Annotated in this window: 48 protein-coding genes and 1 pseudogene (1 of these 49 running past the window's edge); 10 read left to right on the top strand and 39 right to left on the bottom strand. The window is 68.9% G+C overall.

Annotated features, from left to right (window positions below; all coding sequences use genetic code 11):
* From ACFQVC_RS39305 to ACFQVC_RS39270, 8 genes are all read right to left on the bottom strand, one after another.
* Position 1, bottom strand: a 1-nt sliver of a protein-coding gene (locus ACFQVC_RS39305) for a beta-ketoacyl synthase N-terminal-like domain-containing protein (protein ID WP_381840395.1). 1,949 nt of this gene lie to the left of the window's left edge; only 1 of the gene's 1,950 nt is visible here; the start codon is cut by the window's left edge — 1 of its three bases falls inside, at position 1; its stop codon lies off the left edge, out of view.
* Positions 2 to 20: 19 nt separating this feature from the next.
* The gene (locus ACFQVC_RS39300; protein WP_381840392.1) at positions 21 to 830 is read right to left on the bottom strand and encodes an acyl carrier protein; all 810 of its coding nucleotides are present in this window, start codon (positions 828 to 830) and stop codon (positions 21 to 23) included.
* 251 nt (positions 831 to 1,081) lie between these two features.
* The gene (locus ACFQVC_RS39295) at positions 1,082 to 1,954 is read right to left on the bottom strand and encodes an AfsR/SARP family transcriptional regulator (RefSeq protein ID WP_381840389.1); all 873 of its coding nucleotides are present in this window, start codon (positions 1,952 to 1,954) and stop codon (positions 1,082 to 1,084) included.
* A gap of 406 nt (positions 1,955 to 2,360) precedes the next feature.
* Entirely contained in the window at positions 2,361 to 2,981 is a 621-nt protein-coding gene (locus ACFQVC_RS39290) for a ScbR family autoregulator-binding transcription factor (protein ID WP_381840386.1), read from the bottom strand.
* A gap of 64 nt (positions 2,982 to 3,045) precedes the next feature.
* A complete protein-coding gene (locus ACFQVC_RS39285; RefSeq protein ID WP_381840383.1) occupies positions 3,046 to 4,638 on the bottom strand; it encodes an acyl-CoA carboxylase subunit beta in 1,593 nt (530 codons plus the stop codon).
* A 129-nt stretch (positions 4,639 to 4,767) separates the two neighbouring features.
* Complete coding sequence (locus ACFQVC_RS39280) at positions 4,768 to 4,971, bottom strand: acyl-CoA carboxylase subunit epsilon (RefSeq protein ID WP_381840380.1); 204 nt, start codon at positions 4,969 to 4,971, stop codon at positions 4,768 to 4,770.
* A gap of 177 nt (positions 4,972 to 5,148) precedes the next feature.
* Positions 5,149 to 6,378: a cytochrome P450 family protein gene (locus ACFQVC_RS39275; RefSeq protein ID WP_381840444.1), complete on the bottom strand. Its 1,230-nt coding sequence runs from the start codon at positions 6,376 to 6,378 to the stop codon at positions 5,149 to 5,151.
* A gap of 89 nt (positions 6,379 to 6,467) precedes the next feature.
* Positions 6,468 to 7,151, bottom strand: coding sequence for a ScbR family autoregulator-binding transcription factor (locus tag ACFQVC_RS39270; RefSeq protein ID WP_381840377.1), 684 nt, complete (start codon positions 7,149 to 7,151; stop codon positions 6,468 to 6,470).
* Between the two features lie 581 nt (positions 7,152 to 7,732).
* Here ACFQVC_RS39270 and ACFQVC_RS39265 point away from each other — a divergent pair.
* The gene (locus tag ACFQVC_RS39265) at positions 7,733 to 9,520 is read left to right on the top strand and encodes an acyl-CoA dehydrogenase family protein (protein ID WP_381840374.1); all 1,788 of its coding nucleotides are present in this window, start codon (positions 7,733 to 7,735) and stop codon (positions 9,518 to 9,520) included.
* A gap of 90 nt (positions 9,521 to 9,610) precedes the next feature.
* Here the strand turns inward: ACFQVC_RS39265 and ACFQVC_RS39260 are convergent, their stop codons facing one another.
* Complete coding sequence (locus tag ACFQVC_RS39260; protein WP_381840371.1) at positions 9,611 to 10,762, bottom strand: FAD-dependent monooxygenase; 1,152 nt, start codon at positions 10,760 to 10,762, stop codon at positions 9,611 to 9,613.
* Between the two features lie 129 nt (positions 10,763 to 10,891).
* Between ACFQVC_RS39260 and ACFQVC_RS39255 the strand changes: the two genes are divergently transcribed.
* The gene (locus ACFQVC_RS39255; RefSeq protein ID WP_381840368.1) at positions 10,892 to 11,851 is read left to right on the top strand and encodes a TetR/AcrR family transcriptional regulator C-terminal domain-containing protein; all 960 of its coding nucleotides are present in this window, start codon (positions 10,892 to 10,894) and stop codon (positions 11,849 to 11,851) included.
* Between the two features lies 1 nt (position 11,852).
* Here ACFQVC_RS39255 and ACFQVC_RS39250 read toward each other — a convergent pair whose 3' ends face one another.
* From ACFQVC_RS39250 to ACFQVC_RS39205, 10 genes and pseudogenes are all read right to left on the bottom strand, one after another.
* Positions 11,853 to 12,422 (bottom strand): transcriptional regulator, encoded by a 570-nt coding sequence (locus ACFQVC_RS39250; protein WP_381840365.1) that lies wholly within the window; start codon positions 12,420 to 12,422, stop codon positions 11,853 to 11,855.
* Positions 12,415 to 13,995: a helix-turn-helix domain-containing protein gene (locus ACFQVC_RS39245; protein ID WP_381840363.1), complete on the bottom strand. Its 1,581-nt coding sequence runs from the start codon at positions 13,993 to 13,995 to the stop codon at positions 12,415 to 12,417. The genes ACFQVC_RS39250 and ACFQVC_RS39245 overlap by 8 nt, the downstream gene beginning before the upstream one ends.
* Positions 13,992 to 14,270: a helix-turn-helix domain-containing protein gene (locus ACFQVC_RS39240; RefSeq protein ID WP_381840360.1), complete on the bottom strand. Its 279-nt coding sequence runs from the start codon at positions 14,268 to 14,270 to the stop codon at positions 13,992 to 13,994. The genes ACFQVC_RS39245 and ACFQVC_RS39240 overlap by 4 nt, the downstream gene beginning before the upstream one ends.
* Positions 14,271 to 14,451: 181 nt before the next feature.
* A complete protein-coding gene (locus ACFQVC_RS39235) occupies positions 14,452 to 15,813 on the bottom strand; it encodes a hypothetical protein (RefSeq protein WP_381840357.1) in 1,362 nt (453 codons plus the stop codon).
* 85 nt (positions 15,814 to 15,898) lie between these two features.
* On the bottom strand, positions 15,899 to 16,963 hold the full coding sequence (locus ACFQVC_RS39230) for an ATP-grasp domain-containing protein (protein WP_381840354.1): 1,065 nt from the start codon (positions 16,961 to 16,963) through the stop codon (positions 15,899 to 15,901).
* A gap of 279 nt (positions 16,964 to 17,242) precedes the next feature.
* A complete protein-coding gene (locus ACFQVC_RS39225; RefSeq protein WP_381840351.1) occupies positions 17,243 to 19,012 on the bottom strand; it encodes an MmyB family transcriptional regulator in 1,770 nt (589 codons plus the stop codon).
* A 352-nt stretch (positions 19,013 to 19,364) separates the two neighbouring features.
* Complete coding sequence (locus tag ACFQVC_RS39220; RefSeq protein WP_381840441.1) at positions 19,365 to 19,781, bottom strand: outer membrane protein assembly factor BamB family protein; 417 nt, start codon at positions 19,779 to 19,781, stop codon at positions 19,365 to 19,367.
* 111 nt (positions 19,782 to 19,892) lie between these two features.
* Positions 19,893 to 20,198, bottom strand: a pseudogene (locus ACFQVC_RS39215) (outer membrane protein assembly factor BamB family protein); the annotation flags it as partial.
* Positions 20,199 to 20,219: 21 nt separating this feature from the next.
* Complete coding sequence (locus tag ACFQVC_RS39210; RefSeq protein ID WP_381840348.1) at positions 20,220 to 20,609, bottom strand: hypothetical protein; 390 nt, start codon at positions 20,607 to 20,609, stop codon at positions 20,220 to 20,222.
* A 190-nt stretch (positions 20,610 to 20,799) separates the two neighbouring features.
* Positions 20,800 to 22,038 (bottom strand): cytochrome P450, encoded by a 1,239-nt coding sequence (locus tag ACFQVC_RS39205; RefSeq protein ID WP_381840345.1) that lies wholly within the window; start codon positions 22,036 to 22,038, stop codon positions 20,800 to 20,802.
* Between the two features lie 358 nt (positions 22,039 to 22,396).
* Here ACFQVC_RS39205 and ACFQVC_RS39200 point away from each other — a divergent pair, with 358 nt between their 5' ends.
* Entirely contained in the window at positions 22,397 to 23,851 is a 1,455-nt protein-coding gene (locus tag ACFQVC_RS39200) for an MFS transporter (RefSeq protein ID WP_381840342.1), read from the top strand.
* A gap of 413 nt (positions 23,852 to 24,264) precedes the next feature.
* Positions 24,265 to 25,743 (top strand): LuxR C-terminal-related transcriptional regulator, encoded by a 1,479-nt coding sequence (locus ACFQVC_RS39195; protein ID WP_381840339.1) that lies wholly within the window; start codon positions 24,265 to 24,267, stop codon positions 25,741 to 25,743.
* Positions 25,744 to 25,809: 66 nt separating this feature from the next.
* Here ACFQVC_RS39195 and ACFQVC_RS39190 read toward each other — a convergent pair whose 3' ends face one another.
* The 9 genes from ACFQVC_RS39190 to ACFQVC_RS39150 all read right to left on the bottom strand — a co-directional run bounded on the left by ACFQVC_RS39190 (position 25,810) and on the right by ACFQVC_RS39150 (position 36,479).
* The gene (locus ACFQVC_RS39190) at positions 25,810 to 27,345 is read right to left on the bottom strand and encodes an MmgE/PrpD family protein (RefSeq protein ID WP_381840336.1); all 1,536 of its coding nucleotides are present in this window, start codon (positions 27,343 to 27,345) and stop codon (positions 25,810 to 25,812) included.
* A gap of 151 nt (positions 27,346 to 27,496) precedes the next feature.
* On the bottom strand, positions 27,497 to 28,441 hold the full coding sequence (locus ACFQVC_RS39185; protein ID WP_381840333.1) for a diacylglycerol/lipid kinase family protein: 945 nt from the start codon (positions 28,439 to 28,441) through the stop codon (positions 27,497 to 27,499).
* A gap of 73 nt (positions 28,442 to 28,514) precedes the next feature.
* Entirely contained in the window at positions 28,515 to 29,888 is a 1,374-nt protein-coding gene (locus tag ACFQVC_RS39180) for a cytochrome P450 (RefSeq protein WP_381840330.1), read from the bottom strand.
* 16 nt (positions 29,889 to 29,904) lie between these two features.
* Positions 29,905 to 31,245, bottom strand: a complete 1,341-nt coding sequence (locus ACFQVC_RS39175) for an NAD(P)/FAD-dependent oxidoreductase (protein ID WP_381840327.1) — start codon at positions 31,243 to 31,245, stop codon at positions 29,905 to 29,907.
* Between the two features lie 100 nt (positions 31,246 to 31,345).
* Complete coding sequence (locus ACFQVC_RS39170; protein ID WP_381840325.1) at positions 31,346 to 31,822, bottom strand: hypothetical protein; 477 nt, start codon at positions 31,820 to 31,822, stop codon at positions 31,346 to 31,348.
* A gap of 15 nt (positions 31,823 to 31,837) precedes the next feature.
* The gene (locus ACFQVC_RS39165; RefSeq protein WP_381840322.1) at positions 31,838 to 32,356 is read right to left on the bottom strand and encodes a type II toxin-antitoxin system RatA family toxin; all 519 of its coding nucleotides are present in this window, start codon (positions 32,354 to 32,356) and stop codon (positions 31,838 to 31,840) included.
* A complete protein-coding gene (locus ACFQVC_RS39160; protein ID WP_381840319.1) occupies positions 32,349 to 33,626 on the bottom strand; it encodes an aspartate aminotransferase family protein in 1,278 nt (425 codons plus the stop codon). The genes ACFQVC_RS39165 and ACFQVC_RS39160 overlap by 8 nt, the downstream gene beginning before the upstream one ends.
* A gap of 8 nt (positions 33,627 to 33,634) precedes the next feature.
* A complete protein-coding gene (locus ACFQVC_RS39155) occupies positions 33,635 to 34,771 on the bottom strand; it encodes an acyl-CoA dehydrogenase (RefSeq protein WP_381840316.1) in 1,137 nt (378 codons plus the stop codon).
* Complete coding sequence (locus tag ACFQVC_RS39150) at positions 34,755 to 36,479, bottom strand: aldehyde dehydrogenase family protein (RefSeq protein WP_381840313.1); 1,725 nt, start codon at positions 36,477 to 36,479, stop codon at positions 34,755 to 34,757. Before ACFQVC_RS39150 ends, ACFQVC_RS39155 begins: the two co-directional genes overlap by 17 nt.
* 199 nt (positions 36,480 to 36,678) lie before the next feature.
* Between ACFQVC_RS39150 and ACFQVC_RS39145 the strand changes: the two genes are divergently transcribed.
* Positions 36,679 to 37,683: a bifunctional lysylphosphatidylglycerol flippase/synthetase MprF gene (locus tag ACFQVC_RS39145; RefSeq protein WP_381840310.1), complete on the top strand. Its 1,005-nt coding sequence runs from the start codon at positions 36,679 to 36,681 to the stop codon at positions 37,681 to 37,683.
* 37 nt (positions 37,684 to 37,720) lie between these two features.
* Here the strand turns inward: ACFQVC_RS39145 and ACFQVC_RS39140 are convergent, their stop codons facing one another.
* Together ACFQVC_RS39140 and ACFQVC_RS39135 are read right to left on the bottom strand one after the other, a co-directional pair.
* Positions 37,721 to 38,620, bottom strand: a complete 900-nt coding sequence (locus ACFQVC_RS39140) for an SDR family NAD(P)-dependent oxidoreductase (protein ID WP_381840307.1) — start codon at positions 38,618 to 38,620, stop codon at positions 37,721 to 37,723.
* An 8-nt stretch (positions 38,621 to 38,628) separates the two neighbouring features.
* Positions 38,629 to 40,098, bottom strand: coding sequence for a flavin-containing monooxygenase (locus ACFQVC_RS39135; protein ID WP_381840304.1), 1,470 nt, complete (start codon positions 40,096 to 40,098; stop codon positions 38,629 to 38,631).
* A gap of 223 nt (positions 40,099 to 40,321) precedes the next feature.
* Here ACFQVC_RS39135 and ACFQVC_RS39130 point away from each other — a divergent pair, with 223 nt between their 5' ends.
* Positions 40,322 to 41,824 carry a flavin-containing monooxygenase gene (locus ACFQVC_RS39130; protein WP_381840301.1) on the top strand — a complete coding sequence of 501 codons (1,503 nt, stop codon included), beginning with the start codon at positions 40,322 to 40,324 and terminating at the stop codon, positions 41,822 to 41,824.
* Between the two features lie 39 nt (positions 41,825 to 41,863).
* Here the strand turns inward: ACFQVC_RS39130 and ACFQVC_RS39125 are convergent, their stop codons facing one another.
* Complete coding sequence (locus tag ACFQVC_RS39125; protein ID WP_381840298.1) at positions 41,864 to 42,493, bottom strand: TetR/AcrR family transcriptional regulator; 630 nt, start codon at positions 42,491 to 42,493, stop codon at positions 41,864 to 41,866.
* 201 nt (positions 42,494 to 42,694) lie between these two features.
* Here ACFQVC_RS39125 and ACFQVC_RS39120 point away from each other — a divergent pair, with 201 nt between their 5' ends.
* The gene (locus ACFQVC_RS39120) at positions 42,695 to 43,480 is read left to right on the top strand and encodes an AfsR/SARP family transcriptional regulator (protein WP_381840295.1); all 786 of its coding nucleotides are present in this window, start codon (positions 42,695 to 42,697) and stop codon (positions 43,478 to 43,480) included.
* 85 nt (positions 43,481 to 43,565) lie between these two features.
* On the opposite strand, the gene ACFQVC_RS39115 is transcribed toward ACFQVC_RS39120, so the two are convergent.
* The 4 genes from ACFQVC_RS39115 to ACFQVC_RS39100 all read right to left on the bottom strand — a co-directional run bounded on the left by ACFQVC_RS39115 (position 43,566) and on the right by ACFQVC_RS39100 (position 47,614).
* Positions 43,566 to 44,240, bottom strand: a complete 675-nt coding sequence (locus tag ACFQVC_RS39115; protein WP_381840292.1) for an SGNH/GDSL hydrolase family protein — start codon at positions 44,238 to 44,240, stop codon at positions 43,566 to 43,568.
* Positions 44,241 to 44,607: 367 nt separating this feature from the next.
* The gene (locus tag ACFQVC_RS39110) at positions 44,608 to 45,009 is read right to left on the bottom strand and encodes a DUF6009 family protein (protein WP_381840289.1); all 402 of its coding nucleotides are present in this window, start codon (positions 45,007 to 45,009) and stop codon (positions 44,608 to 44,610) included.
* Positions 45,006 to 46,619 (bottom strand): DNA primase family protein, encoded by a 1,614-nt coding sequence (locus tag ACFQVC_RS39105; RefSeq protein ID WP_381840286.1) that lies wholly within the window; start codon positions 46,617 to 46,619, stop codon positions 45,006 to 45,008. Before ACFQVC_RS39105 ends, ACFQVC_RS39110 begins: the two co-directional genes overlap by 4 nt.
* Positions 46,616 to 47,614, bottom strand: a complete 999-nt coding sequence (locus tag ACFQVC_RS39100; RefSeq protein WP_381840283.1) for a bifunctional DNA primase/polymerase — start codon at positions 47,612 to 47,614, stop codon at positions 46,616 to 46,618. Before ACFQVC_RS39100 ends, ACFQVC_RS39105 begins: the two co-directional genes overlap by 4 nt.
* A 791-nt stretch (positions 47,615 to 48,405) precedes the next feature.
* Here ACFQVC_RS39100 and ACFQVC_RS39095 point away from each other — a divergent pair.
* Positions 48,406 to 49,455 carry an FAD-dependent monooxygenase gene (locus ACFQVC_RS39095; RefSeq protein WP_381840280.1) on the top strand — a complete coding sequence of 350 codons (1,050 nt, stop codon included), beginning with the start codon at positions 48,406 to 48,408 and terminating at the stop codon, positions 49,453 to 49,455.
* Between the two features lie 168 nt (positions 49,456 to 49,623).
* Entirely contained in the window at positions 49,624 to 50,946 is a 1,323-nt protein-coding gene (locus tag ACFQVC_RS39090) for a hypothetical protein (protein ID WP_381840277.1), read from the top strand.
* A 22-nt stretch (positions 50,947 to 50,968) separates the two neighbouring features.
* On the opposite strand, the gene ACFQVC_RS39085 is transcribed toward ACFQVC_RS39090, so the two are convergent.
* From ACFQVC_RS39085 to ACFQVC_RS39070, 4 genes are all read right to left on the bottom strand, one after another.
* Positions 50,969 to 52,435 carry a helix-turn-helix domain-containing protein gene (locus tag ACFQVC_RS39085; protein ID WP_381840274.1) on the bottom strand — a complete coding sequence of 489 codons (1,467 nt, stop codon included), beginning with the start codon at positions 52,433 to 52,435 and terminating at the stop codon, positions 50,969 to 50,971.
* A 352-nt stretch (positions 52,436 to 52,787) separates the two neighbouring features.
* Positions 52,788 to 53,261 (bottom strand): hypothetical protein, encoded by a 474-nt coding sequence (locus ACFQVC_RS39080; protein ID WP_381840271.1) that lies wholly within the window; start codon positions 53,259 to 53,261, stop codon positions 52,788 to 52,790.
* A 427-nt stretch (positions 53,262 to 53,688) separates the two neighbouring features.
* Entirely contained in the window at positions 53,689 to 54,351 is a 663-nt protein-coding gene (locus tag ACFQVC_RS39075) for a hypothetical protein (RefSeq protein ID WP_381840268.1), read from the bottom strand.
* 586 nt (positions 54,352 to 54,937) lie between these two features.
* Positions 54,938 to 55,822: a ParA family protein gene (locus ACFQVC_RS39070; protein ID WP_381840265.1), complete on the bottom strand. Its 885-nt coding sequence runs from the start codon at positions 55,820 to 55,822 to the stop codon at positions 54,938 to 54,940.
* A gap of 1,698 nt (positions 55,823 to 57,520) precedes the next feature.
* On the opposite strand from ACFQVC_RS39070, the gene ACFQVC_RS39065 reads away from it, so the two are divergent.
* The coding region (locus ACFQVC_RS39065; protein ID WP_381840438.1) for a DUF2637 domain-containing protein at positions 57,521 to 57,671 on the top strand (151 nt) is incomplete at its 3' end.

The raw sequence follows: 57,671 nt of genomic DNA, 5'->3' as shown, positions 1-57,671 counted from the left end.
TGGGGAGCGCGCGCCTCGTCTCAAGCCGCGCGGGCCGCGAGCAGGGCGGCCGCTTCGTCGACGCTGAGCCGGTCGTCACGCACGGCGTCGAGCAGGGCCTCCAGGTCCATCGCGCCGAGCGCGGGGAGGTCCCGGCGCGGTCCGGCGGACATCGCCGCCGCTCCCGGGGCCGATGCGGCCGCCGATCCTGTCGCGCTCCGGGCGGGCGAACCCATCGCGGCGTTCTGCGCCTTGGCGGTGGCGGCGGGCGCCACGGCTCCCGCCGGGAGCCCGGTCCTGGCGGCGATATGACTCGCGATCGCACCGAGGCTCGGGTGGTCGTACAGCGATACGGCCCGCTCGTTCAGGCCGTACGTGCGGTTGATCACGGCGACGAACTCGGCTCCGAGTATGGAGTCGAGGCCGAGCAGGTTGAACGCGGCGTCGGCGTCGATGTCCCACGGGTCGCAGCACAGGATTTCCGCGAGCTGTTCCCGCAGTACGTCGATGACGGGGGCCGAGGCGGCGGGCGGCGGCGCGGGCTCGGGGGCGGGCGGGGGCCCCAGGATGCCGAGGTCGGCGGCGACGTGGCGGGCGAACGCGGAAGGCGTCGGGTAGTCGTACAGCGCGGTCACCTTGACGTGGGTGCCGTAGGCGGCGTTGACGGAGGCGACGAACTCGACGGTGGTCATGGAGTCGAGGCCGAGCAGCTGGAAGGGCTGTTCGGGGTCGATCGTCTCGGGCTTGAGCCGCAGGATTCCGGCGAGCACGGTCGTGAGCTCGGTGAGCACATCGGCCCCGCACGACAGAGGGGCCGCAGCCGGCGAGGCGAGGTGCGGTTCGCTGGTCATGTGGCATCTCCAAGGGTCGGTCCCGGTCTGCCGTACCGGAATTGTGGGCGATGCCGTTCCCCGTACACATCGCCGTCCGCGATGAACCGGCAGGCGGCCGGCCCGCTCCGGGGAGGGAGCACCGGCCGGCCGCCTACGTAAAAAGAGTGAGAGGTGGGGCCCGGCAGGAAGGAGCGCGGAGGTGGGTTTGGTGTCACCCACTGGCCGGCGCCCCGTTCCCCTCAGCCGGCCAGTGGGTGAGGTCGGTGTCGTCAGCCCACGCGCGCGAGGCGCTCGCCACCGGCGGCATCGGGCCGCGGCTGCGCCGCCTGGGGGGCGGACGGCGACAGCGGGGCCTCCGTGGTGGCCATCAGGATGGAGTGCTGCAGCCGCCGAAGGCGTACCGAGGGCTCCAGGCCGAGGTCCCGGACGAGCGTGGTGCGCAGCCGCTGGTACACGTCGAGTGCTTCGCCGCGCCGCCCGGAGCGGTAGAGGGCGAGCATGAACTGCGCGTGCAGGCTCTCGTGGGTGCGGTAGCGGCTGGTGAGCACGGTCAGCTCGGCGAGCAGTTCGCGGTGCCGGCCGAGCCGCAGGTCGGCTTCGATGCGCTGGTCGAGGGCGCAGAGCCGGCTCTCGTCGAGCCGCCTTGCCTCCATCTCCAGCTGCGCGCCGGTCAGTACGTCCGCGAAGGGGGCACCGGTCCACAGCGAGAGGCCCTCGCGCAGCTTGCGTGCCGCGCCCGGGTAGTCCTCCGCGTCCATCGCCCGGTATCCGAGCCCTGCGAGCCGCTCGAACTCGCGGACGTCGCTGGTGCCGCCGCCGCTGTTGAGCAGATAGCCGCCCGGTGAGGTGACCAGGACGTCCTTGGCGCAGCGCCGCGGTCCGTCGTCCTCGCCCGTGGGTTCGTCCTTCTCCAGGGCGGTGGCGATGAGTTCGCGCAGCTGCAGCACGTAGGTCTGCAGGGTGGTTCGTGCGCTGCGGGGCGGACTCGCGGCCCACAGCTCCTCGATGAGTGCGGCGACGGGCACCACTTGGTCGGCGTGGAGCGCCAGCAGGGCCAGAACCTGCCGGGGCTTCGGCGCGGTCGGGGTGATGGACACCCCGTTCTCCCTCACGGCTAGCGCACCCAGAACGTCGATGTCCACGCCGTCTCCCCTAATCCTTGTGCGGTACTCGGCACACCACGAGTACAAAACAAGGCGGACGGTTTGTCAATACCAAACCAGTCGCGCTGTTTTCAATGGAGACCTGCCTAAGTGAGATCGACTCTCGACGCTCTTGCCTGACCTGCGAGAACCCTCAATGACCTTGCTGTGCACAGGATTTGAACTCGTCGACCGCTCAGCAGGGACTCAAGGAGCTGACGGGCGCGCCGCCCCAGAAACCGCGCGGCTCTGCTGTTACGCGACGAAGACTCAAGCACAAAGAGACTGCGCAGTCTGTTTATGATCATCATGTGCCCCAACTTCCCTCTGAGCAGCGGCGATTACCGACTCAACGGCACTGATGGCCCGCTGGAGAGCACCGATCGCCCCGGAGGGGCTCAGGGGCTCAGGCCCGCGTTCCGCCGGACTGGAGCCGGCGCAGGGTGTCCGGCGACGCGAGGCGCGGCAGCAGCAGATCCCAGAACTGGACGAGCGTCGCCTGTGAGATCCAGCTCCGGTCGCTGGCCCCGAGGTGCTCGAGCCCCACGGTCGCCGCCACGACGGCCACCGTGGCATCGGTCGCGGTCACACCCTCGGCGAGATTCTCCTGCCGCTCGGCCTCGATGAGCACCTTCTCGACCCAACTGCGCCACTGCGCACGTAAGTCGACGCCCTGGTCGCGCAGCGGCGCCTCGCCGCTCAGCTCGAACCCGGCCCGGACCACCACGTCCTTGGACAGCCTGCTCATCAGGTCGTGGGTCGCGTCCACCAGGCGCTGCAGCGCGTCGAAGCCCACATCGTCGGCGCCTTCCGTGATCGCCCGGACGACCTTCGCCGCCTCGTCCTCCACGGCCCGGGCCAGCGTCTGCTTGCTCTCGAAGTGGAAGTGCAGCGCGCCGTTGCTCACTCCGGCCCGCTTGCTGATGGTGGTGAGCGAAGCGGGTACGAATCCCTCTTGGGCGAATACTTCGGCGGCGGCCCGCACCAACGACTGCCGCGTGCGTGCCGCACGTTCCTGCTTCACCATGTGAGGGTTCTCCTGACTGCGGGCCGACCGACGAGACGTCGGCCGGCCCTTCGGTTCGCGCGGTTTACTGCGGTGGATTTCCGTGCTTGCGAGCGGGCAGGTCGGCGTGCTTGTTGCGCAGCATCGCCAGGGAGTTGATCAGCACTTCACGGGTCTCGGCGGGGTCGATGACGTCATCCACGAGTCCCCGCTCCGCGGCGTAGTAGGGGTGCATCAGCTCGGCCTTGTACTGATCGACCATCCGCACCCGCATCGCCTCCGGGTTGTCCGCCTCGGCGATCTGGCGGCGGAAGATGACATTCGCGGCTCCCTCTGCACCCATCACGGCAATCTCGTTCGTCGGCCAGGCGTAGGTGAGGTCCGCACCGATGGACTGGCTGTCCATGACGATGTACGCGCCTCCGTACGCCTTGCGCAGGATCAGCGAAATCCGCGGCACGGTGGCATTGCAGTACGCATACAGCAACTTGGCGCCGTGCCGGATGATCCCGCCGTGCTCCTGGTCGACCCCGGGAAGGAAGCCGGGCACATCGAGGAGCGTGACGATCGGGATGTTGAAGGCATCGCACATCTGCACAAAGCGCGCGGCCTTCTCCGACGCCTCGATGTCCAGGACCCCCGCCAGGGTCTGCGGTTGGTTGGCCACGATCCCGACCACCTTGCCGTCGAGCCGGGCCAGTGCGCACACCAAGTTGCGCGCCCACCGCTCATGGATCTCGAGGAAGTCTCCGTCGTCGACGATCTCCTCGATCACCTTGTGCATGTCGTACGGCCGGTTTCCATCGGCCGGAACCAGGTCCAGGAGCACGTCGGAGCGCCGTTGGGCCGAATCGTGGGAGGCCACAATCGGCGGATTCTCGCGGTTGTTGGACGGCAGCATCGACAGCAGATACCGCACCTCCGCGATGCAGCTCTCCTCGTCGTCGTACGCGAAGTGCGCGACGCCGCTCGTCTGCGAGTGCACATCGGCGCCGCCCAGACCGTTCTGTGAGATCTCCTCACCGGTGACGGCCTTCACGACATCGGGCCCGGTGATGAACATCTGCGAGGTGTCACGCACCATGAACACGAAGTCCGTCAGGGCGGGGCTGTACGCCGCACCGCCCGCACACGGCCCCAGCATCACGCTGATCTGCGGGATGACACCCGAGGCCTGGGTATTGCGCTGGAAGATCCCGCCGTACCCGGCAAGGGCGCTGACACCCTCCTGGATCCGCGCCCCCGCACCGTCGTTGAGCGACACCAGCGGCGCCCCGGCCGCGATCGCCATATCCATGATCTTGTGGATCTTCGTGGCATGCGCCTCACCGAGCGCGCCGCCGAAGATCCGGAAGTCATGCGCGTACACGAACACGGTCCGGCCCTCGACCGTGCCCCAGCCGGTGATCACGCCGTCCGTGAACGGCTTCTTGTTCTCAAGCCCGAAGCCGGTCGCCCGGTGCCGGCGCAGCTGCTCGACTTCCCGGAACGACCCCGGATCCAGGAGCAGTTCGATGCGCTCGCGCGCGGTCAGCTTGCCCTTGGCGTGCTGCGCCTGAGTCGCCTTCTCACTCGGCCCGGCGGCCGCCTGCGCGCGGATCGCATGCAGCTCGGCCACACGCCCACGGGCATTGGCCTGCTCCACACGGACCGGAGAAACGTCATTGAGCAGCGTCACAGCGGGTCCCTCCTCAGTGGGTGCGGCCGATTCGGATGCACCACGGTAACAAACCGCGCGTGCGGTTTATATATAGCTGATCTGGTCGGCCGGGGAAAACAGGTACTTGAGTCGTTCTCTGAAAATGGCTCATTGCCAACTGTGCGGAGCGCGATAAGCCGCCGTCCGCTCAAGCCGCCGCCAGCGCGCATCCCCTTGGCCGTCGTCGTCCGACGCCTCGTCACGCAGGGCGAGCACCCTGAACAACACGACGGTCAGAGCGGCCAGTTCGACTTCGTCGGCGCTCCCGTGCTCGACGCGCAGCAGCGCGCGATGTCCTTGTGTGTCCTCCACGGCGCCTCCTTCTTCGAGCCACGGTCGGCCGGGGCGCTCAAGGGGGGCTCGGGGGCAGCTTGAGGATCAGCCCTTGTCGGCCGGCCGTAGTACGAGCCGGCCGGCACGAGTCCCGCAACGACAAGAGCTCCGCTGCCCTGGCGGCAGCGGAGCTCTTGCGGGGCTGTTGACGAACGGTCACACCGTGGGGTTCTCAAGCCAGACAGGGAGTGCCCCATAGCCGTTGATGATGAAGGTCTGCATCGGCTCGAGTTCCTTCGGCGAGCAGGCCAGCCTCATCCGGGGGAACCGCTCGAAGAGCGCCGCCAGGGCCGTCGTGGCCTCGATACGGGCCAGCGGCGCTCCCAGGCAGCGGTGCACTCCGCGGCCGAAGGCCAGGACCTCGCCCCGGTCCTTGCGCAGAACGTCGAACTCCCCGGCGGAGCGCTCCTGTTCGCCGGGTTCGATCCCGGCGAACGAGACGATGATGGGGTCGCCCTTCTTGATCGGAACACCATCCAGGGAGATGTCCTCCACCGCGAAGCGCATCGGCGAATAGGCCACCGGGGCGTGTGTCCTCAGGGTCTCGGCGAGCACGTCCTCCCAGCCGGCCCGGCCTGCGCGGACATGCTCCAGCTGCTCGGGGCGCGACAGCAGGGCGCCGGCCGCGTTGGTGATGACGGTGCAGGTCGTCTCCTGCCCGCCCGCGATCATGAGGTTGAGCGTTCCCAGGAGTTCCTGCTCGGTGAGACGGTCCCCGTGGTCGCGGATCTTGATCAGCGCAGAGGTCAGATCGTCCCCCGGCCGGCTCGCCTTGCGGCTGACGAGTTCGCCCAGCATCTCGAAGACCCGGCCCTGGGCGGCGGCCATCTCCTCCGCCGTGACGGACGTACTGAACACCGTGTCCATCGCCCGGCACAGCGAGCTCCGGTCCTCCTCGGCTATCCCGAACAGTTCGCAGATCACCTGCATCGGAAGCTGTTTGGCGAACGACTCACGCAGATCCACCGGCTGTCCGGGCGGAAGCGCGGCCAGGTCGTCCAGGAGCCGGTGGGTGAACTGCTCGACCCGGCCTCGGAGCGCCTCAGCGCGCCGCACGGTGAACGCTCCGGCGACCAGCCGGCGCAGCCGGTCGTGCTGTTCCCCGTAGGAGAAGAGCATGTTCTCGTTGGCCACCCACGGGTAGAGCGGCCAGTCCTCGGTTATGTCGCCCTCGATGAACGCGGGCCAGTGCTGTCTCGCGTCCTTGGACACCCGTGGGTCTCCAAGCAGTTGCTTGATGTACCGCTGGCCGGTGACGGCCCAGGCCACCACACCCCCCGGCAGTTCGACCTCGACAGCCGGACTCTCCCTCAGCAGCGCGATCTCACCGGCGATATCCCGTCCGGCTACATCGAGCACATACGGGCAAGAGGACGTCCGTTCCATCATGCGTACCCCCTATTTGTTGGTGTTGCGTCACACCACATACGCTCAGGAAGGAACCGCGCCCGGCCCCCCTTCGCTGAACTCGGAAGTCAGCCCACTGCTGCGGCAGCCTGCTCCTCTGCCTCCCGGCGCAGCTTCATCGCCTCGTCGTACACCCGCTCCGCGCGCTCGGCGGTGAAGTCGATCTGTACCAGGATGCCGGGAACAGCGATGGACGGCAGCAGATGCCGGTAATAGTCGGACACACGGTCCGTCATGTCCCGGTGCTCGGTCATGATTTTCGAAAGTACCTGGACTCCGGTGAAGGCCCCGACGATCAGCTTCGATACCGCGACCACGTCCAGGTGCGGCAGGACTTCACCGGCCGCTTTCGCCTTTCCCAAGGTCTCCTGGTTGTAGTCCATCCAGGCCTGCATCGGCACACGCCGGTCCAGGGAGTCCTTCGGGGACCCCTGGTCCACCGTGAGCCGGACACTGCCCCGCACCATGGGATCGCTCTTCAGCATGTGCCCGAGCAAAAGCCCCTCATCCACCCATTCCTGCAGCTTGATGTCCTGCGGAGGAACCGGAGGGACTGCCTCGAATTGCCCGGCGAGCACGGCTTGGGCGAGCGCCTCTTTCGACGGGAAATGAAAGTAGAGGGCCCCCTTGGTCACACCGGATCGCTTCAGGATCTCGGAAATGGTCGCTGCTTCGTAACCGACCTCGTCGAACACACTCGCCGCTGCCACAACTACCGACTGACGGGTCCGGATGGCTCGTTCTTGCCGCACTTCACCCAACCTCCGTACCCCCGTCTGTCCCGGAACTTCCACGGGCGCCCTGCGTTCGGCACACGGACACAGGACGGCGCCGGCAGCCAACAGGCCCTGCCGACAAGCGCAGTCCTCCCGGTTTGGGCTACGTGGCGCGAGGCAGTCACCAGAGACCGAACAGGGTGCGTTGCCCACAATAAAACCACGCGGCCGGTTTTTCAACCGCTACGTGACTGGTTGCCGACCGGCCCCGGGCGGACGCGGCGGACGGCTCTTCCCATGAACACCGGCACGCACCCTTCGCCCCGGTCACTCAGTGCGACCACCCAACCCCGCGCGAGGTGCGTCGAGTTGACCTGCTCGACGCTTGGTATTCCTTGCAAAAAACCGGTGGGTCCGTATCTTTGTGGCCCAGAACTTCCTTCATTCGCTCTCGTCCATGGGAGAGGTCTACCCACACCATGTTGACCTTTGAGAAGAATGCGCGGGAAGTTGCCGGGGGACTACTTCAGCACAACGATCTCCCAGGTGATCTTCCCCTGCTGGGTGATCCGGATTCCACCACCGATCCGGATTCCACCACTGCCGAACTCAAGCAATTGCTGTTCGACCAGGAGCAGAAGGCACGCATCCATGACACCTGGCGCAACCTCATCGCCAGCGAGGACTTCAACAATCTGCCAGGGCGTACCTCAACTGACCGTATCGCGCGCTCTTATGAGCGTCTTCGGCTCGTCAACTCCGTCTGCGGCGATGCCGAAGAACTCAGCCGGGATCCGTATCGCCTCGCCAGCCTGCATGAATGGAGTGGTGCCGTAGACGGTGGCCTCTGCACCCTGGCCAGCGTCCACTACAACCTCTTTCTGGGCAGCCTGACCGACCACGACGAAGCCGGCCGCGATCTTTCGGAGTTCCGGGACTTCCGACGCACAGGAACGTTTCTCTGCACCGAACTCGAGCACGGCAACGACGCCTCGTCCCTGCAGACCACTGCCGTCTTCGACCGCACCAGCGGTGGCTTCGTCCTGCATACGCCCACACCCGGCGCACAGAAGTTCATGCCCAACACCAGCACCCTGGGCGGCCAGAAGAGCGCCGTGGTCGCCGCACGCCTCCTCGTGGACGGCGAGGACCAGGGCGTTTTCCTGTTCCTGACGCCACTGAGCGACGAGCAGGGCATCCTGCCCCGCGTACGAGTACGCCCGCTGCCCCGCCGGATCGGCCCCACCGTCGATCACTGCCTCACCTCCTTCGACCATCTGTGGCTGCCGCGCGAGGCCATGCTCGAAGCCGAACACGGACGGCTGAGCGACGACGGCACGCTCGTCAGCACGCTGGGTAATCGCCGCAAGCGTTTCCTGCAGTCCATCGGCCGCGTCACCGTGGGCAAGCTCTGCATGAGCGCCAGCGGTCTCGGCATGGCACGAGCGGCCCTCACCATCGCGGTGCGGTACGCGCACCATCGGTACATCAGCGGCCCGAAGGCCGGTGAGCGAATCCCGCTCGCCGCCCACCGCAGCCACCACGGCCGACTGCTCTACGGCCTCGCCAACGCCTACGCCATGACGCTGCTGCACCGCACGGTGGTATCGCGCTGGTCCCGGCACACCGAGGACGACCGGGCCGAAATCGAGCGCCTGGCGGCCATGGCCAAGAGCTGGATCACCTGGCAGGCCCGTGACATCGCGATCGAATGCCGCGAACGGTGCGGCGCCCAGGGCCTGTCCCCGGTCAATGGGCTCGTGGACCTCCAGCTGAATATCGAGGGCGCCATCACCGCCGAAGGCGACAACCTCGTCATCTACTTGAAGGCCGCTTCAGAGATGCTGTTCAACCACCGGACGTCGGGACTCACCAACGACATCCCCTGCGCCGAGCAGTCACTGGCGGACGTGCACTACCTGCGCAGCCTGCTCGCGGACATCGAGGCCATGTGGCAGTCCAAGGCCAGGGCCGCGCTGCGGCAGGGGCCGGCGGGCAATCCGGTCGGCCGCTGGAACACCGCCTCGTCGGCCGCGGTGAAGATGGTCGACGCCCACGTCCGGCTCCAGGCAGCGGACGCCCTGCTCGCGGCCGCGGCCGAGGCCGTCGGGCCGATGCCGCGCTTCCTGCTCCACAAGCTGGCACAGCTGTTCCTGCTCAAGGAACTCGGCGAGCACACCGGTGATCTGCTCGCCGAAGGCCGGCTGCACATCGACCACGTACGGCAGTTGTCGGACACCATCGAAGAGGCCGTCGCCGACCTGGCCCCGCACATGATGGCCCTGGTCGACGCCTTCGACCTGCCGGAGGAAGTCCTGTCCGCGATCCCCATCGCCAACAGCGGCTACTCCCTGCGCTTCAACGATCTGGTCGGTTCCGTCGCCGACGACGCCGTCGGAGCCTGACCCCACAGGCTTTCGGAGCCTGACCCCACAGGCTCCACGACATGAGAGCCGGTGGCCGGGGGCATCTGTGCCGCTCCCCCCAGCCACCGGTCACCCGCACACCGCCGCCCCCGGAAAGTCCGGCAGCCGCACCGCCTCGGTCCGCGGCAGCCGCGCGGCCCCCGCCGCCAGCGCGTCGATGGCCTCCTGGGTCGGCGAGCCCATGAAGAAGACCTCGGCCCCCTCGCGGCCGGCCCGCTGGTGCTCCCTGACATAGCCGCGCATCCGCCGCTCGTACGCCGCGAACGCCGCACTGTGGTCCCCCGGGGCCAGGGCCAGTTCCCGCGCCAGCACATACGCACCGATCAGCGCCTGTGACGTGCCACGGCCAGACGTCGGTGCCGCGCAGTAGCCCGCGTCCCCCAGAAGCACGACCCGCCCCTCCGCCCAACTGCCCATCTCCACCTGGGCGTTGGCGTCGAAGTGGAACTCGTCCGCCTGCTCCATTTCCCGCAGCAGCCGCGGCACCTCCCACCCCTGTCCGGCGAACCGCCCGGCCACGATGCGCCGTTGCTCCGCGGTGTCACGCCGGTCGTACTCCAGCGGGCCCGACGCGAAATGCAGCGCAGCCCGCGCCTCGGTGCCGCCACGGGCGGCGAACACATTGGCCGCGAGCCCCGGCACGCTGTAGAGCTGCCCCGTATTGCGCAGCCCGAGGTAGTTGTCCAGGCTGAAGACCGCCGTGTAGATGCCGAGGTGGCGCAGATACCGCTGCGCCGGCCCGAAGGCGAGCTCCCGGGTACGCGAGTGCAGCCCGTCCGCGCCGACGACCAGGTCGAAGGTGCGCGGCCGCCCCCGTTCGAAGGTCACCCGCACACCGCTGTCATATTGCTCGAGGCTCGCTATGGAGTCCCCGAAGACGTACTCGACGTCGTGCCGTGTGGCCTCGTACAGAATGCGGGTCAGATCTCCCTTGAGGATCTCCAGATCCCCCGCGAAGATCACTGCGGGCAGTGTCGCGTACGCCCTGCCGTCCTCGTCCAGCAGGCTCGCGTCGCCCATCGCGGTGTCATGGGCGCGGACTTCGTCGAGGAGGCCCATCCGGTCGAGTACGTCGAGCGCTTCGCCGCGGAAGTCCACCGCGTAGCCGCCGTCGCGCAGCCGGCCGGCGCGCTCCACGAGCGTGACGTCGTGACCACAGCGGCGCAGCCAGTGGGCGAGAGCGGGACCGGCGACGCTGGCGCCGGAGATGAGGACGTTCATGACAGCCTCCTGTACGGACGAGAGATGCGTACGTCGTATGCCCTCAACTTGGCTTTCTGCACTGCCGATTGACAATCTCCGTACTAGTACTCTGCACGAGGTGTACTAGTACGGAAGGGAACATCCGCCATGCCTGGGCCCCACCCCTACGCCCGGATCGCCGAAGATCTGCGCCGCCGCATCGACACCGGCCTGCTCCGCCCCGGCGACCGCGTCCCCTCCGCCCGCAAGCTCGCCCAGGAGCGGGGCGTCGCCCTCGCCACCGCCACCAGGGCCCTGGCCACCCTGCGCGATCAGGGCATCGTGCGGGCGGTCCCCGGGGTGGGCACGGTGGTGGCGGGCCGGTCCGCACCTGCGCGTGGCCCGCGGACGCCGGGTACACCACGGAGGCCGGGTACACCGGATACGACCACCGCGGACGATCCGGACCGCAGACGCATCGTGCGAGCCGCGGTACGCATCGCCGACACCGAGGGCCTGACCGCGCTGACGATGCGCCGGATCGCCACAGATCTCGATGTCGCGACGATGTCCCTGTACCGGCACGTGCAGGGCAAGGAGCAACTCATCACCCTCATGGCCGACTTGGCGTTCGCCGAGGAGCCGTTGCCCGGCGCCGCCCGGGACTGGCGCCCCGGCCTCGAACTCGCCGCGGCCACCCAGTGGCGGCTCTACGGCAGACACCCCTGGCTGGCCGGCACGATGAGCCTCAGCCGCCCCCTCCTCGCACCCCACGGCATGCGGCACATCGAGTGGATGCTGCACGCGCTCGACGGCCTGGGCCTCGACGACGACACCCGGCTGCACACAGCGGTCACACTCTTCGGATACGTACGCGGCGCGGCCGCCGATCTCGAGGCCGAACGGCAGGCCACCCAGGACACCGGCGTACGCGGGCAGGAGTGGCTGGACGCCCAGGAGAACGTCCTCGCGGAGCTGGCCTCGCCCGCGGAGATGCCCGCCTTCGCCGCCGCCCGCCGCGGACCCGGCGTCGGCATCAGCGTGCACTCGCTCTTCGAGTTCGGCCTGGCCCGGCTGCTCGACGGTGTGGCGGCACTCATCGGCGCAATTGACGCACCGCGCACCTGAGTCAGGCCGCGAACCCCACATTCGTCACGTACTCGTACTGCCCCCACTGGGAGCCGAGGTCGACGATCTGGTCCACCCACGCGTCGTCGAGGGCGGCCGCGTCGCCCTGTGCCCAGGCCCGCACGATCCGGTCCCAGATACGGATGTTGAGGCTGCGGAACTCCAGGACGCGCTGCTGCGGGCGCGGCACCTGCGACTGGTTCAGCGGATGCAGCTCGACCCGGGTGCCGCCGCGGGAGTTCAGACGGCGCAGCAGATAGCGGGCGACGTTCTGGCGGCGGACCGAGACGTACGCCCGCTCGATCCGCTCCAGGTTCCTGGCGTTGGGGCGCCGCTTGCCGTCCAGCCAGGCCTTGACGGTGCGGTCGGTGGCGGTCAGGCCGGCGTCCCGGGCGGCCTGCCGGGCGTGCGGGGAACGGGTGAGGTAGCGAAGGCGGGCGAGCATGCCGCGCTTGGTGTCGACCGGCGAGGCGACCCCGCCCGCCAGGGCGTCCAGCTGCCGGCCCACGGCTTCGCTGCCCTTGATGCCGCGTGCGCCGTACTTGCCGAACTCGATCGTGTACTCAGGCATCGTCGGTCACCTCATGTGCGGGTACGTCATGTGCGAGGAGGTCGTCCGTCTCTTCCGCCGTGTCATCCGTCTCTTCGGGGTCGCGGCCGACACCGTAGACGTCCTTCACCTTCACCTCGAACACCCCGCGGCCCTCGTCGAAGACCCGCCGCCAGTCGCCGGTGACATGGAGTTCGTCGGTGCCCATGACACGGACGACGGACAGGCCCTGCTCGTGGGCGCGGTGCGCCTTCATCCAGAGGTTGGCGAAGGCCTGCGAGCGGATCAGATGCATCCAGTCGGGGCGGTACAGCTCCCGGTTGTAGTTCGACTCGCCCATCGTGGAGACGAACTTGGCGTACATCGCCTTCACGTACTCGACGGTGACCTCGTCGCCCTCCGCGATCGCCGTCTCACGGGCGTCGCGCAGCGCGCTGCGGAACTTCTCCAGGAGGTTCTCGGTGGCCCCCGAGGTGAACGACTCGTGGATCTCGGGCGCTTCGCACAGCCCGTACTTCGGCCCCGACAGCCTGAGCAGCAGCCGCAGCGTGGGCTCGGTGACCCACAGCGGCCCTGGCTCGTCGCGGTTGCCGAGCGGGTTGGGCAGATACTCCTCGTGCTCCCAGTCGGGCGGCGTGATCAGGTGGACGCCGGCGCGACGGCGGTCGTGCCCGAAGCCCGTGGAGTGCTCCAGCTGCCCGATCGGCAGATGGGTCTTGAGGGCGGACAGATAGGCGCCGTTGATGTCGAGTGCGGTCACCTCGTGGCGGCCCGGCGGCAGCTGCGGGCGCGCCCACTTGGGGCGGGCCTCCCAGATCTGGTCGCTGCCCTTGGCACTCGCCTTGCGCAGGATGTCGGGGATCCAGGGGTGGGCGATGATGTCGTAACGCCCGCCCCTGCGGCACTCGTCGAGCAGTTCCATGGCGTCCGGGATGGCCCGGCGCACCAGCGCGGCGGTGGCGGCCTCGATGTCCCCGCCGTGCTTGGCGAGCGCCTCCTTGACCGAGCGGGCGATCAACTCCGTCCCCGGGGCGTCCTCTTGGGGCTTGACGGACTTGGCGGACTTGACGGGCCTGGCGGACTTGGCGGGCCTGGCGGACTTGGTGGGATTGGCGGGCTTGGCCGGGGCCTCGGGCTCCGGTGACGGCTGCTGCTTCGATGACGACCGCGACTGCGGCTGCGGCACCGGCGCCCCGACACACTCGTCCGGGTCGAGATGCTGCGGAAAGCCCTCGATCTCATCGGTGGCGGGCCCTCCGCAGAGCACACAGGGCCGCGGCGCGACGGCGGACTCGGGCTCCGGCGCGGGCGCGGCTCCTGGCTCCCCCGCAGGCTCCGCCGGAGACGGCGGCGGCTCCAGCTTCGTACGCGCCGACTCAAGGAAGTACGCGTACTTGGTCCGGGTCTCCCCCGCCGGGTCGCGCCCGCTCTCCCAGCCGCCCACCGTCGAGGGATTGACGCCGAGCGCACGGGCGACCTGGGCACGGGAAAGGCCCAGGGACTCGCGCAGGGTACGGCGCTCCTCGGCCGACGGCAGCGGCTCCTTCTCACCGGCCTCGGCGAGCAGGGCGTCGATCGCGTCGAACCCGCTCATGCCGTGGCCGCCTTCCCCGGTGCGGGGCGCCGGGCACCGGCAAGGCGGCGGCAGGCACGCTCGGGCCCGGACAGCAGATCGAGGACGCCGATGCCGTAGTGCGCGGCGAGCCGGTCGCAGTCGTCGAGGCTCCAGGCGGCGCGGCCCGACTGGCGGCGCGAGACCTGGGTCTGGTCGACGCCGAGGGCGGCGGCGACATCGGACTGGGTCTCTCCGGTGACGCGCATCAGCGCGGTGACCGTAGAGCGCAGCTTTTCGGCGAGCGGAATGTCCATGGCGCTGGCATCGTACCCGGGCACCATGCAGTTTCCGCATGGGACCCGCAGACGGACAGGCATGGACAAGCGCGGACGGACCGCCGCATGGACCGCCGCATGGACCGCCGGACGGACCGCCGCATGGACCGCCGCATGGACCGCCGCATGGACCGCCGCATGGACCGCCGGACGGACCAGGCTATGCCAGGGCGAAGTCGCCGTCCTCAAGACCCTGGTCGACCGGCTCGGCGGAAACGCCGCTCCCGTAGAGCCCTTGGCGCTCCATGGCACGGATGGTGCGGTAGTCCGCCTCGATGGCGCGCCGGCTGTCGGCGGCCAGGACCAGTTCGCCCGGCGAGCTGGCCGGGCCGGTGGTGCGCTGCACGCGCCGGCCGGGCCGCAGCTGCCCGATGACTCCGGCCACGGTGGGCAGCGTGGTCACGACGCGCAGCCGCTCGGGGTCGAGGACACCGGCTCCGGGAGAGATGAGGGACACCCGCGAAAGGTGCCGGATGCGGGGGGCTCCGGCCGGCGTCCCGTCGGAGCCGGTGAGGGTGCGCACGGCCGGGCCGGCGGTGGGGTGTTGGGCCACGGCCAGGGCCGAGACCACCACCGGTCCGCGGTCGGCGGACATCACGATGCGGCACCGCATGGGTCCCGTACGGACATCGAGGACGTCGAGGACGCGCTGCACCACGCGGGACAAGGAGTGGCGCACCAGGCCGTTGCCCGCGCAGAGATCAAGGCGGTCGAGTACCCCGCCGGAGGTACGGGTCTCTGTCCAGGTGCTGCTGATGCGGTGGTCGGCCGCGCGTCCGGCGTCGGTCAGGGACGTGGTGTTCACGAGGTAGTTGCGGCCGGGGATGTGCTCCTGGAGTACGAGCGCGGGCTCCTCCCCCATGCCGTCCGGGGCCTCCCCCGTTCCGCCGCGGGCCTCGCGCTGGACCGCGTTCCAGGCCAGGGCGATGTCCTTGGCGCTGCGGCAGACCGGCCCGGGCAGGTCGATGGAGTTGTCCGCGGGCAGGACGAGATACCCCGCGGCCTGATGCGCGGCCGCCCACCGCAACGCGACGGGGAGGCTGTTGGTACGCACGCCACGGGCGGTGGCGAGACCGGCGTCGCCGAGGGCGGCCGCCTGGACGCCTCGATCGCACCGCAGCGGTGTGGTGCCGGGGTCGTTGCCCGGCAGCCGGAGGACTTCCGCGAGGCGCTCGGCGACCGCGACGCCGCGTGCGCTGCCCGCGACCACGGCACTCACTCCCAGGTTCCGCAGCTCCTTCGCGGTGGCGTGGACCTCGGTGTGGCTGACGGTGTGGGCGTAGCCCGGTGTCCGTCCCGCGTCTCCGTCGTACGACAGATGGGCGGCGGGCGGCAGTTGGACGGCGACGCCCTGCCAGCCGCGGCGGACCAGGGCCCTCGGGTAACCGTCCTGCGGGAAGGGCGCGACAACGGCGGCGCGGGAGGTGAGCGCCAGCGCGCCGAGGGGGGAGGACGAAGGCGCGGGTGCGGGTGCGGGTGCGGGTGCGGGTGCGGGTGCGGGTGCGGCGAGACCGTAGACCACGGCGGGCTCCAGGGCGATCAGCGGACAGAGGGGGGACCGGACGCGGAGGGGGATCGGGCGCGGACGGGGATCGGGTGCGGCGGCCTCAGGGAGGTGCGGCGCCGGCCAGGGCTCGGCGGCGGCCCACCTGTATGTGCACGTGCTCGCCCACCTGGAGGAGCCGGTGCCGGCATTCCTGTGCGGTCGGCGCGAGGACGACGCCGTACCCCACCGGGTCTCCGTAACGATGTACCGGGCGGGCGGAGTCGATCTCGTCGCCGATGTTGTGCATCCACTCGAAGCGCTCCAGCCAGCGGCGTGAGGTCAGCGGATGACGTACGGCAGCGGACCGGAGCATGCCGCTCCCGGCGGAGTACAGGAAACGGATTCCGGCGGCGTGGGACCGCCGCGGAGTGAGCTCGGGCAGGCCTCCGGTCGCGAGCGCCGCGGCCGCCGACGGCAGCGTCACGCCCGTGGCCAGCTGTACGAGATGAGGGAGCAGGCTGTTGCCCACGCCGGTCTCGGCGCCGGTGACCCGTGGGCCCGCACCGGTCAGCGTCAGATGGACCCGCACGAGGCCCAGGCCGACGCCGAGCGCTGTGACGGTACGCCGCACGATGTCGTGGAGCGGCGGATGGCCGAGGAGTTGGTCGTCGGCCTGCAGGGTGTAGTCGACCGCGTCCGGCCACGGGCCGGGAGCGGTGTGCCTGCGGACCACGGCGACCAGGCGTACCTGCCCCGGGCCGAGGACGGCACATTCAGCGGTGACCCTCGCCCCCGGGTTCTCCTCGTGTGCCAGCGGAATTCCCTGGAGTACGAGCGCCCTGCGCACGAACTTCCCGTCGGGCGGCACCATCGCCATGGACGTACCCGGCAGGTGGGAGCGGTGGGCCAGCAGGGCCGCGGCACCGGTGTGCTCGGCGAGGTAGGACATCACCCCGGCCACGGGTGTCTCCTGGGCCAGCTCGTCGAGCGCCCGTGCGAGCAAGGCGCGGTCGTCGGTGTTGACCGGCACGAAACGCGTCGCATACGGGCGGGCCCAGCCACGCAGCACTTCGTCGAAGATGACCACCGGCCGAGCACTGGCGATCTGCTTCAGCGCGTAGCCGTGCAGTGCGCGATGCCCCGCGCCCAGAAGGACCAGGGCGCCGTCCGGATGCGGCCTCTCCATACGACGTGCCTTTCAGCGGTGGGAATGGCCCCACTCCGCCCGGAAGGCTCGCGTCAGACAGCTTCGCGTCAGGCAGGCTCGGCCGATTACGGCAGGAACAGCTTCAACTGCCGGTCCGGCCCCGGCAGATGTGATCCGCTGAACACAATCATCGCCATTCCTGGGCTCAGCGCCACCAACCGGAAGTCCCGTTGCCGGATGCCTTCCTCCGCCGCGCCTTTGGTCTCGAATGAGCGTTATGGCGTACCACCTGCACGTCACGGCACTCAGCTCTGCGGGTCACGCCGTCCCGTCACCGACGTCGTGCGCCGGCACGAAGGTCACATGCGTCCACCCCGCGTCGCCCTCGTATCCGGGGTGGGTCTCGGTGACGAGATGCACGTACGTCAACTGACCGCTGCGGGGGTCGAGCAGTACGCGCGGCCCTTCGTTGACATGGATGTCGCCCTGCTCCTCCAGCCACCGCGGCGCCACCTTGTAGACGTCCCGCAGATGCGGCCGCGACAGGATCTCCTGTTCCAGGTTGAGCAGTTCCGGCTCCTCCGGCGAAGCAAGCAGCACCCCGCGGAAGTTCGCCAGGGCCGGCAGCAGCCAGGAGTCGTGGAAGGCGTCCAGGTCTCCCCCGCCCAGCATCTGAGGGGCCTGGGAGTGGAACAGGATGAAGCGCAGTCCGTTGCGCAGCGGCGAGTCGGGGCCGCGGTCGGCGACGGCACCGAACAGGCTCCGGTACGCCGCGTTCGACGTGATCACGTCCCAGCTGGCGTCGTACACGTGCGAGGGGTATGTGATGTCGTCCAGAATCCGCTGGTAGAGCTGCATGGCCGGGGTCTCCCGCAGCTCGCGCGCGGTCCTCGCGGCCGGCACATGTCCTGCGTAGCGGTACAGGCGTGAACGGTCGCTCTCGGACATGCCGAGGACGTTCGCGAGGCGGCTGACCAGCTTGCGGCTCAGCTGGGTGGGGCGCTGCATCCGGTAGCGGTAGGCCTGGACGCTCCGCATCCCCGCGGCCTCGGCGACGTCGAGCTGCCTGAGGCCGCGCATCCGTCGCCATGCCTCAAGAAGCTCCCACAGCTCGTCCTTCTGCTCGTCGCCGGGCACCTCCCCCAGCACCGGGCTGACCGGCAGGACCGGGCTGACCGGCGGAGGTGCCTGCGGCGCTTTCTCAGCCGCGGCCTGTGGGTCGCTCGTCGGGACGGGCGGTTGCGCCTGGACCAGCGCGTCCATGGGAAAGAGCGCGCGCTGACCGGTGGCGGAGCGGCTCGACGACGGACTGAGGACGAAGCTCGCCAGCTGCAGTTCCTGACCCTGCCAGCCCGGATCGGTGAGCGTCATGACCCGGACCTGCGTGGCCTCCCCCGACCGGGGGTCGACGATCGCCCGCAGGCTGGGGCGTACATGCATATCGCCGGTTCTCGCCAGCCAGTTGGGGGCTTTCCGGTACGCCTTGTGGATGGCGGGGCGGCGCTTGATCTCGTTCTCGATGCTCAGCAGACGAGCGTCATCGGGGCGCTTCCACAGCATCGCGGCGAAGTTCGCGACGCTCGGCATGACCCAGTCCTCGACGAAGGTGTCGTTGTCGTGCCCGAGAAGCTTGGGTGCGTCGGGGTGGAAGAGCACGAAGCGGAGGGTGTTGAGAAGCGGGGAATCGGTGGGGTGGTGCCGGGCGTACCCGAACAGATCCCGGTAGGCGTCGTTCGTCACCACGACGTCCCAGGCGATGCTGAACATCACGGTGGGATGCTCGAAGCCGTCGACGAGCTGCTGATAGGCGACCAGTTGCGTCGCGGACACGTCGCCGGCGGGCAGCGTACGCGGAAGGAGGCCGGCCAGCTGGTAGAGGTTGGTGCGGTTGTCCTGGCTCAACTGGTAGACGTCCGCGAGCTCTTTCACCCGGGTGACGCTGAGCGTGGAGACGCTGTTGATCCAGCTGCGCAGACTCCGCTCGGACGTACCGAGAATCTTCGCGACCTGCTCCTGGTTGAGTCCGAGCGCCCGCTGCGCCTCGTCCAGGATCTCCTTGCCCAGGGCATTGCGGCTGCCTGTGCGCAACACCGTCCCCCTCACCAGCTCAAGACCGTGCTCATACCCGTCGAGTTCTTGTCGAGTACCCGTCGAGGGCCGACCGTGACGAGTCATGATCGATGTCTGTTCGGCTGCGCGTCCACGTGGCGGCGGCGAGCTGGCTCGATAGTGCCGTTGGTGGGCCGGCCGCAGAGGAGCTGAGGGAAAGGTGACGCAGTGCCTGCGCGAACGGTGTTGATACGAGCACGGCCCTCAAGGGGCGGCGTTGCCTTCCCGTACGGCGATGATCTCGGGCCCTGGTCACGGCCGGCCGGGAAGTGGCCAGATCCTTTTGCCGGTACCGGTACGGGTACGGGTACGGGTGAGATACGGGTACGGGTCAGGCCTTGCCGAAACCGATCAGCAGGCCGCCGTCGGCCGGGGTGAACAGGCGTCCGCGAGCCGTGGCGATACCCGGAACGGTCCAGCCGCTCCAGTCCTCTTCGGCGATGATGTTCGAGTCCGGGGGCGGCGCGGGCCACAGCCGGTGGGACCACATTTTGCGGCCGCTGCGCTTGTCGAGGACGACCAACTCACCGCCGGCGTCCTGAATGTAGACGTACCCCTTGGCGATGAGGCGTACGGTCGCGGCCCCGACCGGGCTGCGATAGCTCCACACCGGCTGGTACGTGGCGGTGTTCAGGGCTTTGACGACGCCGCGGAAGGCGACGTAGGCGCGGCCCGGACCGAAGGCGGGTGTCGCGTCGGCCGGGAGCGAGCGCAGTCTGGCGCCGGTCTTCTGGTCGTAGGCGATCACCGTCTCGTCGGCACCGCCGTTGCGCAGCCACAGCGCGCCGTCACCGAGGACGGCCGGGTTGTCCCCGGACCCCCACCGGTCGGGATCCTCATAGTGGCGCAGCACGCGGCCCGTCGTACGGTCGAGGAGATAGGAGGCGAGGTTGTCGAAGCCGATCCATACGTCGATGTCATCGACGGCGACGGGCGCCCACGCGTCGTTCTCGAGCGGCGTGCTCCACAGGCGCTGTCCGTCGGCGGCGCTCAGAGCGACGGCTTCGCCTCTGCCGGTGTGCGTGTAGAGGATTCCGCCGTACCAGGTCGGCGGGTACTGGGTCCGGGCCGGGCCGAGCGGGACGGACCACTTCTGCGCGCCGGTCGCCGGGTCCCAGGCGCTCACCTGACCGCCGTGGGTCTGCGTGTAGAGCAGCCCACCGCCGTAGGCGAGTGTCGCGTTCGGTTACTGGGTGAGGAACTTCTGCGGCCACAGCCTTGTGCCGGTGGCGGCGTTCAGTCCCACCAGTTCCATGCGGGGGCCGCCTTCCTCCCCCTGGTCGGCGTTGACGACGGCGAACACACGGTCGCCGACAGCCACCGGTGCGGACACCGCGGACCCCAGGTCCCGGGACCAGAGCTTCTTGAACGGCGGCACGGCGGTCGCCGACGAAACCGCGCTGTCCAGGCGGGAGTTGGCCCGATAGCCGAGCGTCACGTCGGCCACCTCGCTCGCGGTCGCCAGCCGCCCCTGGCTGGGCGCCGCCTGCGGGCCGGTGCCCGCGGTCATCAGACCCAAGGCCGCACCTGCCGCGACAGCGGCCGTCCATCGCGCGCGGTTACTCGACCTCTTCATCGGCCCCTCCCCCACCACCAAGCCAGGCCGCGCACAGACGGAACCAACTCCCCTGCTGCGAGCGCGAGTTGGACGCCTTGTCCTACCACTTCCGGCACCGGAGGTACACACCGAAACCTCATATCCCCGCACGGTTCATTCACATCAGCGGCCCCTGCCATGCCGCCTGGTCCGGGCGGGACGAGGCGGCCTACACCGTGACCGGGAGGCTGACGAAGCCGCTGATGAGGTGGCTGGATCGGGGGGTGGGCGGACCGGCCAGTTGGATGTCGGGGAACTTTCGGAGTACGGCGGGGAGGGCGACCTGGGCTTCGAGGCGGGCGAGGGCCGCGCCGATGCAGTAATGGATGCCGCCGCCGTAGGACAACGGGGCCGCCTCCTGGCGGTCGAGGATCAGTTCGTCGGGGCGGGTGAAGACCTTGGGGTCGCGGTTGCCGGCGCCTATGAGGGCCCAGGCCGGTTGTCCCGGGGCGAGTTTGATCCCCGCCACCTCCAGGTCCTCCTCGGCGGTCCGGTTCGCGACGAACTGGACGGGTGCGTCGTAGCGCACCAGTTCTTCGATCGCCGGGCCGGCGAGTTCCGGCTCGGTGCGCAGGCGGTCTGCCTGTTCGGGGTGCTTGAGCAGGGCCGCGAGCCCTTTGGAGAGCAGGCCGCTGGTGGTCTCGAAGCCGGCCACGAGCAGCAGGGCCGCCATGGTGACCAGTTCCCGGCGAGTGAGCTTGTCGTCGCCCTGAGCGGCCACCATCGCCGAAATCAGGTCGTCCTGCGGCTTTTTGGCGCGGTCATGGGCGAGACGGGCGATGCACTCCTCCATCTCGACCGCCGACGGGTCGGCCCGTTCGACGGTCTCCGGACTGACGTCGTCGAGGACCAGCGTCCAGTTCGCGGCCAGGGACTGGAACAGGGGCCAGTCGGCGGGGGGCACGCCGAGCAGTGCTCCGACGACGGCGATCGGCATCGGGAGGGCGAAACCCTCGACCCAGTTCACCGTGCCTCTGGGGAGGGCGTCCAGCATGTCCGCGGTGATCTGCTCGACCACTGATCGCATGCCCTTCACTCGGCCGGGGGTGAAGGTTGCCTGGACCAGCCTCCGCAGGCGGGTGTGCTCCGGCGGGTTGAGGAACATCATGCTGTCGAACATCAGCCTCAGCGACGGGCGGTCCTTCCAGTCCGGCCAGCCCGTGGCGGCGAGCCTGCGCCCGGGGTGCTTCTTGAGCCGGTGGTCCTTCATGAATGCCAACTGCTCGGCGTAACCGCTGATGAGGACCGTGCCGTTCGGCGCCGTGACGACCGGGCCAAGGGCGCGCAACTTGTCGTAGAGCGGATAGGGGTTGGCGCGGCCGGATTCGGTGTAGATCCCATCGAGCACCTCGGTGATGATCGACTCCCGGTCGGCGGTGGTCACCGACTGGCCGGTGGCAATGTCCATGGCAGCAATTCCATTTCAGGTCGGGGGGCTTGGGCTCTCCCTGGTCCGCGCAGTTGAGGCGCGCCCATGCTCGCAAGGGGGCCTGACGCGGCTCTGAAACCCGAAGTCGCCGAATGACAGGGAGCGCGAGGGCGCGCGGCGGCGGGGCGAAGGGGGGTTCGCGGCAGCAACTTCCCATTGTCGCAAGGGGCACTTGAGACACCGTACGGTCGACCGTACGCTCACATGGCGGGCGGCAAGTCCCGTCTTCGCCGGGGTGGTGGGGACGCGGCTGGAGGGCGCGGCAAGGCGGAACAGGCCGGCCCGGCTTCCTGGACGCAAGCAGTACCGGACCCTACGAGTGAAGAGGTCTCCCGACGTGGCAAGTAGTCAGCAGACAGAGATCCGGACGGTGGTGACCGAGAAGGCCGGCGCCATTCCCAAGGCGACGATGGCGGTCGTCATGGCTGCGATGTTCATGGCCGTCCTCGACTCCTTCATCGTCGTGGTCGCCAACCCCGCGATCGTGACGGACCTGAACGCCTCCCCCAGCAACACGCAGTGGATCCTGGCGGGTTACCAGCTGAGTTACGCGGTCTTCATCATCACAGCCAGCCGCCTGGCCGACCTGTACGGCCGCAAACAGATCTTCCTCATCGGGATCGCGCTCTTCACCCTCGCGTCCGTCGCCTGCGCGCTCTCGCCGAACGTGGGCATTCTCATCGCCTCGCGCGTCATCCAGGGCTTCGGCGCCGCGCTGATGGTGCCTCAGGTGTTCGCGTACGTCACGATCCTGGTCCCGGCAGCCAAGCGGCACAGCGTGTTCGGCGCGATCGGCATCGTCCTGGGCATGGCCACCATCGGAGGACAGCTCATCGGCGGCCTGCTGATCGGCGCCGACCTGTTCGGCTCCGGCTGGCGCATGGTGTTCTGGGTGAACGCGCCGATCGGGATCGCCCTGTTCCTGCTCGCCATGCGACACGTGCCGAAGACGGACACGCCCGCCCTCCGCAAGCTGGACATGTCCGGAGTCCTGGTACTCAGCGCGGCCCTCTTCCTCCTGGTGCTCCCGCTGATCCAGGGGCAGGAAGCGGGATGGCCGTGGTGGGTGTGGCCCAGCTTCGCGGGGAGCGCGATCATGTTCGGCGTCTTCGCCAAGGTCGAGCGCGGCCTGGAACGGCGCGACGGCGACCCGCTGGTGCCGCTGACACTGTTCGGCCAGCGCTCCTTCTCGCTCGGGCTCGTCCTCGTCATCGCCGCGTACGCGCTGGTCTACTCCTACAACCTGGCCCTGTCGGTCACGATGCAGGAGTCCCTGCACCTCTCGGCGCTCGGCGCAGGCCTGGTCCAGTCACCGCAGGCCACGGCGTTCTTCGTATTCAGCCTGGCGGCAGGCCGTCTCATCCCCAAGTACGGACGGCGCGTCCTCGAAGCCGGCGTGATCCTGATGGCGGTCGGCTACCTGTCGAGCGGCCTCCTGCTGGTAACCGGACCGCGGATCACCCCGCTGCTCCTCATCCCCTCCCTCATCCTCCAGGGCATCGGCGGCGGCCTCGTCATCCCGCAGGCGCTCAACACGGTGCTGAGCCGCGTCCGGCCCGAGTCGGCCGGTGTCGCCTCAGGGGTCCTGTCCACGGCCCAGCAGGTCGGCGGAGCGATCGGCGTCGCCATCATCGGAGCGCTCTACTTCTCCGCCTACCACCCCGAGCAGGTCGGCCGTGTCACCGCCGGCGGCGACGCCTTCGCCGTCGCGTCCTTCGGTGTGCTGGTCTTCGCCGTCATCGCGGGCATCGCCGTCTACCTCCTGCCGAAGCGGCCGAAGGCCCAAGGCTGAACGCGAGGGACACGGCAGCCGCGACGTGCGGTCCGTGAAGCCCAGGGACGCAGCGCCGAGCCATTCCCCCGGCGGCGCTGCGTCCCTCGCTGTCGCCCTGGTTGGCGCCCTCACTGTCGCCTCGGCTGTGCGAGGGGATCGCCGCCCGGTCAAGCACCCCGACGCGTCCGTTTTATTGGGCAAAATGGTTACGGAGGCCACCGTTTCAGCCTCCAGGACGCTTGCGGTCATTTGTGGCATACCACTTGACCGACGGGGGCTTGGCCAGTGAGCGGGCCACTCCCCAAAGTAACAAGCAAATCACCGGCGAGGATGGCCTGTGAACTCGCAGAGATTTAGCATTGCCAGGCTCTGGATGGGCTACCTGGTCTCTGGGGGAGTAAATGAACGGGGTAAGGGTCGGCAATTACGGGATGAGCTCGAAGTCGCCTTATGTTGTCGGGACAAGTGATCCGTCAACGGGCGAGCGCAACACCGCCCTCGACTCTCCCGATCCCGCTTCCATGGGTGAGGTTCTTTATCTCATTGGCGCGCATTGCCCGGACGCCATGCACGAGCCTGCCCGGACCAGGCTCGACCGAGCGAGGATCTGCTTCATCAGGGGCAACATTCATGACGCGCTCAACTTTGTGAATGACGCACTGCAAGAACTGGACGACTCGACGCCGGCCCACCGTGATGTCCTCGCTTTCCGCATGTTTGTCGGCGCCATGCTCGGCGAGAGCATCGAGCAATGGGTGCGGGCCCGCGGCGAAGGCGACGACATCGACTCACTCGAGGTGGTCGCCCTGTGTCTGGAGGCGAATGAGGCCTGGCATGTCGGTGATCTCACCCGAGGGCTTTGGCTGAGCCAAACCGCGGCCAAGAAGTCCGATGGCGTCATACCCATGTGGCGGCTCTACGCACATCTGCTGCTCGCGAAGAAGCTCTTGGATATCGGAGTATCGCAACCGGCCCTCCGTGTCATCAGCGATGTGCGCACCATCATCACCGGCTCCGGGCTTTTCGGGTTCAGCTCCATACCGCCCGCGCTGCTGGCCGTGCTCGACCTTCAGGAAGGGAGGTTCGGCGCGGCGATCGAGAAGTCCGAAGAGGCACTCGGCATCAGCGTGCAGCAGTCCTCGGCCGTGAGCGTGAAGCTCGCTCTTTCAGTCTCCGCCATGGCGTACCTCGGCCAAGGGGATCAGGAGAGCGCGGCCAAGGCCCTGGGCGAATACCACAGCCACATCCGGCGCTACGCCTATCCGGACTCCACGGCACGGGCCGCCGTGGCCGAGATCGCGATCATCGCGGCGCAGGAGGGTCCCGGCCCGGCCGTCGAACAGATCCACGCGACCTGGCGGCTCCTCGCCAGCGAATCGGGGTGCTTCGTCGAGGACCCGGCCCGGGCTGCCTGGCTGGTCGCCCTCGCCCGCCGTGCCGGAGACATGGCACTCGCCCGGCGGCTTCTGCAGGCCCTGGAACGTCTGGCCCGGAACAACCCGGGTGTCCCGGTGCTCGAGTCCGCGGCCGACCACGCCCGTGTGGCGCTGTCGGGTGGCAGTCCCGGGGTGCTCACCCCGCTGGACGGTGCCGTCCCCCTGCTGCGCGAGACATCGGCATCCGACCCCGTTCCGCCCGGGGCGCACGCGCGGACACCTTTCGCGCCTCCCACCGCCGCGCCGTCGGCCGACGTCACGCGGAGCCGGGTGGCGTCCCTGACCCCGCGCGAGATCCAGATCGCGCGCCACGCGGGACGGGGCCTGACCAATCAGCAGATCGCCAACACCCTTGAACTGTCGCCCCACACGGTCAGCTTTCACCTGCGCAACGTCTTTCGAAAGCTCTCCATCACGACACGCGTCATGCTCAGTCCGCACCTGGCTCAGTTCGACTCCGTCGAATCCGCTTGAGCGCCCGGCCGCCGCCGGTGCCGCGCGATCGGCTGCCTTCGGCCGGGCAGGCCCGGTGGGTCGCGGTCAGGCCTCAACCGCCTTTCGCAGCACCCTCGCTGTTTCCTCGGAATCGAGGCGGTCGAGCAGTTCGAGCCCGGACAGCGCCTCTTCTCCACCGCCCGTCGCGAGGAACTTCCGCCGCACGAGGGAACGGTGACTGCGGCGCGTCCGCGCTCCCGCCGAGCCGGTGAAGGCCTCGCATTCCTCAGTGACGGCCGAACCGTCCGACATCTCAAGGCGGACCCGCGCGCCAATGGCCATGGTCGCCTTCTCGAACGTCTCTTCCGAAGCGCCGAGTGAGGCGAGAAGGGCGGGCGCGTCCGCACCGGTCCAGCGCTTCAACTCCGGCCATTCCAGGGCGCGTTCGCCCGCCTCGCGCAGGGCTTCCCCCAGGGGGGATGTCGCCTGTGCCATCCGGACCGTGAGTGCCATGTCGTGTTCGACGGTGACCTTGTCGGCCAAGGTCCAGCGGGCTTTGTCGCCCAGGGCTTCGGGCAGCAGATCCGCCGCCCCGAAGGAACCGGTCATCAGCAGGGCCGCGATGCCGTAGCCGACCGACAGGGTCGCGGCGGACACCGATGTTCCGGTGCCCTTGAGGGCCGGGGCGACTTTCCGCTGCATCTGCCACGTCAGCAGCGAGCCGTCGACGACGATGCGGCGGACCCTGTCGGGGTCGACCGCGCCGAGCCGGCGGTGGAGCGATTCGGCGCAGTCGAAGGCCGCGTGCAGATAGGCGCTGCCGGGGAAGCGCTTGTACGTCAGTGTGTCCGTGTGCCAGCGCTGCCCGAGCCGGCTGAGCACCGTCTCCGGGACCGGGACGGCCGAAAGCTGGGCCAGCAGCCCCTCCTCGTGCTCCAGCACCATGGGCGGTCCTGCCAGGCCGTGTTCCGCCGCGTCGCAGGAGTCCAGGGCGAGGCGGACCGGGGCGGCAGCACTGAACGCCTTCACATCGCTTGTCACCACGCCGTGGTGGAGCGGGACGGCGAGGATGCCGAGGGCCAGGCCGAGCGCGGCCGTCCATTCCTCCGGCGGGGCGCCGCGGGCGTGCAGCCGGGCCACCGCGGCACTGGCCAGATGGCAGTGGGTGTTGGTCTGGCCGCGGAAGAACGGGCTGAGGATGGTCGCCGCGGTGATCCGTGCCGCGCATTCATTGGCGGTGACCACGGCGGCGAGCAGGGCCTTGCCGTCCAGACGGCCGCTCAGGGCCTCCGCGACCGCGACGTTGACGGATCCCGCCGAGACATGGCCCGAGTAGGCGACCTCGTCGAAGTCGAGGACGGTCGCGAGCGCCGCCAGGACGTAGGCGGACCGGCTCGGATCGTCCTGGAGCGGCGGCCCGAAAGCGGCGATGACCGAGCGCCCCACAGGGTGGCTCATCGACGCGCGCACCGCCGCGAGGTTGGAGATGATCTGGCTGCGCGCCGCTTCCAGGGTGTGTTCCGGTATGCCCGCGTAGGTCACTTGGCGTGCCCAGTCGGCGAGGCGCGCGGTCAGTGACGCCTGGTACGCGGCCGGGGGCGCCGGGTCCGTGGATGTCGCGTCGGTGGAGCTGGTCGGCATCAAGGTCCCTTCAGGAGAGATCGGGGCGGGGCGTTCAGGCCCACGCGGCGAGTGCGGCGAGTGCGGCGGATCGTTCCCCGACGATCTGACAGCTGCTCACGTGCCGGAGCAGGGGCACTCCCCCGGCCGATCCGGGTGGCCGAGCCATGGCTCACCGCTCCCGGAACCAGGCGGGCGCTTCGGACGGAGTGAGAACGTTCAGCGCGCCGGGCAGGACATGGAGGTCGCAGACGGGAGTCGTCCGCGGCATGACTTCACCGTCGTGCTCGAAGAGCAGCGGCTGCCCGTCGAGCCGTTCGACGGTCAGGTGCCGTCCTCGGCCCTGGCGGATCCCGGGCACGTCGTAGACGTTGCCGCCGAGCGCCGCCTCGGCGAAGGCGTTCATGTCCGCGAGCGAGGTCACGACCGTGATGTCGAGCAGCCCGTCGTCGAGGACCGACAGGGGCACGAGGTTGAGCAGGCCGCCGCGGTAGCGGAACCCGCCCATGATGGTCTCGACGATCCCGCCCTCGTGGATCACCCTGCCGTCCACGCTTACGCGTCCGAGGTACGGCTCGTGTTCCGCCATCGCCGCGAGCGCCGCGTCCATCAGCAACTCCCGGCCCCGGCCCGGTAGTTCGGCGGCCTTGAGCAGTGTCTGTGCGAACAGCCCGCTGCCGGATCCCAGGACCACGAGCTGGTCGTTCTGTTCGATCCTGGCCAGGTCAAGGGCTCTTGTCCTGGCTCGCCCGCCGGTGACCTCGCGCACCACGTCCTCCCACGGCGCGTCGTTCCACAGCCCGCGGTAGACGGAGTTGCCGGTGCCGCCCGGTGCGACCAGCAGAGGTGGCACCGGGCCCGCCCCCGATTCATGCGCCCGTCGCAGGCCGGAGGCGACTTCGAAAGCCGTGCCGTCGCCGCCCACCGAGACGACGACGTCCGGCGGTGTGGCCTCGGCGGCCAGCTTGTACCCGAGGTCGGCGGCGTCTCCCGGGCCCGTGGTGCGAAGGACGCTCACGTCGGCCGTGGCGTGCGAGGCGAGCGCGTCGACCAGGCTGTCGCCGTCACTGCCCGCCGCCGGGTTGACGATCGCTGCGAGGCGCAGGCGTTGCTCCATGACATACCTCTCGTTGGATTCCGTCGGATCAGGTCCCGTCGGATCAGGTCCCGTCGGATCAGGTCCGTTCGGATCAGGGACGGTGTCGGCGTACGACGCCGGCGCGGGCACCGCGTTTCGGGATCATGGTGATGTGGTTCATGGCGCTGCCCTCGTCCCCGTCTCCGACGGCCTTGAGATCCACGGCGCTCAGCACGCCCGCCAGGACGGTCTCCACCTCGGTCTGCGCGAACGTCGCCCCCAGGCACCTGCGCGCACCGCCGCCGAAGGGGATCCACGCGTTCTGCGGCGGGGTGCCCTCCAGCCATCGCTCGGGGCGGAATTCCCGGGCGTCGGCGCCCCACAGCCGCGGGTCGGACTGGACCGCTCCGATCGACGGGAGCACCGACACCCCGGCGGGCAGCAGATATCCGCCGAGCTCGATCGGCTCGGTGAGCCGCCGCGCCACGTTGTGGATGACCGGCCGGACCCGCAGCGCCTCCTTGAACACCGCGGCCCTGTAGGGGTCCTTGGGATCGTCGAGGCCCTCGCGCACCCGGGCGAGGGCCTGCGGGTGGCGAAGCAGCCGCTCGAAGAGCCAGGCCAGGGCGACGGCGGTGGTCTCGTGGCCGGCGACGAGCAGCGTCATGACCTCGTCGCGCACCACCTCGTCGTCGGGCTCGCCCTCGAGGAGCATGGTCAGGACGTCGCAGCGCTCGAAGCGGCGGGGGCAGACCCGGCGCCGCGCGATCTCCGCGTAGATCAGTTCGTCGGCGTGCTCGAGGTTGCGGACGACGTTGCGCCAGGGCCAGTACCTGCCGAGACCGGGGCGCATCCAGACCAGGATGTCGGTGAGGCCGAAGTCGGCCACCTTCCGCAGGGCGGAGCTGAGTTCGGCGGCGCGCTCCTGTTCGTCGACGCCGAAGACCACCTGCACCATGATGTCGAGGGTGAGCGCGTAGGTCCGCTCAAGGAGCCGGATGGGCTTGCCGACCGGCCAGCTGCGCGCTTCTTCCTGTGCCATCCGCAGCATCGACTCGGTCAGCTTGGCGATGCGCTCGTGGTGGAACGGGGGCATCATCCGCTTGCGGGCCGGGCGGTGCTCGGGCGCGTCGAGCGTGAGGACCGAGTGCCGGCCGACGATCGGCACGAGCAGCGAGTTGCCCGCGCCCGCGTGGAAGACATCCGGTGCGCCGCGGAAGACCTCACGGATGTGCTCGGGGTCGCGAAGGAGCACGAACGGGCCGTTGGGTACGACCCGCAGGGTGACCATGTCTCCGTGCCGTTCGTGCATCTCTGTCAGATAGTGCTGCCTGCTGCGCCGGAAGCGGAGCGTCTGCAAGGCCACCGGGTCCGAGGGGCCCGGCGGCATGCGGTCCAGGGCTCCTTCGACCTTGGGGTTGCTGATCGAAGCCGTTGTCAGCAGCCGGCCGCAGGCGGTCGCGGTGCTCTTCAGGGCGCTCTTCATGGGGTGTCTCCGTCCGTCATGCGCTGCCGGTCCGCCCGGCCGTCGTCTGGCCGGGGTGCCGGTGCGGCCGGTACGGCTGCCTGGCCGAAGCGGCTGTGAGATGGGCCAGGTAGCGGTCGAGCGCGTGGTTCGTGAGCGCTCCCCGCGGCAGCCAGGGGGCGTTCTTCCGCAGCCACGGCAGTGCGGGCGGGCGGGCGTCGGGGTCGGCGATCCGGCGTGCGAGCAGGGCGCCGCTGTACACGGTGACCGCGAGCCCGTGGCCGTTGCAGCCGCCGGCGTGGTGCACCCAGGGCGCGGCGGGGTGGTGGCCGACGGTGGGCAGGCCGTCCCTGGTCACGCCGATGGGGCCCGCCCATGCCGAGTCGAGCTCGATGTCGGCGAGGGCGGGTGACAGGGCGCGCGCTGCGGCGCGGAGCCTGCCGGGGGCGGGTGCGGCGGCGCCGTACGAGCCGCGTTCGATGGCTCCGCCGCCGATGACCAGGCGGTCGTCGGGGGTGAGCCGGAAGTACGGTGTCAACTCGCCGTGTCCGATGAGGGGTTCGGTCCGCAGGCCGTGGAGGGCGTCCAGTTGCGGCTGCCGCAGTTTTTCCGTGACGGCCGCCTGGACCCGGACGCCGAGCACGCCTCGCGGCGCCGCCGCCAGCGACGTACCGAAGGCGTTGACGGCGATGACCACGTGATCGGCGGTCAGTTCGCCGTCGTCGGTGACCACGGTGGGGAGCAGTCCTGGTGTGATGCGGCGTACCGGGCTGCGTTCGTGGATGGTCAGGCCGAGCCGCTCGCCGGCCCCGGCCAGCTGTTCGGTCAGAGCTGCCGGGTCCAGGGTCGCGGCGGGGCCGTGGCGCAGGCCGCTGTGGTAGTGATCCGCGTGCTGCGGCAGCTCCTGTCGTGGGACGAACTCCACGGGCAGGCCGAGGCTTTGGGCAGCTTCGTGTTCCTGGTGATGTGCGGTGGCGGCCTGCTCGTCGGGGGCGACGATCAGCTGGCTGCCGGGGGTCAGATCGCAGGCGATGCGGTGTTCTTCGACCAGGTCGAGGACGTGCCGCACGGCGGCGTGCGACCACAGGTGGGCCGCGCGTGCGACGGTGTCGCCGTACCGCTTGCGCGCGACGGTCAGGGCGGGCCCGATGCGGGGGCCGAGCAGTCCTGTGCCGCGGCCGCTCGCACCGGCCGCCACGTGATCTGCTTCGAGTACGACGACATCGCGTCCCGGGTCGAGGGTGAGGAGTTCGACCGCCGTGGACAGACCCGTCAGACCGGCGCCGATCACCGCGACGTCGCAGCGGCGTCGTCCGCGAAGGCGGGGGCGGCTTGATTCGTGGCCGGTGGCGGCCCAGGGGGTTCCGTGTCCGGTCATCGTCTGCCTCGCAGGGCTCCGGAGAAGCCGGGCAGCCGACAGCCCTGGACGTACAGGTTGATGAGGGGCCGTTCACTGGTCACGGACGTGCCCTCCTTCCTCAGACTCGCTCGGGCAGTGGGCTCTTGGGCCGGTCCGGTTCGGCGAGTTTCCGCTCGAAGTCCTGGAACGCGGCGAGCGGCGCGGGTTCGAAGCGGACCCGGAAGGACTTCAGGAAGTTCCCGAACAGGGCGCGGTCGCCGCACAGATGGATCGGCACCGCGAGCATGGCCCATTCGAATCCGGCGACCGCTGCCCAGATGCCCAGGACGGCGGCGTTGGTGACGAAGCTGTGCATCGTGTTGTAGACGACGTAGTAGGCCTTGGAGATGTCGCCGCCCTTGGCCCGTCGGTAGGCGATCGCGCCGGGCAGATAGCCGATCACGTCGATGTAGAGGAAGAGCACGATGGCGGCCCACCAGCGCACTTCGGACAGGTGCAGGAGGAAGAGGACGGAGCACACGACGAGCGCGGCACCGTATTCGAGGCGCAGCAGCCCGAACGTGGCTTTGCTTTCGAAGCGGTTCACGTGGTCCATGACGGTTCCCCGGTGTCAGGCGGCCGAGGCCGGCTGCGGCTGGCTGTCGCCCGCGAGCCGCGCGGCGACGGCCGCGGCGGTCGCCGGGTCTCCGACGACGCTCACGTCTCCGAGGAGGCGGTGCACGATCGTGGCGATGGCCTCTTTCAGCACCTTGGCCGCGATCGGCTCGAGCACACCGGCCAGGCTGGGGATCCCGAAGTCGAACGTCGCCTCGAAGGTCACCTCGCAGCCCTCCGCGACGGGGACGACGTGCCACGAGCCGCGGAGCACCTCGAAGTCGCCGGCCGTCTGCTCGAAGACGATCCGCAGGGTGTCGCGCTGGAAGTAGTCGACTTCCGACCAGCGCAGCGGGCCGTTGCGGAAGAAGATGTCCCAGTCGCTCGCCAGCGGCCCCTGGCTCTCCTGGCCGTGCACGGTGACGGAACGGACTTCGTCCACGAACTCCGGGTAGCGCTCGAACTCCGCGATGCGCTGATAGGCCGCTTCCGCGGTGACGTCGTCGGCACGCAACTTCAATTCCAGGCTACGCATCTGCCAGTACCTCGTATTCAGGGTTTCGGTCGGCGACTTGCCGGGCTGCTCGCTCGAACCGCTCGACGAAGAATTCGACGTCGCTGTCGGTCAGGGTGGCCGGCGGTGTGAAGCGCACCACGTGGTCGGAGTTGAGCGAGAGATTGGCGACCACGTTGTGGGAGACGAGGGCGATGAACAGGTCCGCCGCCATCGCGGGATCCATGAACTCGACGCCGATGAGCAGGCCCGCGCCGCGCACTACGTGCGGGTGGTGCGGCAGGCGCTCCCCCATGATCCGGGTCAGCGTGGGCGTGAGGAGGTTCCCCAGCGCCTCGGCCCGCTGCACCAGGCCGTCCTCCTCGATGGCCCGGATCGCGCCGCAGACCGCGGCCATCGCGATCGGCGCCGCGGAGAACGTCGAGGTGTGCAGGACCGGGTCGCGGTCGAGTGCGGCGAAGGCCTCGGCTGTGGCGATCGTCGCGGCGACCGGTACGACCGCACCGCCCAGGGCCTTGCCGGAGAGCAGGATGTCGGGGCGCACCTCTTCGGCGTCGACGCCCCACCAGGCGCCGAGCCTGCCGAGGCCCGTCTGGATCTCGTCCACGACGAGCAGCGCCCCGAACTCGGTGCATGCGGCGCGTACTTCGGAGAGATAGCCGCGCCGCGGGATCACCACGCCGCCTTCTCCCTGTACGGGTTCGACGATGACGCAGACTTCGCCCGGGTACCGCGCCAGGATGTCCGTCAGGGCGGCGACATCGCCGAACGGCACGTGGCTGACGTTCGGCAGCAGCGGCCGGAAGGGGTCCTGGAAGGCGCTCTTGGCCGTCACCGACAGGGCGCCGAGTGTCTTGCCGTGGTAGCCGCCGACCATCGAGACGAGCCGGTGCCGGCCGCTGAGGCGTGCCATCTTCAGGGCCGCCTCGACCGCTTCCGTTCCCGAGCCGGAGAAGTGCACGCGTTCGAGGCCCGGCGGGGTGACGGAGGTCAGTGCCTGCGCCGCGCGGGCGGCGGCGGGTTCGAGGAAGATGCGGGTGCCGATCGGATGGCTGTGCAGCTGCCGCTCGACCGCACGCACCACGGCGGGGTGGCGGGCGCCGGTGATGAACACCCCGTAGCCACCGGCGTTGAGGATCTTCTCGCCGTCGCTCGTGGTGATCCAGGCGCCCGACGACTCCACTTCCACCTGGCCGCCGAGCACTTCGGCGAGGCGGGCCCGGCCCGAGCTGAGGTTCTGCCGGTACACCTGTGAGACGCGGGCGTTGTCCATCGCTGCGTACTGCTCCATGGTCCACCTCACTCGAAACGGAGCACGTCGCCGCGGAAGCTGGCCGCGAGGGCGTTGCTGGTCGCGGAGCGCGACGGCGGATGGAAGGTGACGCAGTGGCAGGCGGCGGCGAGGTAGGACACGTCCGACGACCCGATGTAGGCCATGCCGCCGAGTGCCTCCACCGCTCCGCGCGCGGCGTCGACGATTGCCTCCTGGGCGCCGTAGCGGGCGACCATGGCCTTGGCGAGGGCCTGGTTGTCGCCTGCGCGGCCGGTCAGCTGGTGGGCGATGCCTTCGAGGAGCTGGGCGGCCGTCTCGATCCGGATGCCCAGGTCCGCCGCGGTGCCGGCACTGACCCGCTTGTCGGCGAGGGCCCGTTCCACCAGGGCGCTGGCCATCCCCAAGTAGCAGGAGGTGATGAGCATTTCGAACCACATGAATCCGACGGTCTGCAGCTCGTCGACCTCGCCCCGCTCGCCGGTCTCGGTCGGTACGAGCAGCCGGTCGTCGACGAAGACGTCGGTGAGACGGACCTCGTCGCTCTCGGCCCCGGCCAGGACGTCGCTCTGCCAGAACGGGTGCACGGAGACGCCGGGCGTGTTCGCGGGGATGAGCATGAGGACGGTCTCGGCCTCGCCGTCGGCGCCCGGGACCGAGACGCTGGCCGACAGCAGGTCCATCGAACGGGACATGCTGCAGGGGCGCTTGGATCCGTTGACGACGATTCCGCCCTCCGTGCGGACACCGCCCACGGCCGGCGAGAGGATGCCCTGCCCCGGGTTTCCCTCGGCGAAGCCGGAGGACACCAGCAGGTTCTGGGTGGCGATGCCTTCGAGCAGCGCCCACTCGACGCCGCTGGAACGCAGGCTCTCGGCGAGGGTGAAGATCGTCGCCACCGAGAAGTGGTGCATGGTCGAGGCCACGGAGAGCGACGGGGCGGCGGCTCCGACCGCCCGGGTCACCTGCATCGCCTCCAGCGGGGTGGCCCCCTTGCCCTCGTAGGCCTGGGGGATGACCAGGCCGGGGCCGCCCGCGGCACGGAACAGTTCGAGGCCGCGGTTGCCGGGCTTCTCCAGGTCGGCCAGGGGCGACTCGGAGAGCTTGGAGAGCAGGCCCGGCAGGTGGTTCTCACAGACGGCCCGTGCCTCATCGAGCGAGCGCATCGCTTACCTCCCCCTCGTTCTGCGCGCCCTTCGTGCCCTTCGCACCCCTTGCGCCCTCTGTGTCCTCCGTTTCCTTCGTGTCCTTCGTGTCCTTCGCGGACAGGCCGGCGGATCGGGCCGGATCGCTCCTGATGACGGAGACTCCCTGCAGATGGGTGGTCCGCAGCACGGGGTAGTTGGCCTCGCCGAAGGCGCCGCCGGTGAATCCGGTGCCGCCGTGCGAGGGCAGGGGCGCGGTGAAGGCGATGTGGGAGTCGTTCACCTTGAGCAGTCCGCCCGTGACCGTCTCGGCGACGAACCGGTCGGTCACCTCGTCGTCGGCTGTCCACAGCGAATTGCGCAGCCCGTACACGTTCGAGTTGGTGAAGTCGATGAAGGCGTCGAGGAGTGTCTCGTCGTCGGTGCTCTTCGGCACCACGATGGGCAGCAGCGGGAAGAACGTCTCGTGCTTGACCGCCTTCAACTCGCGTGCCTCGCCAAGACCGTCGACCCGCAGGACGGTGGGTTCGAGGAAGAACCCGGAGCTGGAGCGGGTGCCGTCGATCTCCATGCCATGGCCGCCGGTGACGACGGTCGCGCCCTTGTCCACGGCGTCCTTGAGGAAGTCGTTGAACTTGTCGTGGCGCAGCACCGGGGAGAGCAGCACGCCCTCCTGGTCCGGGTAGCCGGGGTGCAGCCGCCGGGCGCGCTGGGCGACACGGTCGATCAGGTCGTCCGCGACATCGGGGTGCACGACCGCCTGGTTCGGGATCATGCACAGCTGTCCTGAGCCGTAGAAGCTCTCCGCGAGGGCGTCGGCGGCCCGGTCGAGGTCGGCGTCCTTCCACACCAGGACCACGTCGTTGCCCGCCAGTTCGAGGATGGGCTTCTTGCCCGCGTCGACGCAGCGGCGCTCCACCTTGAGGCCGGTGGGGACGTCCCCGAAGTACATGATGTCGTCGACGTGCGGGCTGTCGAGCCAGATGTCGAGCATCGGCCCCGGGTTGCCGCAGACCACGTTGAGCAGTCCCGGCGGGGCGCCGAGCTCCTCGAGGATCGGTACGACGAGCCGGCGCAGCACATAGGTGACGCCGTACGGGGCGCTGCGCGGCGCCCGTATGACCGCCGCGTTGCCGCCGGGTATGCACATGGTGCCGAGCAGCGCGCTGACCAGGGGGGCGTTGGCGGGCGGCGTGACGCAGACGACGCCGTCGGCCTGTCGCCGCACGATGTTGCGCCGGCCGTCGATGGCGAAGTCCTGCCGCATCTGGCCGCGCAGGTACTCCGCGGTCTCGATCCTCGTCAGCTCGCGCATCCCGGAGAGCTCCCACTTCGCCAGCTCGAGCGGGTGCCCCTCCAGGGTCAGCAGGTTGATCAGTTCGTCCTCGTGCTCGTCGATGGTGGCGCGCAGCAGCTGCATCCAGCCGTCGAAGCGGGTCGCGAGCGGCGCCGCCCGCCAGATCTTCGCGGCCTCGGCCGCGGCGGCCAGCGCCTCCTGGATCGTTTCCGTGTCGGCGAGGGCGACCCGGCCGGCGATCACGCCGTCCGGTACCTCGGCCGGAGAAGCTCTGCCGGACTCCAGGCGGCGTTTGAGGGTGAGGCTCGCGAACGAGTCGTCGAGGACCGCGCGAGCGGAGAGAACATAGACCCACTGGCCACTTTCGACGTCTTTTCCACGTACGTAGCTGCTCAGTGAGGGGATTCCACAGGCTTCAACGTTCTCTGTCAAAGTGACCCCGCAATCTAGGATTCTGGGACGCGGCGGCACCTCACGACGGTGGCTGACGCGACGCTGTCCGTGATACCGCAAGAAGTGTTCAACGTGGCTCTGAAATGCATCTGACATCCGTCATCGGGCGACGTGGGCCCGCCGTCAGAAGCGGTCGCTAACGTCGGTTCCCAAGGATTTCCGTACGTGAGGACAGAGCATGCAGATGCCCGACTCGCTCCGACCGGAAGAACATGCTCCGATCGTCTCGGTATTGGAGCATTACGCGGACAACCCCAGCGCCTTTCTCGCGCTCAATCGAGGCAATACATACTTCACCCACGCCGGCCTTGACGGCTTTGTTTGCTATCGAGTTCAGGGGCGTCGCTGGATTCAGTTCGGCGGCCCGTTCGCAGACACCGCGGACCGTCGGGAACTGGAATCGCGGTTCCTCGAAGCGGCCCATCGAAGCGGCTGCAAGGTGATCGCCGCCCAACTGCAGCGGGACGACGCGGAGTTGTTCGCCGACCTCGGTCTCACGGTGAATCAGGTGGGAGCGTCGTACGCCGTCGAACTCACCGACTTCACCCTGCGCGGCAAACGCTTCGTACGGCTGCGCAACAAGATCTCAAGGGCCTTGCGGGCCGGCCTCGAGATCGAGGAAGTGGATCCCGGCGACCATGCCGAGGAGATCGGCGCGATCAATGACCGCTGGCTCCTCGAAAAGGGCAAGCACACCAAGGAACTCGCCTTCCTGGTGGGCGAGATCGGCGGCCAGTGGCAGCCGATGCGCAAGCTGTACGCAGGCAAGATCGACGGCCGGGTGATCGCGTACGTCTCCTACGTCCCGGTCTACGGCACCCGTCCGGGCTGGCTGCACGACCTCAGCCGGCGTCTGCCCGACTGTCCGCCCGGTGTCATGGAGGCCATCAACTCCAAGGTGATCGAAGAGCTGCGGGCGGCCGGCACGTCCTGGCTGCACTTCGGGTTCACGCCGTTCACCGGCCTGGATGACGCCCACCAGCTGCCGACCGCCAGTCGGATCGCCGCACGAATCGTCCGACTGATCGCCGACCACGGTGATCGGGTGTATCCCGCCAAGAGCCAGCTGGAATACAAGTCGAAGTGGTATCCGACCGCCGTACTGCCCGAGTACTTCGCATTCGACGGCGGGATGTCGCCCCGCTCCCTGTGGAGCGTGGCCAGGGCAACCAACATCATCTGAGCTCGGGCCCGGGCGCGCGGCAGGGGCAGGTGCGCCCTCAGGTCCGCGTCCCCGGGCGTGGCGCGATCCTGAAGAGGCGGGACAGCAGGGCGCCCAAGCGCTGCGAGCCCGTGGGGCTGACCCGCCCGAGCAGATCGAGCGCCTTGGCCTCCGCGCCGATGAGGACGCGGGCGCGGCGGGCCCGCACTCCCCGCACGATGGTCTCGGCCGCCATCTCGGGGCTGTGCAGCGCGAGCCGCTTGTCGAAGGCACGCGCGATGGCGGCCGCGTCCAGGCCCTGCGCGGCCCCGGCGTTGCGGGCGACAGCGGTCTTGATACCGCCGGGGTGGACACAGGTCACGCGCACGGGGTGGCGGGCGAGGAGCATCTCCTGGCGCAGGCACTCGGTGAATCCCCGCACCGCGAACTTCGAAGCGTTGTAAGCGCTTTGTCCCGGATAGGTGACCAGGCCGAATAGGCTGGAGACATTGATGACGTGCCCGTCCCCGGAGGCTATGACATCAGGCAGAAAAGCCTTGGTCATGTTCACCGTGCCCCAGAAATTGACGTCCAGGACGCGCTCCATGTCCTTGAAGGACTCCCGCTCCACCTCGCCGTAGTAGGCGATACCGGCGTTGTTGTAGATCTGGTGGACGGCGCCGAAATACGTGCGTACATCCTCCGCGTAGGAGACGACGGACCCTCTTTCGGTGACATCGAGCCGGGCCACGGTGATGTCCCCCGCACCGCGCGCCCGGCACCGCGCCGCGGTCTCCTCGACTCCTTTCAGGTCCACGTCGGACAGGGCGAGACGGGCGCCGAGTTCGGCGAGCCGTACGGCGAGTGCGCGCCCGATTCCGGACCCCGCACCGGTGATGACAGCGACCTTGTCCCTGAAGACGTCCCCCGACTTCCCGGCCTTGTTCGTCGTCGTATTCGTCGTCGTATTCGTCGTCATATTCGTCCTCAGCTGGAGATGTGAAAGGCCTCGATGTCGAATGTCCGCGTGATGCCGCGGAACGCGAACGAGAATCCGGGCCACATCGTGGTGTTGGCACCGTGCTTGTCCAGGTACCAGCTGGAGCAGCCCCCGGTGTTCCAGACGCTCCGCGACAGCTTTCGCTGCAGCTCCCGGTAGTACTCGCGCTGCGCCGATGCCCGTACCTCCAGGGTGCGCAGCCGCTGCCGCTTCATGGCGGTCAGCGCTCCGACGAGATAGTTCACCTGGGACTCGATCATGAAGATCATCGAGTTGTGGCCGAGACCAGTGTTGGGGCCGACCAGCAGGAACATATTGGGGAATCCCGCGATGGCGGTGCCCTTGTAGACCTGCAGTCCGCCTTCGTCGAAGACATCGGCGAGGCTGCGCCCGTCTCTGCCGAAGATCCGCTGGTAGGTGGGCGAGTCCGTGACGTGGAACCCGGTGGCGCAGACGATGACGTCGGTGTCGTGCTCGACGCCGTCCGCGGTGACGATCGACTTCTCCCGCACCTCCGCGATGCCGTCCGTGATGAGCCGTACATGCTCCTGGTTGAACGTCGGGTAGTACGTGTTGGAGAGCAGGATGCGTTTGCAGCCGAGCCGGTAGCGGGGCCGAAGGCGCCGGCGCAGTTTGGCGTCCGCCACTTCCTTGCGCAGTTTCGTCCGGGCCAGGAGCTCGACCGGTTTCAGCAGCGCGGGCACCTTGGCCAGGGCGACGGCCTGGACGTCGTGGGCCCAGTAGATGCCCGCGCGCAGGGCGCGTTGATAACCCGGCAGATACCTGCAGGCGAGCCGTTCCAGCTTTGAGTAGCGGCGGTCGAGGCGCGGCAGTACCCAGGGGGCGGTGCGCTGGTAGACCTGGAGTTCGGCGACCTGTGAGGCGATGGCGGGCACGATCTGGACGGCGGACGCGCCGGTGCCGATGACCGCGACCCGCTTGCCCGACAGGTCGTAGTCGTGCTCCCAGCGCGAGGAGTGGTGGATGCGCCCGGCGAAGTCCTCGATGCCCGGGATCTCGGGCAGCGACGGTTCGCACAGCGCGCCGAACGCGCCCACCAGGACGTCCGCGGTGAAGGCGCCCCGGGTGGTCTCGACGTCCCATCGGGCGGACGCCTCGCGCCAGCGGGCGCTGAGCACCTCACACCCGAAGACGTGCCGGTCGCGTACCCCGTAGTGGCGCGCCACCTTGGTGACGTAGGCCTGGATTTCGCCCTGTGGGGAGAAGGACCTGCTCCAGTCCGGATTGAGCGCGAACGAGTACGAGTAGAGATGTGACGGTACGTCACATGCGGCGCCGGGGTAGGTGTTGTCCCGCCAGGTGCCGCCGACGTCCTGGCCGCGTTCGAGGACGAGGAAGTCGCTCCAGCCCTGTGTGCGGAACCGGATGGCCGCGGCGAGACCCGAGAGTCCGCCGCCGATCACGAGCGTGTGCACATGCCTGGGCGGTTCGTCCACGGCGGCGGATGGCTGCCGCGAAGTCCGTGGGGCTGCCTGTGTCGTGTCCGTGTGTGATGCGCTCAAGAGGGATCAGTGCTCCCATCGCGACTGCCGTGCGTACCCGACAGCGATGTTCGCGAAGGGCGCTGACATCTGTCTGAACTGCCGCCTCCGACAGGGACAGAGCCGTTTCAGGAGCGGTCCCCATGCTGGGGCTCCGACGACGACAAGGAGGCAGCCGATGGATTCCCTACCGGCGGCGGGCGGCATGGCCGAGACCCCGGACGTACTGATCGTGGGCACCGGGTTCGCCGGCCTCGGTATGGCGCTGAAACTGCTCGACGCGGGCCATTCCGACTTCGTCATCCTGGAGAAGGCCGACGACGTGGGAGGCACGTGGCGCGAGAACACCTATCCCGGCTGCGCCTGTGACGTGGCCAGTGTCATGTACTCCTATTCCTTTGCTCCGAACCGGAGTTGGAGCAGGATGTACGCGACGCAGCCGGAGATCCTGGATTACATCAGGACAGTCGTCAAGGACCGCGGCCTCGACTCGCACATCCGCTTCAACACGGAAGCGGTGTCGTACGAGTTCGACGACGCCGCCGACCGCTGGACCGTCCGCACCGGCTCGGGCCAGGAGTACCGCCCGCGCATGGTTGTGCTCGCGCACGGCGCGCTGCACCAGCCGCAGATCCCCGATATCGCGGGGATGGACCGGTTCAAGGGAGCGATGTTCCACTCCGCCCAGTGGGACCACTCGGTCGACCTGAAGGGCAAGCGCGTCGCGGTGATCGGGACCGGTTCGAGCGCCGTGCAGTTCATCCCGGAGATCGCGGGCACAGCGGCCCACGTCGATGTCTTCCAGCGCAATGCGCACTGGGTGCTGCCGAAGGCCGACCGCCCGCTCAAGGCCCTGGAGCACCGCCTTTTCCGCACGCTCCCGTTCGTGCAGCGCCTGTACCGGTTGGCCGCCTACTGGACGCATGAACTCCCGGTGCTCGCCTTCTTGAACCCCAAGCTGCTCGGCGCCCTCGAACTGGCCGCCAAACGCACCCTCAGCAAGCAGGTCCCCGATCCGGAGTTGCGGGCGAAGCTCACCCCCGACTACCAGATCGGCTGCAAGCGCATCCTGCTCACGAACGACTACTTCCCCGCGCTGCAGCGCCCCGACGTCTCGCTGACGACGTCCGGCATCGAGGAGTTCACGGAGTCCGGGATCAGGACGAAGGACGGCGAGCTCCACGAGGCGGACGTGGTCATCCTGGCCACCGGGTTCTCCACCGACAACCGCTGCGCGGACGAGCACATCGTCGGACGGGACGGCCTGACCATCCAGGAGGCCTGGAGCGAGGGCATGACGGCCCATCTGGGCACCACCGTCGCGGGTTTCCCGAATCTCTTCATGCTGATGGGCCCCAACTCCGGCGGCGGCGCCCAGTCGATCCTCTTCGTCATCGAGGCCCAGCTCCACTACATCGTCGAGTGCCTGCGCATGATGCGGACCCGGCAGGCCACCCGGATCGAGGTCCGCGCCGACGCGCAGCGGGAGTTCAACACCTGGCTGCACGGCAAGCTCGCCGGGTCCGTGTGGAACTCCGGCGGCTGCCACAGCTGGTTCCTCGACCATCGGGGTCTCAACCGCCAGTCATGGCCGGGAACCGGGACCTCCTATTGGCGCGCGACACGGCGGCCCGACCCACAGGTATTCCAGCTGTCCCGCGCGGCCCGGACATTGAGGTGAGCAGACGGTCGCGCGTGAACTCTTCGGACTCCTGACGCGTCACGGGGACTTGAGGAGGTTCTCCACAGTACGGCGCACCTTGTCGAGGGCGTCCGTGTCCCCGCCCCGCAGCGCGGTGTTGGCGGCGCACAGGACGGAGTCGATCTGGAACACGGCGAGTTCGATATCGAGCGGCTCGATCTCCTCGGCCTCGACAGCCTTTCGCAGTTCGGCGGCCAGGATGTCGAACCACTTGCGCTGGTCACTGAACAGCGCGTCGCGGATCGGTCCGGGACGGCTGTCGAAATCCGCGAGATTGGCCACCCGGAAACAGCCGCCCGGGAGCAGCGGCTTGTGGATGTAGGTGATGAAGTTCTCCACCAGGGCGCGCAGCCGCGCGGCTCCTCGGGGCACCGGCCTTGCGGGCCGGATGACCGCGTCGATGAACAGCTCGCGAGCGAATTCGACGGTCGCGAGCTGAAGCGCTTCCTTGGTTTTGAAGAGCGCCTGAATACCCGCCTTGCTCAGGCCGGTGTCCGCGGCGAGCCCGCCGAAGCTGATGTTGTCCAGGCCTTCGAGCGAGGCGACATCCACGGCGCGCTCGAGCACGACTTTGCGGGATCGCGCGCCACGCATGAGCCGCTTGTCCGTGATGGTCCCCTTTGGGGGTGCCGTCGTCTCAGTACCCATACGGTCGATCGTACCTCTTCTTGGCGTCGGTGTGAGCAGGCGAACCCGTTCGATTACGCGGGTCCCTACGCGAACATGCGGGCTGTCCTGCCCCTCCTCCGCAGTTAGGCTCGCGGTGATGCGGTGATGCAGGGGAACGGCAAGAACTGAACTGCTCGGACACCTCGTAGAACTGATGAGGGGGAATGAACCGTGCTCACCATGAGCATCGCCGTGCTCGGGCCTTTGCGGGCTCAGATCAACGGCGCCGATGCAGAGTTGAGCGGGGTCAAGCTCCGAGGTGTTCTCGCGGTGCTGGCTCTGCGGGCCGGCCAGGACGTACGCCGTGACGAATTGATAGAGGAATTGGATCTGACGCGGACGACCGGAGATGCGGTCAATGCCGTGCATGCGCATGTGCGCAGACTGCGTCGCTGGCTCAAGGAGCACGGCATGCAGGCGGATGTCCTGGAGACGGTGAATTCCGGGTACCGCCTCAATGTCGATCGCCATGCGGTGGACGCACACCGTTTTCGGCATCTCGTGGAGCAGGGCCTGAATTTGGCACCCACCACCCCCTCCGTGGTCGCGGCCATTCTGGAGGAAGCGCTCTCGCTGTGGCGTTCCGAAGCCCTGACGGACACCTTGCACGGAGCGATGACGGTCGCCGCCGCCGAGGAGCTCCGTCAATGGCGCACTTCAGCGCGTGACGCGCTGCTCGACGCGTGGCTGGCCCTCGACCAGAACCACAAGGTGATCCTCCATGCCCCGAAGTTCATCGCCGACGATCCGCTCAACGAGTCCCTGTGCGCACGGCACATCGCGGCGCTCCACCGCGTGGGACGGTGCGCGGAGGCGGTGCAGTCCTACCGCGACACGGAGCGGACCCTGCGGCAGGAACTGGGGGTCGAACCCGGCGTGGAGCTGCGTACGGCCTATGGGCTCGCCACCCACAGCATGCCTCCGGACGCGCTGCGGGAAAGAATCGAGCTGTCCCAGCTGTCGTAGGGCGGACCGGGAAACGAGCCGGCTCGACGCGGGCGACGCAGCGGCCCCAACTCCTCAGCGGCGCCGCCTCGTTGGGGCCGTGCGTTCACAGATCCCGATGTCCCAGACGGCCGGCCAGCGCCTTGGCCATCTCGCTCGCCATGACGGCCTGACCCGACGTCGAGAAGTGGATCCGGTCCGCGCTCACGAGGTCCTCGCGGTCGTTGATCGGGTGGTCCCACATGTCGACCACCACGGCGTCGTACTCCTTCGCCAACGTGCGGGTGATCTCGTTGAGGGCGCGGACCCGCTCGGACCAGTCGGGGAAGACGGGCATCTCCCAGGCGCGCCCCAAGGTGAACGTCGTCAGCTGGGCGCCGGTGGCGCTCGACAGGTCGTACATCTTGCGCATGGTCTGCTGGATCTCGGTGAAGTCCGGACTGCGGCGCACTATGTCGTTCGCCCCGCACGGAACGAAGAGCAGGTCGGGCCCGAACTCCGCCAGGCGGCCGATCTGGTGGGTGAGGGTGTCTGCTGTGGTGGCCCCGACCTTCGCGGTGTTCAGGTAGGCCAGGTCCGGACGCACCTGCCGCAGGATGCCCGCGAAACGGTCCGACCAGCCCTCCTTCCCGTATCCGGGACTCGGGTCGCCGGTCCCCGCGGAGAGGCTGTCCCCGATCACGGCGAAGCGCCGCCAGGGCGCGTCGAAGAGCATGGCCGCCGCGACGACAGCAGGCAGGCAGAAGGGATCGGTCTCTTCAGTGAGCTGTGTCGACTCCATGAACAAAAAATACGGTCGGCCGTATGTCTCTGTCAATGCCGCAGCCGTCAGATGAGTGCCGTAGTCGTCGTGTTCCTGAAGTCGCCGTCGGCCGGGACTGATCCCGGTGGTCGCCGAAGAGCTCGGCGGCCACTCGGGCACGCTGCAGACGTCCACCGCAGCAGCTGCGCCACCCGCACAGAGGCCCGAAGGAAGAGCGCGACGTGGATCACGGGCTTCTACGACACCCGCCGACTACACAGCGCATGCGGACACCGGAGCCCGATCCGCTACGAAAGCGACCACCAGACAGACCCCACAACGGAGTTGGCCGCTTGAAGGATCCCCACGGCGCGAGGGGATTGACACACTTGGAACTGGATTGCCGTCAATTCGGCAGGGTTATCCCGCGCTCCTCGATCGCCGGCGACGGCGGCCCGCCCTCGGAACGTTCGGTCTTACGGCCCTTGCTGCCCGGCGCGAGCGTGCGCGGGTCGACGGCCTCGGCAGGCGCCCCGGTCGCGTACAGGCCGTCGGGCTCACTGTCGCGGTCGTGCGGAAGCAGCCAGAAGACCCGACGGCGGAAGGTCCCGGAGAAGCGCGAGGGCTTGGCGCCGGGGCCGAGCAGCGCGTAGCCGACCATGCGGCCGTCGCGGTGGTAGGCCGGTTTGCCGCGCCGCGTGGGGAGCCGGTCGAGGCTCTGGCGGACATAGTCCAGGTCGGCGAGGTCCTCGAGCCAGACGATGTCTGCTTCGTGGGCGATCTCGTCCTCTGCGATGAGGGCGCTCATGCTGTCTCCTCGTCGGCGAGCAGTCCGATGCCCGGGTAGTACTTCCGCTGGTTGGACAGGATCATCTCCTTGGGCGAGGCGAGTCCCACCAACTCACGTACCCGGGCGGCGAAGGCGCGGGACGAGACGGCCGGTGCGCCTTCATTCTGGCACCAGGCCTTGTACGCCGCGTAGAGGGCGGCTTGTTCTGCTCGAAGTTCCGGGTCCATGGTGCAGGACTCGCTGATGAACCGGCCGGTGTGGTCCTCGGTCTCGGCGTACGCGGTGGTGGCGATACGGACCCGCTCGGGACCGGTGAGGTCCTTGGCGCCACCGAGGTAGCGGCGGGCGCCCTCGATCAGCCAGTTGAGGATGCCGGGGCCCTCTTCGGTGACAAGGATGTCGGCGAGGTTGTCGACCTTGCGTTCGTCGGGCACGACCTTCTCGAAGGGGATCAGGCGCATACGCCGCCAGAACGCGAAGCCACCTGTGCCGACCTCGGGGCGGTGGTTGCCGAGGAGCCAGAGCTTGTGGGTGGGCTCGAAGCTGAAGAAGTCCTGGCGCATCCGGCGGGCCTTGATCCGGTCGCCGCCGGTGAGCAGCTTCACCCGGGCCTCGTCGAATCGGTCGCCCGGCTTGACCTCGCTGCACACGATGACGCGCCGGCCGTGCAGTTCGGCCAGATCGGTGGGGTGTCCTTCGTACGGCCTGGCCATCAGGAAGCCCGGCGGCGCGGCGTCCGCGTAGTCGCCGAGGAGCTTCATCAGTACGTCGAGCAGAACCGACTTGCCGTTCTTGCCGGATCCGAACAGGAACGGCATGACCTGGCCGCCGACGTCCCCGGTGACGGAGTAGCCGAGCAGCAGATGCAGAAAGTCGATCATCTCCTCGCCCTCGGGCCCGTCGCCGAACGTGTCGGTGAGGAACCGGTTCCACCGCGGGGTCGGCATCGGCTCGGGGGCGGCGGTGGTGGAGCGGGAGTGGAAGTCCTTGTTCGGATCGGGGGTCCGGATCAGTCCGGTACGCAGGCCCACGATGCCGGCGGGGGTGCACAGGGCGTACGGGTCGGCGTCCAGGAGCGCGGCGTTGAGGACCATGCCGGGCGCGGACTTGGCCTGGGTGAGCATCGCGTTCATGCCGCTGGTGCTCAGGGCGCGGCGGCGGTGCTGCTGCAGGGCGCTGGCGGTGAAGACGCCGCGCGGGTCGGTGGCGGCGATGGACTCGGCCAGGTCACCGGCCGCCCACATCACGGTGTCGTCCTCGTCGATCTGCCAGCGGGTGCTGTCCCAGCGGTACCAGCCGAGGCCCGGGACGTGCCGGTAGTCGTTGGAGTAGAGCTTCACGAACAGCTTGGCGTTGCCGCGGTCGGTGAGGGTGTCGGGCAGCAGACCGTCGGCGGTGGCTTCGCTGCTGGCACCGCCGTTGCCCTGCGCGCCGCCGTTCCCGTTGCTCTGCGCCGCGCTGCCCGCGCCTACCGCGCCTGCGCCGTTGGCGGCATGGGCGCCGTTGTCACGCCGGGCGGCCTGGGTCGGCACCGGCGGCTGGGCGAGGATCTGGGCCGCCACCGCTTGGGCGTCGAAGCCGTCGAAGGCCTCGACGTCGAAGAGGGTGTTCTCCTCGTCGGCGGTCATCCGCGGCTCCCGGGCAGCAGCGGACGGAGTCGGCCGGCGCTGAGGCCGCCGCGAATCATGGGCCGGTAGCGGCGCTCCTGTCCGGGGCGGGCCTGCTCGGCGGCTTCTTCGAGTGCCTGCTCGGCCTTGTCCTCGCTGAGCGCACCGGCAGCGACGAGACCGCCCGCCGTATAGGCGGCGCGATTCAACTTCTCGGAGAACGCGGCCCCTTCGGGCACCGCCGCGCAGGCGGCCACCTCGGCGAGCAGCGGCGCGAGGAGCCGGCTCGCGGCGTCGCGGCCGCCACCGGCGGCGAGCACGGCCTGCCGGGCCCTGGGCGGCACCGGCCGGGGCGCGGGCACATGGGCGGGCGGCAGATGGCCGGTGCGCTCCAGCTCCCGGGCCAGCCAGTCGGGCAGCGGTGCGGGTTCCCGCACCGGACCCAGGGGCGTGTAGGTGCCCGCCGTGGTCGTGGTGCCGGGCGCGACGATGTACCCGCCGTGCGCGCGGACGTCCACCTGCCAGGCCAGGGCGCGCCCCGACCCGGACCCCGTGGAGCACTGCCAGCGCTGTCCGCTGTGCGCCCGGTACCAGACGTGCAGGCCCCCGGACGGGGTGCGTACGCGCAGGGTCGTGTCGTCCTCGGCGGGGCTGACGGCCCCTCTGAGTCCGGCCAGAACACCCAGCGTATGGAAGCCGTTGGCGAGGCCCGTCAGATCGACCCCGGAGGAGATGACGATGCCCGGCAGCAGGCGGTCACGGTCGGGGAGCTGCTGCTCGTGCGCGTCCACGTCGATGACGACCAGGCCGGCCGGGCCGCAGGCGACCCCGACTCCGAAGCCCGGGTTGGCGCCCCACCACTGCTCGATACGGGCGAAGTCCAGGGTGGCGGCCCTGAACCCGTGGCACCAGCGGCCCGAGTGGAGGCAGGCGCAGCCCTGGTGGGTGTGGCCGGGTTCGCGGCACTCCGAGCAGTTGCCGGCCGGGGTCTTGCGGCCGCGGGCCAGCGGGTGCACCGGCCAGCCACGGCTCGCGCACCAGCGGGCAGTGGCGATGGCCTGCGCAGCGACTGAGGAGCCCGGACGGGAACGGGCTGAGTCGCTGCAGGAAGACTGCAGCTCAGAAGCCATTCACATCCCCCATGGGCAACTCGCCAGCGACTGAAGCGACTCAACAAGGGACACAGGCTATCGAAGCTGGGGTGGGATGGGAGGCCTCCTGGGGAGGAAATGACCCCACGTGTCGGTCCCAGCGTGAATCAGCGACTGAAATGGCAAGTCGCCAGCGACCCGGGCCCGTTCGGTAGCTACTCTCACGGATCAAGGAACCTGCAGGTCAGAGGTGGCGCCCAACCCAAAACAGCGACTGAAGCGACTCAAGGTCTCTATATATGACACACACGCACGCGCATGAATGTCTTGATATACCCCGAACTTGAGTCGCTTCAGTCGCTCCCCCACTCCCCCACCCCCTCTGAACTGCACTTTTACCCACCCCTCCCGAGCGACCCAAGAACATCTCAGTAGCTTCCCTTCAGTCGCTCCCCCCGCCAGACCCGACCGCCTCGCCTTCTGGCCCGGCTTGAGCGAACCTCGACTGCTGGGTCGCTTGAGTCGCTTCGGTAGCTGCCGAACTCCCGCCCCGGACAGGCCTCATGGCGCCCAATCTCTTCTAACGCCCAAATCACCTCAAGCCTGCCGAAGGCTGAATGTTCGAGTTTTCGGGATAGGGCGCGCCCGATCATGGGGCGCTTCTAGGCTCCTCACCCGAGGCTCAACACCCCGACCGCCGTCTCTGGGGGAACACCGTGGCGAAGAAGGTTCTGATCTCGGGTGCAGGAGTGGCGGGCTCCGCGCTGGCCTACTGGCTGCACCACCACGGCTTCGACGTCACCCTGGTGGAACGCGCCCCGTCCCCGCGCTCCACCGGATACGCGGTGGACTTCCGCGGCCGGGCGCTGGACGTCCTCGAGCAGATGGGCATCCTGGACGAAGTCCGCGGCCACGAAACGAAGATGACGGGCACCACCCTCGTCGGCGCCGAAGGCCAGCAGGTAGGCGAACTGCCCGCCGAGGCCTTCGCCGGCGACCTCGAAGTCCGCAAGGACGACCTGACAGGCATCCTGTACCGCCTGACACAAGGCATCGCGGAGTACGTCTTCGACGACTCCATCAGCAGCGCCACCCAGGACGACTCCGGCGTCCACGTCACCTTCCAGCGTGGCCCGCAGCGCACCTTCGACTTCCTCGTCGGCGCGGACGGCGTGTACTCCGACGTCCGCAAGCTCGTCTTCGCACCCCACGCGAAGTGCGTCCAGCACCTGGGCATGTCGGGCGTCGGCTTCACCACGGCCAACGACCTGGACCTCGACCACCGTGGGCTGCTGTGCAGCGCCCCGGGCAAGGCCGTGTACGTATTCAGCGCCGCCGACGCCGACCGCATGACGGTCAGCCTGTCCTTCGCCACCGAGAGCGCCGCATTCGACCGCTGGGACCGCCCCGAACAGGAAAAGCTCACCAACGAACGCTTCGCCAACGACGGTTGGATCGTCCCCCGCCTGCTGGCCGACATGTCCGCGGCCACGGACTTCTACGCCGCCTCGGCCTGCCAGGTCGTCCTGACCCCCTGGGCCGAGGGCCGCGTCGTCCTGGCCGGCGACGCCGCACACTGCGCCGCACCGACCTCCGGCATGGGCACCTCACAAGCCCTGATCGGCGCCCGGCTGCTCGCCGAGCGCCTCGCCACAACACCGGACGACCACCGCCGTGCCTTCGAGGAGTACGAGAGCGAACTACGGCCCTACGTCGAGCAGAACCAGGCCCTCGGCAGGGAAGCCGTCAAAATGCTCGGCGGCTGACCCGGGCCCCGCCTGTCTGCCTCCCGGCCCCCTCCCCCCTGGGGCCGGGAGCGCACCACCACCGCCGGTCACCGCCGGTCATGGCCTCGCACTCCATCCCCCCTCCACTGCGCCTGCAGCAGAGCTGGTCACGGTCAGGACACTGCTCCTCAGGAGGTGTCCTTCCGTATGACCGCACCCGCACCCGCCCCCGCATCCACCGGCTTCGCCACGGTCGAGGACGTGGAGGACCTCCTCGCGGACCTGCAGCTGCAGCGCGCGGGCCTGACCGGCCGCAGCAGCGACCCGGCCGCGGACCGCGCCGCCGAACTCGCCGACGAGACCGCCTTCCTGGGCCTGTCCCCGCTGGTCGCCGACCTTCTCGGTACGAGCTCACCGGCGCCCCGCACCACATCGGCCCTCAGCCACCGCGCCGACGAGGACGACCGCCGCGCCTCCTACGAGACCTGGCGCGCCGAGGCCCGCACCCTGCTCCCCGAGCTCTGGCAGTGGCTCAACGCCCGCCGCCGCAGCGACCAGGGCCGCATGTGGTGGTGCCGGTCCGGCGCCCGCCCCGTGCCCGAGACCTCCGCGCGCCTCCTGGCCGAAACGAGCGCCCCCGTACGCGACTTGGCGCCCCTCGCCGAATCCTGGGCCCGCCCCTGCGGAGTGCGCGAACCCACCGCCGAGCACAACTGGCGCTGGCTGCTCCTCGGCACCGGCCTGCAGGCCCCGCTCCCCCGCCCGTACGAGCTGATCACCAAACTCGTCGACGAGGCCCGCGGCCACGGCCTGCTGCCGCCCGCGCACAAGGTCAAGGTGATCCGCCGCGCCCACGCCGAGCCGTCTGCGGTACCGGTACGCCTGCCCGGCTTCTCCCTGCTCACCGTGCCCACCGCGGTCGCCCCCGCCACCATTCCGCGACTGCAGCACGAGATCGCCCGGATCGCCGAGCACGCGGTACGCCCGCCACGCGCCCGCCTGGCCGACCGGTGGTCCTTCGACCCGGTGCGCTCCGAGGGCTGGGGCCTGCTCCTCGCCGGCCTCGTCACCGCCCCCGGGCCCCTCGTACGCCTCGGCCTGCCCGAGCAGACCGCCGCCGCCGTCACCGCGTTTCTCGCCGAGGAGGAACACGCCACCCGCAGCCTGCTCGCCGCCGACCTGGCCCTGGCCGCGGACCTCGGCGCCTGCAACAGCACCGCCGACGCCCTGGTCGCCGCGGCCTCCACCACGGCCCGCACCGGCCTGCAAGCGGCCCCGGAACTGATGCTCCTGCGCCAGACCCGCATCCTCGACTCCCGTGCCCGCCTTGCCGGTTACGCCTGGCGCGACGAGGTCACCACCGAACTCACCGCCCGCTTCGGCACCTCCTGGTCCCATCGCACCGAGGCCTGGCAACTGCTCGTCGAGGCCCTGTCCGGCACCGGAACGGCAGCGGACTTCCTGCACACCGTGCGCTCCGCCCCGAAGGCCCCCCACCCGGTCGTGAACCGCATGCTCCCCGTCCTGTGACGGCACGCGCGCGACCAGCCGCTCAGCACAGCGCCGCGGTGACTCTGACCTCGCCGCGGCCCCGGGCCAGCAGCACCACCCGCCGCACAAGCCCCGCGCCGTACAACTCCTCGGCCGCCGCCTGCCCGGACACCTCGAGCGCCGACCGGACCAACTCCGTCTCCCCCGCCAGGAACTGCTGCCAGGCCGTCCAGCGCAGCTCCTGAAGCTCCCCCACCGACGGAGTCTCCAGCGAGTACGCAGAGTCCGCTCCCCCGCCGTCCTGCGCCTGCTCCTGCGCCTGCTCCTGCGCCCGGGGCGCCGGACACCGCACCTGCTCCACAGCAGCCCGTACAAGGCCCTGTACGGCCCCACTGCGCGGCGGCTCCCAGTCCCCGGCGATCTCGACGTGCCGGGCCTGCTCGGCGGCCCGCGTGGACCGCACCTCCTCGGCCGCGCGCGCCCGGCCCTCCGCCGTGTTCCACACCTCGTGCGCACCCTTGAGCCGGAACGCCAGGAACCCCGACGGCCGCGCCACCCGCTGCGGCGAGGCCTGCAGATCCAGCCAGGCGATCACTTCCCCGGCCGTCCACCCCGCATCGGCAACATGCCGCGCCACCCAGGCGATCCGCGGCACATCGGCCCGCCCGAGCCACGGCACCTGCTGAATCAGCTCCCGCGCCAACTGCAGCCGCCGCCCGAAGGCGTTGAGCTTCCTCGGGATCCTGCCCTGCTTCGAAGACGAACCCGACCCCGCCTTCCCGCCGGCGAGTTTGCTCTCAGGGGGATCAGGAGTTGTTGCTGCAGAGAAAGACCTGGAAGTACCAACACGATTTGGAGTGCAACAAGCCTCCGCCGAAGAGCCCCCGTCCGGCCCTCCCGAACTCCCCGACCCCGACGTCCCGTTGCCCGCATCTTTGCCCTTGCGCACCTTGGCCATGAGCTTCGACGCGGCCCCCGACTTGGCCCCCGACTTGGCCCCCGACTTGGCCTTCGGCTTGGCCTTCGGCTCGGTCTTCGGCTTGGCCTTCGACCGGGCGTCGGGCCTGGCCTTGCCCCGCGCCTTCTTGCCGAGATGGGCAAGGACTTCACGCCCGTCGTCGGAGACCCCGACCGGGCGTCGATCGACGCCTTCGCCCACACAGCGGATGCCGAGTTCCTCGTCGAAAACGGCCGGGATGGTCCGCACGAACTCCGAGGCCCGGTTGCCCTCTTGAGCCACCCGTGTGCCCTTCTCGACGTACACGAGCAGCCCGGCGGACCGCAGCAGCTGCAGGTGGTACTGCAGGCTGCGCTCCGAGAGCTTCGTGATCCGCATGAGGTACGCGATCCCCGGCCTGCAGGGATTAAGGCCGGTCAGCAGCCGCGCGACACGCACCGTCGTCGGCCCGAACTTCGGCTGCCGCGACGTCTGTCCGGGGCGCCGGGGAAGGCTGAAGCCGACCATCCAGTGCACGGCCTGCATCCAGGAGAACGGGTCCCGCACGCTGCGCCCGGTGGTGGTGTCCATCCACTGCTGGGCCTCGCCCAACGGAAACCGCGACAGGGCGACGCTTTGAGGCAGAGACCTCGAAATTGGGTTGGTTTGACGACGTTTGGCCGGTGATGCGACGCCAGTTTTCGGCAACACGCCACCGGCTCTTGTGGGGGCGGCTATGATGCGCTCCAGAAGAGTTGAAGTGGAAGATGCGATATGCGTTGGTTGGTGCCTAAGTAGTTCGGTCCTCCCTCCCTCTCTTCCAAGGCGGCGCTTTGGCGAGCGCTCAGCCGACTGGTGAACGGCCCGGGCTGCTATCCCGGGCCGTCTCCGTTTCCCCGCCCGCCGGTGGCGGACGGACGGTCTCAGGCCGTCCCGGGCTTCACTAGGCCGCGGACGACTTCGATGTCTTGGTTGCGGGACGCTTACGACGGTTCGGCACACCCTCGAGGGCATCGGGAAGCTCGGACACCCACTTCCCCACCGGGATACGGAACGCGACGCGGCCGTTGAGGTGCTCGAGGTCGAACGCGGCACGCTCCGCCGGCGTCGTGATCAGGTGCACGGAGTCCTCAAGGACCCACAGCGCGGTCTCAGGAGTCGTACTGGGATCGTTGACGGCCTGCCGGGCCGCCTCCACCGCAGTTGACTGCCACAACTCCAGATCATTGCGAGTACTGCGCGCGCGACGGTTCCCAGGCCATACGATCTGAGCGACGAACGCATAGACACGCAGGGCGACCACCGAATCCTCGAAGTGAGGCTCGTACAGGATGCCTTGGTCCCGGGCGCGCCAAGCCCATGACTCGCTGAGGCCTGCGGCCACAGCAACGGCGCTGGTGCTGAGCTGATGGCTCATCCCCGTCATTGCTCACTCCCGGGCAGATACGTGTTCTGTTGATCGTCTCACTCACGCTAGCGCATCCCACCCAGAACGCGCGCGCAACACTAGAGGAACTGAGCGACGGCCAAATGGTTACGGCCCCTGGGATGCCAGCTTCTGACGGCTATTGACCGAAAAAGTCGAAGAAACGTTCCCCCACATCTAAAGGTTTCTTTCTAGTGACAGCGAGATAGGTAGCTCGCGAGGGGGCTAGTAACAGCCGTCGCTAGTCCGATCGTTGGTCAGACAGCTAGATCGAGAGCAACATCGATCGGCATATTGATCGGAACATCCATCGGTATATCTGCAGATGACGATAGGGGCCTGGCCAACGCGTGATGCGTTGGCCAGGCCCCTATCGCCTAGCTGTACGGCCGCCCGAAGCGGCAGTGTCAGTCGATCTCTACTGCGGTGTCACGGAGGAGCCGGTACGCCCACGACGCCCCGGACGCTGCAATTTCCCCTCGGCATCGAGGGCTTGGATGAACCGTTCCAGCGCCGCAGACACCACGTACAAGCCCCTGCGCCCGTAATCGGCTTCCTGCAGCGCCTGGTTGAGAGTGGACACCAGTCCGTAGGCCTGCTCACCCACCCGGTAGGTTGACTGCTTGCCCTGCTCGACGAAGCCCATCCGCTCGTCGAGAAACTCCTGGGCCATCGCGATCTGCTCATCCACGTCGTCCGGCACGAAGCGCAGCGCCGCATCGAGGTAATGCCCCTGCCCGAGCGCGGGGTTGCCCGAGGACCGGCGATCCGCCTTGATCCGGTCCTTCAGCTGCGCCAGCACCTCACGGTCAAGCCGGAAACCGTGGCTGCGCCACTTCTCCGAGTGAATCTTCGCCTCGGCGAAACTCTCGTGAAGCGCGGCATGCGCCCACGTCTTCCCGGCCCCCCGCGGCCGCCGCCGAGGAGCAGCCGCAGCAGGCGCCACCTCGGTCTTGGACTCAGTCTTGGGCTCGGCCTTGGTCTCCGCCTTCACTTCGGCGGGCGGTTCGGGACGAGTAACTGGAGCGGGAGCGGGGGCGGCCGCCTTGGGCGCGGCAGCGCGCGGCTTCGGCGCGGCCACGGGCGCAGAGGACACCGGCTCCTCGACGGTTTCCTCTACGGGCGCCGAAACCTCGGTGACAGGTTCGGCCTCAGCCGGCGCCGAGGCGCGCTGCTCCTGAACTACCCCTGGGGCAGCGGCTGTTGACACCACTGGCGCCGCATTCGGTGATACGGAGGGCGCGGGCCCGGGCGCGGTGGCAGCTGCGGCAGACCCCTGCGCCGCCGTCGCGTCGGCTGCTGCTTGGGCGGACGCATCAGCGGTCTCGGCGGCGACGAACGCTGCCTCCGGCTGAGCGTCACGCGCAGACTGCGCCTGCTGCGGAACCCCGGCATCGCCGGCAGGCCCTGTCGGCGATGCCGGGGCGGCCGGGGCGGCCGGGCCAGTGGGCCCGGCGGGCCCGAGCGGAGACGCCGGACCGGAAGGCCGCAGTTCGTCACCGGAGTCCGAGGCGTCCGAAGCCCCCGTCCCGCCACCTCCCCCGAGGAACGACCGCCCCGCCACCGAATCGGCACCCTCGATCAGGCCCTGGACGAGAGCGGCGCCCCCGGCCTTGAAGTGATTGGGAGCCTTCTTCTTGGGCTTGCCGCGAGGCGAGGGCTTGGCGCTACTCAACGGAAGCCTCCAGCGCGATGTGCTCCGGCGTCTCCCACTTCTCCGGCGGCTGCTGCATGCGCTCGATGATCTGCATCATCAGCTGTCCATAGAGCTTGCCGGGCGCGTGGCTTGCGTAACGGATGGCCGCAGGCGTCCCGTAGGCGAAGGAGTCGGAGATGCGGTTGTCGATCCGGATGTCCGTCATGAAGGGGTGCAGTTCCGCGTCGAGCATGCCGTTGCGGATATTGACTTCCTGCGACTTCCACTTCGACGGCGGGTTCGACCGGTTGAGCACCGCGCCCAGGTACTGCGGGTCGCACTCCCCGTTCGTACGGTCCTTCACATAGCGGACCGTGCCGCGCGTGGCGGCCGCACCCTTGAGCGCCGGGTACTCCGGAATGCACACCGTCACCACATAGTCCGCGGCGGCCAGCGCCGTGGCGGACAGGGAGGAGACGGCCGGCGGCGTATCGATGACGACGAAGTCGAACTGATCGGCAATCTCAACCAGCATGCGCCGCAGTATCGGCGTCGACTGGAACCCCTTCTTGTGGATGAGGTCCTGAGCCGCCGTCATGGTGGACTCCTCACACGCCAGCAGATGCAGCGTGCCCGCGTCCTCCCACTCGGCAAGCAGCTCGCTGCGGTCGAACCACACAGTGGAGAGGTCCATCCGCATCCCCTGCAGCCGGGCCTGCAGGACCCACCCCAGAGAACGCGCCAGCTGATCCTCACCCGCGAGGTTCACACCCACGGCCGTGCCGGCCTGTGCCTGCGGGTCGAGGTCCACCACAAGTACCCGCGCACCCGACAGGGCAAGTCCCGCGCCGAGATTGACAGTGGTGCTGGTCTTGCCGACCCCTCCCTTCTGGGTCGCGACCGCGATGACCTTCATCGCTTCCTCCGCCTCTCTTCGTGCTCGGCTACATCTGATGGCTGGTACGTCGCGTGACACCAGGCTCCCGACCGGCCGTCGGGCGCCAACCCGCAGTAAACAAAGCCGATTCAACGGCCAAGTCCCGATAGGCGACGTGATCGCCTCGGCCCTGCGGATCTACTGACACGGGATCTATCGCGCATGACGATAACAGGAATGCCCTGGACGCAAGGGGAGACGCGCCACGCCGCACCGGCCCCACAGGCACATTTGTCTCGTCACACATCACCCAGACCCGGACAGGCCGTACGCAACCACCCTGTCACGACAACCTCCAACGGCGCGTCCGTACGTTTGCGGATGCGTCAGCTCGTACGCACGCCAGGAATCGAGCCTGTCCGCGAGTACGCCAGATCGACCGCCCGCTGGATCGGCAGACGGCACGTCAGATCGTAGGTCACGCAGCAGGCCAGCGGGCGAGTACGTCAGCACGCCAGCGCGTCAGCGGGCAAGCAAGTCCGCTCGTACGCAACGTAGTGCCCTGGCAAGCAAGGGCGTCGGCCAGTCAGTAGGCGAGCAGGACAGCAAGTCAGGAAGCAAGCCAGCGCGCGCCCTAGTAGGCGCGTCCGCTCGTACGTCACCTCGGAAGCGCGGCAGTCAGGAAGTGGGTCAGCAAGCAAGCTGGCAAGTGAGCAAGCTGGTCGGCAAGGCGGCAACGTAGTCGGTCAGCAAGGAACATGAATAGCTAGATGACTAGTCAGCTAGCTAGTTATAGAGCAACAACTGATCCAACACCATAAGGAACTTTAGTAGAGCTAGAGATCAGTGCATATCTGAGATTATTCATCAGCACATGGCTCACACTGTCCAAGCCTGCATGACTGCCACTAGCTAACCCGCGATGCATCACAACAGTTATCGTTATATTCGCAGGTCAGAGCCATATTGTGACGCCAGGTCTGGCCATCAAAGTCGGCTGATCGAAGCGCGCAAGACGCTCTGATTCTGCTACTCGGAGCGCGAACGGGAGGCTCTGTTCCACCACTCCGGATCACCTCTGATCCCGCAATGAGCACGCGAAAGTGTGCCGTCCGACGAAGCGCTCAAGAGGGCCACCGACACGTTCCATGGACTCAGAAGAGACCGGAAGGCGGCAGCGAGCGATGGTGAAAGTCTTCCCTGTGCCGTCTTGGAACGGCGCGTCGGCGGCTCGTACGAGACGAAGTTCTGATCCAGAGAGCGCGAAAACTGGACGCCTCGATGACGCTTGAAGGTTGCTGAACCGACCTCGCCCGATGCTCGATGAAGCCGGCGAACGATCGACCGGCGCTCGACACGAAGCTCTGGAGGTCGCGAACAGAGCTCGTGAGGGCACCGCCTGACGCAGTGACGCGCATGGAGAGCGGGCCATCCTGATGCGCAAGCGAGGCACAGAGAAGACGAAAAACGTGTCCTCGATCTCCTCGCCAGGTGCGTTGAGCGCCAACGATCGTGCAGATGTCGAGCACCCTTCTAGTGCCCTGTCAGGACACCTCAAGGCGCCCTGGACCCGATGCCGTTCGCGACGGCCGGCCACGAGCAGGGCACCCTTCTGGTGGCTTGCCAAGCCCAGCCGGGAAGAGCCTGCTGACAGGGCTCCTGCGTTTGCGAATGCGTTCGAGACCAACAGATCGGCAGTGAGAGACTTAGGCCTTCGCAGCCCCAGTGACAGCAGGAATGAGGAGTCGTCTCGTGGAGCCTCTGCGTCTGACGCGTACGCACCGGATCTTGGTCGGGGTGGTGGTCGCGGGGGCGGTCGTCATCGCGGGGATCGGTTTCGCGGGTTCGTATGCCGCGGTGCGTGATCTGGCGGAGAAGAAGGGCTTCG

The organism is Streptomyces monticola (genome assembly GCF_042665355.1).
GTDB lineage: Bacteria > Actinomycetota > Actinomycetes > Streptomycetales > Streptomycetaceae > Streptomyces > Streptomyces monticola.
This window is presented reverse-complemented; position numbering and strand designations above follow the sequence as displayed.

Coding starts and splice junctions, on each gene's coding strand:
- ACFQVC_RS39245 (WP_381840363.1), bottom strand. CDS start 13,995: ATGAGCGGGTTCGACGCGATCGACGCCCTGCTCGCCGAGGCCGGTGAG.
- ACFQVC_RS39145 (WP_381840310.1), top strand. CDS start 36,679: ATGCAGATGCCCGACTCGCTCCGACCGGAAGAACATGCTCCGATCGTC.
- ACFQVC_RS39110 (WP_381840289.1), bottom strand. CDS start 45,009: ATGAGCGCCCTCATCGCAGAGGACGAGATCGCCCACGAAGCAGACATC.
- ACFQVC_RS39230 (WP_381840354.1), bottom strand. CDS start 16,963: ATGGAGAGGCCGCATCCGGACGGCGCCCTGGTCCTTCTGGGCGCGGGG.
- ACFQVC_RS39275 (WP_381840444.1), bottom strand. CDS start 6,378: ATGGAACGGACGTCCTCTTGCCCGTATGTGCTCGATGTAGCCGGACGG.
- ACFQVC_RS39210 (WP_381840348.1), bottom strand. CDS start 20,609: ATGAAGAGGTCGAGTAACCGCGCGCGATGGACGGCCGCTGTCGCGGCA.
- ACFQVC_RS39165 (WP_381840322.1), bottom strand. CDS start 32,356: ATGCGTAGCCTGGAATTGAAGTTGCGTGCCGACGACGTCACCGCGGAA.
- ACFQVC_RS39190 (WP_381840336.1), bottom strand. CDS start 27,345: ATGCCGACCAGCTCCACCGACGCGACATCCACGGACCCGGCGCCCCCG.
- ACFQVC_RS39205 (WP_381840345.1), bottom strand. CDS start 22,038: ATGGACATTGCCACCGGCCAGTCGGTGACCACCGCCGACCGGGAGTCG.
- ACFQVC_RS39255 (WP_381840368.1), top strand. CDS start 10,892: ATGCCTGGGCCCCACCCCTACGCCCGGATCGCCGAAGATCTGCGCCGC.
- ACFQVC_RS39130 (WP_381840301.1), top strand. CDS start 40,322: ATGGATTCCCTACCGGCGGCGGGCGGCATGGCCGAGACCCCGGACGTA.
- ACFQVC_RS39140 (WP_381840307.1), bottom strand. CDS start 38,620: ATGACGACGAATACGACGACGAATACGACGACGAACAAGGCCGGGAAG.
- ACFQVC_RS39125 (WP_381840298.1), bottom strand. CDS start 42,493: ATGGGTACTGAGACGACGGCACCCCCAAAGGGGACCATCACGGACAAG.
- ACFQVC_RS39080 (WP_381840271.1), bottom strand. CDS start 53,261: ATGAGCCATCAGCTCAGCACCAGCGCCGTTGCTGTGGCCGCAGGCCTC.
- ACFQVC_RS39070 (WP_381840265.1), bottom strand. CDS start 55,822: ATGAAGGTCATCGCGGTCGCGACCCAGAAGGGAGGGGTCGGCAAGACC.
- ACFQVC_RS39290 (WP_381840386.1), bottom strand. CDS start 2,981: ATGGTGAAGCAGGAACGTGCGGCACGCACGCGGCAGTCGTTGGTGCGG.
- ACFQVC_RS39155 (WP_381840316.1), bottom strand. CDS start 34,771: ATGCGCTCGCTCGATGAGGCACGGGCCGTCTGTGAGAACCACCTGCCG.
- ACFQVC_RS39115 (WP_381840292.1), bottom strand. CDS start 44,240: ATGGAGTCGACACAGCTCACTGAAGAGACCGATCCCTTCTGCCTGCCT.
- ACFQVC_RS39240 (WP_381840360.1), bottom strand. CDS start 14,270: ATGGACATTCCGCTCGCCGAAAAGCTGCGCTCTACGGTCACCGCGCTG.
- ACFQVC_RS39175 (WP_381840327.1), bottom strand. CDS start 31,245: ATGACCGGACACGGAACCCCCTGGGCCGCCACCGGCCACGAATCAAGC.
- ACFQVC_RS39170 (WP_381840325.1), bottom strand. CDS start 31,822: ATGGACCACGTGAACCGCTTCGAAAGCAAAGCCACGTTCGGGCTGCTG.
- ACFQVC_RS39105 (WP_381840286.1), bottom strand. CDS start 46,619: ATGACCGCCGACGAGGAGAACACCCTCTTCGACGTCGAGGCCTTCGAC.
- ACFQVC_RS39300 (WP_381840392.1), bottom strand. CDS start 830: ATGACCAGCGAACCGCACCTCGCCTCGCCGGCTGCGGCCCCTCTGTCG.
- ACFQVC_RS39260 (WP_381840371.1), bottom strand. CDS start 10,762: ATGAACGTCCTCATCTCCGGCGCCAGCGTCGCCGGTCCCGCTCTCGCC.
- ACFQVC_RS39180 (WP_381840330.1), bottom strand. CDS start 29,888: ATGAAGAGCGCCCTGAAGAGCACCGCGACCGCCTGCGGCCGGCTGCTG.
- ACFQVC_RS39185 (WP_381840333.1), bottom strand. CDS start 28,441: ATGGAGCAACGCCTGCGCCTCGCAGCGATCGTCAACCCGGCGGCGGGC.
- ACFQVC_RS39120 (WP_381840295.1), top strand. CDS start 42,695: ATGAGCATCGCCGTGCTCGGGCCTTTGCGGGCTCAGATCAACGGCGCC.
- ACFQVC_RS39160 (WP_381840319.1), bottom strand. CDS start 33,626: ATGGAGCAGTACGCAGCGATGGACAACGCCCGCGTCTCACAGGTGTAC.
- ACFQVC_RS39250 (WP_381840365.1), bottom strand. CDS start 12,422: ATGCCTGAGTACACGATCGAGTTCGGCAAGTACGGCGCACGCGGCATC.
- ACFQVC_RS39085 (WP_381840274.1), bottom strand. CDS start 52,435: ATGGACACCACCACCGGGCGCAGCGTGCGGGACCCGTTCTCCTGGATG.
- ACFQVC_RS39195 (WP_381840339.1), top strand. CDS start 24,265: ATGAGCTCGAAGTCGCCTTATGTTGTCGGGACAAGTGATCCGTCAACG.
- ACFQVC_RS39090 (WP_381840277.1), top strand. CDS start 49,624: ATGACCGCACCCGCACCCGCCCCCGCATCCACCGGCTTCGCCACGGTC.